Source organism: Salmonella sp. SAL04157 (assembly GCF_046551635.1).
GTDB classification, from domain to species: domain Bacteria; phylum Pseudomonadota; class Gammaproteobacteria; order Enterobacterales; family Enterobacteriaceae; genus Salmonella; species Salmonella enterica.
Window position 1 is genome coordinate 57532 of sequence record NZ_JBGDVS010000009.1, and the last position, 57671, is coordinate 115202.

48 protein-coding genes, 1 tRNA gene and 3 pseudogenes (2 of these 52 only partly in view) are annotated in these 57671 nt (G+C 50.3%); 36 read left to right on the plus strand and 16 right to left on the minus strand.

The genetic code is table 11. The features are described from left to right. The 5 genes from tcfB to tioA all read left to right on the plus strand — a co-directional run. Positions 1–406: the 3' portion of a fimbrial protein TcfB gene (tcfB, locus tag ACLJRE_RS17955; protein ID WP_000287954.1), read on the plus strand. The gene continues 170 nt to the left of window position 1, outside the view; only the last 406 of its 576 coding nucleotides appear in the window; its start codon lies off the left edge, out of view; its stop codon occupies positions 404–406. A gap of 108 nt (positions 407–514) precedes the next feature. Beyond that, the gene (tcfC, locus tag ACLJRE_RS17960) at positions 515–3202 is read left to right on the plus strand and encodes a fimbrial outer membrane usher protein TcfC (RefSeq protein WP_000092516.1); all 2688 of its coding nucleotides are present in this window, start codon (positions 515–517) and stop codon (positions 3200–3202) included. Positions 3203–3236: 34 nt separating this feature from the next. Then, positions 3237–4283: a CfaE/CblD family pilus tip adhesin gene (locus ACLJRE_RS17965; protein ID WP_023212874.1), complete on the plus strand. Its 1047-nt coding sequence runs from the start codon at positions 3237–3239 to the stop codon at positions 4281–4283. Between the two features lie 132 nt (positions 4284–4415). Next, positions 4416–4871 carry an Lrp/AsnC family transcriptional regulator TinR gene (tinR, locus tag ACLJRE_RS17970; RefSeq protein WP_000141547.1) on the plus strand — a complete coding sequence of 152 codons (456 nt, stop codon included), beginning with the start codon at positions 4416–4418 and terminating at the stop codon, positions 4869–4871. 139 nt (positions 4872–5010) lie between these two features. Beyond that, positions 5011–5628, plus strand: a complete 618-nt coding sequence (tioA, locus tag ACLJRE_RS17975) for a protein TioA (RefSeq protein WP_058108939.1) — start codon at positions 5011–5013, stop codon at positions 5626–5628. Positions 5629–6229: 601 nt separating this feature from the next. On the opposite strand, the pseudogene ACLJRE_RS17980 reads toward tioA, so the two are convergent. Beyond that, positions 6230–6342, minus strand: a pseudogene (locus ACLJRE_RS17980) (hypothetical protein); the annotation flags it as partial. Positions 6343–6398: 56 nt separating this feature from the next. Between ACLJRE_RS17980 and ACLJRE_RS17985 the strand changes: the two are divergent. After that, positions 6399–6587, plus strand: coding sequence for a hypothetical protein (locus ACLJRE_RS17985; protein WP_031603244.1), 189 nt, complete (start codon positions 6399–6401; stop codon positions 6585–6587). A gap of 3 nt (positions 6588–6590) precedes the next feature. On the opposite strand, the gene pagN is transcribed toward ACLJRE_RS17985, so the two are convergent. From pagN to fadE, 4 genes are all read right to left on the minus strand, one after another. Continuing rightward, on the minus strand, positions 6591–7310 hold the full coding sequence (gene pagN / locus ACLJRE_RS17990; RefSeq protein ID WP_000787605.1) for an adhesin/invasin protein PagN: 720 nt from the start codon (positions 7308–7310) through the stop codon (positions 6591–6593). 345 nt (positions 7311–7655) lie between these two features. Then, positions 7656–8063 (minus strand): Spy/CpxP family protein refolding chaperone, encoded by a 408-nt coding sequence (locus tag ACLJRE_RS17995; protein WP_000788200.1) that lies wholly within the window; start codon positions 8061–8063, stop codon positions 7656–7658. 161 nt (positions 8064–8224) lie between these two features. Then, complete coding sequence (locus ACLJRE_RS18000) at positions 8225–8992, minus strand: amidohydrolase (RefSeq protein ID WP_000015789.1); 768 nt, start codon at positions 8990–8992, stop codon at positions 8225–8227. A 108-nt stretch (positions 8993–9100) separates the two neighbouring features. Continuing rightward, complete coding sequence (fadE, locus tag ACLJRE_RS18005) at positions 9101–11545, minus strand: acyl-CoA dehydrogenase FadE (protein ID WP_000973045.1); 2445 nt, start codon at positions 11543–11545, stop codon at positions 9101–9103. Positions 11546–11784: 239 nt separating this feature from the next. Between fadE and lpcA the strand changes: the two genes are divergently transcribed. Together lpcA and ACLJRE_RS18015 are read left to right on the plus strand one after the other, a co-directional pair. Next, positions 11785–12363: a D-sedoheptulose 7-phosphate isomerase gene (gene lpcA, locus ACLJRE_RS18010; RefSeq protein ID WP_000284051.1), complete on the plus strand. Its 579-nt coding sequence runs from the start codon at positions 11785–11787 to the stop codon at positions 12361–12363. 212 nt (positions 12364–12575) lie between these two features. Then, a complete protein-coding gene (locus tag ACLJRE_RS18015; RefSeq protein WP_000333387.1) occupies positions 12576–13343 on the plus strand; it encodes a class II glutamine amidotransferase in 768 nt (255 codons plus the stop codon). Here the strand turns inward: ACLJRE_RS18015 and dpaA are convergent. Then, on the minus strand, positions 13314–14054 hold the full coding sequence (gene dpaA, locus ACLJRE_RS18020) for a peptidoglycan meso-diaminopimelic acid protein amidase (RefSeq protein ID WP_410957475.1): 741 nt from the start codon (positions 14052–14054) through the stop codon (positions 13314–13316). The two genes, ACLJRE_RS18015 and dpaA, sit on opposite strands and share 30 nt — an antisense overlap. Before the next feature lie 249 nt (positions 14055–14303). Between dpaA and dinB the strand changes: the two genes are divergently transcribed. The 3 genes from dinB (at position 14304) to prfH (ending at position 17328) form a co-directional block, all read left to right on the plus strand. Further along, the gene (gene dinB / locus ACLJRE_RS18025) at positions 14304–15359 is read left to right on the plus strand and encodes a DNA polymerase IV (RefSeq protein WP_001226198.1); all 1056 of its coding nucleotides are present in this window, start codon (positions 14304–14306) and stop codon (positions 15357–15359) included. 218 nt (positions 15360–15577) lie between these two features. After that, the gene (locus ACLJRE_RS18030; RefSeq protein WP_000528888.1) at positions 15578–16717 is read left to right on the plus strand and encodes an RNA ligase RtcB family protein; all 1140 of its coding nucleotides are present in this window, start codon (positions 15578–15580) and stop codon (positions 16715–16717) included. Then, complete coding sequence (prfH, locus tag ACLJRE_RS18035; protein WP_000602086.1) at positions 16714–17328, plus strand: peptide chain release factor H; 615 nt, start codon at positions 16714–16716, stop codon at positions 17326–17328. The genes ACLJRE_RS18030 and prfH overlap by 4 nt, the downstream gene beginning before the upstream one ends. A 155-nt stretch (positions 17329–17483) precedes the next feature. Here the strand turns inward: prfH and pepD are convergent, their stop codons facing one another. Further along, on the minus strand, positions 17484–18941 hold the full coding sequence (gene pepD / locus ACLJRE_RS18040; protein ID WP_023212876.1) for a cytosol nonspecific dipeptidase: 1458 nt from the start codon (positions 18939–18941) through the stop codon (positions 17484–17486). 248 nt (positions 18942–19189) lie between these two features. Between pepD and gpt the strand changes: the two genes are divergently transcribed. The 3 genes from gpt to crl all read left to right on the plus strand — a co-directional run bounded on the left by gpt (position 19190) and on the right by crl (position 21440). Next, the gene (gene gpt, locus ACLJRE_RS18045; protein WP_001292018.1) at positions 19190–19648 is read left to right on the plus strand and encodes a xanthine phosphoribosyltransferase; all 459 of its coding nucleotides are present in this window, start codon (positions 19190–19192) and stop codon (positions 19646–19648) included. Between the two features lie 88 nt (positions 19649–19736). Beyond that, the gene (gene frsA, locus ACLJRE_RS18050) at positions 19737–20981 is read left to right on the plus strand and encodes an esterase FrsA (RefSeq protein WP_000189586.1); all 1245 of its coding nucleotides are present in this window, start codon (positions 19737–19739) and stop codon (positions 20979–20981) included. A gap of 57 nt (positions 20982–21038) precedes the next feature. Further along, positions 21039–21440 (plus strand): sigma factor-binding protein Crl, encoded by a 402-nt coding sequence (gene crl / locus ACLJRE_RS18055; protein ID WP_000174693.1) that lies wholly within the window; start codon positions 21039–21041, stop codon positions 21438–21440. A 50-nt stretch (positions 21441–21490) separates the two neighbouring features. Here the strand turns inward: crl and phoE are convergent, their stop codons facing one another. Further along, the gene (gene phoE / locus ACLJRE_RS18060; protein ID WP_001043672.1) at positions 21491–22543 is read right to left on the minus strand and encodes a phosphoporin PhoE; all 1053 of its coding nucleotides are present in this window, start codon (positions 22541–22543) and stop codon (positions 21491–21493) included. A 282-nt stretch (positions 22544–22825) separates the two neighbouring features. Between phoE and proB the strand changes: the two genes are divergently transcribed. The 4 genes and pseudogenes from proB to ACLJRE_RS18080 form a co-directional block, all read left to right on the plus strand. Then, on the plus strand, positions 22826–23929 hold the full coding sequence (gene proB / locus ACLJRE_RS18065) for a glutamate 5-kinase (protein WP_001285275.1): 1104 nt from the start codon (positions 22826–22828) through the stop codon (positions 23927–23929). 11 nt (positions 23930–23940) lie between these two features. After that, complete coding sequence (gene proA / locus ACLJRE_RS18070) at positions 23941–25191, plus strand: glutamate-5-semialdehyde dehydrogenase (protein WP_058108942.1); 1251 nt, start codon at positions 23941–23943, stop codon at positions 25189–25191. Positions 25192–25306: 115 nt separating this feature from the next. Further along, positions 25307–25382: transfer RNA gene (locus ACLJRE_RS18075), tRNA-Thr, on the plus strand. Positions 25383–25515: 133 nt separating this feature from the next. Then, positions 25516–25737: pseudogene (locus tag ACLJRE_RS18080) on the plus strand (hypothetical protein); the annotation flags it as partial. Between the two features lie 47 nt (positions 25738–25784). Here the strand turns inward: ACLJRE_RS18080 and stbE are convergent. The 5 genes from stbE to ACLJRE_RS18105 form a co-directional block, all read right to left on the minus strand. Continuing rightward, a complete protein-coding gene (gene stbE / locus ACLJRE_RS18085; protein ID WP_001247022.1) occupies positions 25785–26543 on the minus strand; it encodes a fimbrial biogenesis chaperone StbE in 759 nt (252 codons plus the stop codon). Further along, the gene (gene stbD / locus ACLJRE_RS18090; protein WP_023212878.1) at positions 26509–27834 is read right to left on the minus strand and encodes a fimbrial usher protein StbD; all 1326 of its coding nucleotides are present in this window, start codon (positions 27832–27834) and stop codon (positions 26509–26511) included. The genes stbE and stbD overlap by 35 nt, the downstream gene beginning before the upstream one ends. A 4-nt stretch (positions 27835–27838) precedes the next feature. Continuing rightward, positions 27839–30400, minus strand: a complete 2562-nt coding sequence (locus ACLJRE_RS18095) for a fimbrial outer membrane usher protein (protein WP_023212879.1) — start codon at positions 30398–30400, stop codon at positions 27839–27841. Then, entirely contained in the window at positions 30384–31145 is a 762-nt protein-coding gene (gene stbB, locus ACLJRE_RS18100; protein ID WP_000781492.1) for a fimbrial biogenesis chaperone StbB, read from the minus strand. Before stbB ends, ACLJRE_RS18095 begins: the two co-directional genes overlap by 17 nt. 61 nt (positions 31146–31206) lie before the next feature. Beyond that, a complete protein-coding gene (locus ACLJRE_RS18105) occupies positions 31207–31743 on the minus strand; it encodes a fimbrial protein (RefSeq protein WP_000062033.1) in 537 nt (178 codons plus the stop codon). A gap of 662 nt (positions 31744–32405) precedes the next feature. Here ACLJRE_RS18105 and ACLJRE_RS18110 point away from each other — a divergent pair. The 9 genes and pseudogenes from ACLJRE_RS18110 (at position 32406) to ACLJRE_RS18150 (ending at position 39167) form a co-directional block, all read left to right on the plus strand. Next, the gene (locus ACLJRE_RS18110; protein ID WP_001005860.1) at positions 32406–33140 is read left to right on the plus strand and encodes a transcriptional regulator; all 735 of its coding nucleotides are present in this window, start codon (positions 32406–32408) and stop codon (positions 33138–33140) included. After that, positions 33113–33413: pseudogene (locus tag ACLJRE_RS18115) on the plus strand (hypothetical protein). The gene ACLJRE_RS18110 and the pseudogene ACLJRE_RS18115 overlap by 28 nt, the downstream one beginning before the upstream one ends. 512 nt (positions 33414–33925) lie before the next feature. After that, positions 33926–35500 (plus strand): EAL domain-containing protein, encoded by a 1575-nt coding sequence (locus ACLJRE_RS18120; RefSeq protein ID WP_000868297.1) that lies wholly within the window; start codon positions 33926–33928, stop codon positions 35498–35500. A 99-nt stretch (positions 35501–35599) separates the two neighbouring features. After that, positions 35600–36343: a transcriptional regulator gene (locus ACLJRE_RS18125; RefSeq protein ID WP_000081363.1), complete on the plus strand. Its 744-nt coding sequence runs from the start codon at positions 35600–35602 to the stop codon at positions 36341–36343. Beyond that, on the plus strand, positions 36316–36804 hold the full coding sequence (locus ACLJRE_RS18130; RefSeq protein ID WP_000545419.1) for a hypothetical protein: 489 nt from the start codon (positions 36316–36318) through the stop codon (positions 36802–36804). The genes ACLJRE_RS18125 and ACLJRE_RS18130 overlap by 28 nt, the downstream gene beginning before the upstream one ends. A 401-nt stretch (positions 36805–37205) precedes the next feature. After that, on the plus strand, positions 37206–37730 hold the full coding sequence (locus ACLJRE_RS18135; RefSeq protein WP_000830237.1) for an Ail/Lom family outer membrane beta-barrel protein: 525 nt from the start codon (positions 37206–37208) through the stop codon (positions 37728–37730). A gap of 143 nt (positions 37731–37873) precedes the next feature. Continuing rightward, positions 37874–38515: a helix-turn-helix transcriptional regulator gene (locus tag ACLJRE_RS18140; protein ID WP_000610827.1), complete on the plus strand. Its 642-nt coding sequence runs from the start codon at positions 37874–37876 to the stop codon at positions 38513–38515. 10 nt (positions 38516–38525) lie between these two features. Then, entirely contained in the window at positions 38526–38750 is a 225-nt protein-coding gene (locus tag ACLJRE_RS18145) for a membrane protein (protein WP_000737124.1), read from the plus strand. A 57-nt stretch (positions 38751–38807) separates the two neighbouring features. Further along, positions 38808–39167 (plus strand): DUF4156 domain-containing protein, encoded by a 360-nt coding sequence (locus tag ACLJRE_RS18150; RefSeq protein ID WP_000722978.1) that lies wholly within the window; start codon positions 38808–38810, stop codon positions 39165–39167. Positions 39168–39236: 69 nt separating this feature from the next. Here ACLJRE_RS18150 and mdsC read toward each other — a convergent pair whose 3' ends face one another. From mdsC to mdsA, 3 genes are read right to left on the minus strand one after another with little or no spacing between them, the layout of a single operon-like run. Then, positions 39237–40694 (minus strand): multidrug efflux transporter outer membrane subunit MdsC, encoded by a 1458-nt coding sequence (gene mdsC, locus ACLJRE_RS18155; protein ID WP_001610632.1) that lies wholly within the window; start codon positions 40692–40694, stop codon positions 39237–39239. Positions 40695–40710: 16 nt separating this feature from the next. Beyond that, positions 40711–43878, minus strand: coding sequence for a multidrug efflux RND transporter permease subunit MdsB (gene mdsB, locus ACLJRE_RS18160; protein ID WP_000673153.1), 3168 nt, complete (start codon positions 43876–43878; stop codon positions 40711–40713). Further along, a complete protein-coding gene (gene mdsA / locus ACLJRE_RS18165) occupies positions 43875–45101 on the minus strand; it encodes a multidrug efflux RND transporter periplasmic adaptor subunit MdsA (RefSeq protein ID WP_023212881.1) in 1227 nt (408 codons plus the stop codon). Before mdsA ends, mdsB begins: the two co-directional genes overlap by 4 nt. Before the next feature lie 276 nt (positions 45102–45377). Here mdsA and golT point away from each other — a divergent pair, with 276 nt between their 5' ends. The 9 genes from golT to cydB form a co-directional block, all read left to right on the plus strand. Beyond that, a complete protein-coding gene (gene golT, locus ACLJRE_RS18170) occupies positions 45378–47666 on the plus strand; it encodes a gold/copper-translocating P-type ATPase GolT (RefSeq protein ID WP_023212882.1) in 2289 nt (762 codons plus the stop codon). An 11-nt stretch (positions 47667–47677) separates the two neighbouring features. Beyond that, positions 47678–48142 (plus strand): Au(I) sensor transcriptional regulator GolS, encoded by a 465-nt coding sequence (gene golS, locus ACLJRE_RS18175; protein ID WP_001020590.1) that lies wholly within the window; start codon positions 47678–47680, stop codon positions 48140–48142. 77 nt (positions 48143–48219) lie between these two features. Next, positions 48220–48414, plus strand: coding sequence for a gold resistance metallochaperone GolB (gene golB / locus ACLJRE_RS18180; RefSeq protein WP_001159470.1), 195 nt, complete (start codon positions 48220–48222; stop codon positions 48412–48414). 291 nt (positions 48415–48705) lie between these two features. Continuing rightward, positions 48706–49959, plus strand: coding sequence for an MFS transporter (locus ACLJRE_RS18185; protein ID WP_000288502.1), 1254 nt, complete (start codon positions 48706–48708; stop codon positions 49957–49959). 188 nt (positions 49960–50147) lie between these two features. Further along, complete coding sequence (locus ACLJRE_RS18190; RefSeq protein ID WP_000910359.1) at positions 50148–52106, plus strand: site-specific DNA-methyltransferase; 1959 nt, start codon at positions 50148–50150, stop codon at positions 52104–52106. Between the two features lie 9 nt (positions 52107–52115). Then, entirely contained in the window at positions 52116–55088 is a 2973-nt protein-coding gene (locus ACLJRE_RS18195) for a type III restriction-modification system endonuclease (protein WP_077944342.1), read from the plus strand. A gap of 276 nt (positions 55089–55364) precedes the next feature. After that, positions 55365–55466, plus strand: coding sequence for a small effector SsaA (gene ssaA / locus ACLJRE_RS18200; protein ID WP_000934834.1), 102 nt, complete (start codon positions 55365–55367; stop codon positions 55464–55466). A 116-nt stretch (positions 55467–55582) separates the two neighbouring features. Then, positions 55583–56986 carry a cytochrome ubiquinol oxidase subunit I gene (locus tag ACLJRE_RS18205; protein WP_000393711.1) on the plus strand — a complete coding sequence of 468 codons (1404 nt, stop codon included), beginning with the start codon at positions 55583–55585 and terminating at the stop codon, positions 56984–56986. Beyond that, positions 56983–57671 carry the 5' portion of a cytochrome d ubiquinol oxidase subunit II gene (gene cydB / locus ACLJRE_RS18210; RefSeq protein ID WP_000151045.1) on the plus strand. Its footprint extends 322 nt past the window's final position, so only the first 689 of its 1011 coding nucleotides appear in the window; its start codon is at positions 56983–56985; its stop codon lies off the right edge, out of view. The genes ACLJRE_RS18205 and cydB overlap by 4 nt, the downstream gene beginning before the upstream one ends.

Below are 57671 nucleotides of genomic sequence, written 5' to 3' on the forward strand. Positions count from 1 at the left end.
ACTTGAACTGCTGCAGGCCGATGGTTCATCCCTCCCGTCGACTATGAAGCTGGATTTCATGCCGGGTAAGGGCCTGGTCCATAAATCACTCCAGACCCGCCTTTACAGCAACGATCAGACCAAGTCGGTTAATGTAAAACTGTTGAATGCTCCACAACTTATCAACGTCCTGGATCCCACCAAAACCATTGATATGGAAGTGACTCTGGGAGGACGGTCACTGACCACCACCAATTCTGTACTGGAAGCTAAAACCCTGTTCCCGGACGGAAAAACTGGCGATGCTTCAGCTCTGCTGAACCTGGATATTGGTCAGAAGGCTGGAGCAGCCTTACAAAACCTGCCTGCCGGTGAATACAGCGGATTGGTCAGTCTGGTGATTTCACAGGCTGTCACTGCCGGCTAATAACCGGTTATTAGCTCTTCATCTGATCCGGTTTTGGGTTGTCACCGTTCGTACCTGAACCGGATCCGGTATTGATCTTATTATTCATTGCAATTCAGGTCTCTTTACGTGAGTCGTTATTTCTGGATGTATTATTTACTGGGGTTGTGCAGTTTTACCAGCCAGGCAACTCTTATTCCCCCTCCTGGATTTGAATCTCTGCTGGAAGGACAGACTGAGCAAATTGAAGTGTTGCTACCAGGGCATTCACTGGGATTATTTCCGGTGGTGGTTAAACCGGACACCGTGCAGTTCATGTCCCCATTGATGGTACTTGAAAGCAGTGGGCTTGCCGCGTTGCCGGGCGCAGAACGGCAAAAAGCGCTGGCTGCACTCAGCCGTCCGTTGCTACGTAACAGCAATCTGGTCTGTGGTGTCTCAGAAGCAAAAGACAGCAGCGAGTGTGGTTACGTGGCAACAGATAAAGAGGATGTTGCGGTTATTTTTGATGAGAACAACGCTCAGTTATCTTTGTTTCTTAACCGGGACTGGTTGCCGGATGAAGAACGACGTGATAAACGCTGGCTGACTCCGACCCCGGAGGGTGTCAGCGCATTTATTCACCGCCAGACGCTGTATCTGAGTGATGATCTCCACAGTCGTAATATGACACTGAATGGTAGCGGTGCCCTGGGGCTTGGTGACGGTCGTTATCTGGGAGGCAACTGGGCGGCTATCTGGAATCAGTCAGAACATTACAATAACAGTCAGGCCTGGTTTGACAATCTGTTTGTCCGTCAGGATCTCGGCAATCAGTATTATCTCCAGGCTGGTCGGATGGATCAGCGGAATCTGTCCAGCGCCACGGGGGGGGATTTTGGGTTCAGTCTGCTTCCCCTGAGCCGGTTTGATGGATTACGAACCGGGACCACCCAAGCTTATGTGAACCATGAGGTGGACCAGAATGCCACTCCGGTTATGGTTCAGGTTACCCGAAATGCCCGTATTGATATTTATCGTGGCAGCGAGTTGCTGGGGAGTCAGTTCCTGACCCCGGGAATGCATACCCTGGATACTCACTCTCTTCCACCGGGAAGCTATCCTCTGGCGTTGCGGATATATGAGGATGGAATTCTGCGACGAACGGAGAGCCAGCCCTTCAGTAAGGGGGGTAATAGCTTCAGTGCACAGACCCAGTGGTTTATTCAGGGCGGGCAGGAAGATACCGGGGATAAAGCCAGCCATTATGACGGTGAGACTGTCATGGCTGCCGGATTCCGAACTGGGCTGCGGAAAAATATCAGTCTGACCGAAGGTATCTCTCTGGCACATGAGGCCTGGTACAGTGAAACCCGACTGAATTCACAGCATGCAGTGCTGGATGGCACGCTGGACCTTTCTGCCGGGATACTGCATGGGACAGACAGCACGAGCGGTAACACTGAGCAGGTGACATACAACGACGGATTTTCCGCGAGTCTGTGGCGTAACCATACGGAAAGTGATGCCTGTAGTGGTCGTCATCCACAGTCAGTGCATGCCAGTATGACCTGCCAGACTTCGATGAACGCCTCCCTGTCGGTTCCGGTGGGGAACTGGTATGCCCTACTGGGATACAGTACCAGCAGGACAGAAGGTCGGCCGGTTTACCGGGGATATGATGATAACAGTGACAAAGAAAATGTGTTCTGGCGACAGGCATACATCCCTGCCTCTCACCGCGAATCTGCTCAGGCTAGTGCAACGTACAGCCTTAATATGGCTGGCATGAATATTAATACCCATGGGGGAGTATGGCGAACCCGAAATAACGGAGTGAATGATGATGGCTTGTTTATGAGTGTCAGTGTGTCATATGCCTCTCAACCACCGACAATGACTGGCAGTAATGGGTATACCTCAGCCGGGACCGATATTCACAGTAGCCGGAATCAAAAAACACAGACGTCCTGGAATGTGAACCATGTGAGATCCTGGCAGCAGGATCTGTATCGTGAACTGTCGGTGGGTTTCTCCGGTTATAACGACGACAGCTGGAGCGGGAGTCTCGGCGGACGCATGAGCGGCCGTATGGGGGAACTGAGCGCCACTATCAGTAACTCCCATCAACGTAATGCGGGCAGCGCCAGTTCACTCACCGCTGGCTACAGCTCGTCTCTGGCGTTATCCCGTAATGGACTGTTCTGGGGAGGTGGTCAGGACGGTGAACCGGCCTCTGGCATGGCGGTGAACGTGGAGTCAGAGGGGGACGAGGGCAGTAGCGGGAAAGTAGTCAGCGTTCGTGGCAGCAGCCAGCCGTTCAGTCTCGGTTTTGGTCAGCAGTCGCTGTTGCTGATGGAAGGCTATAACGCCACGGAGGTGACCATTGAGGATGCAGGGGTTAGTTCACAGGGTATGGCAGGCGTAAAAGCGGGAGGGGGAAGCAGGCGTTACTTCCTGACACCCGGGCATCTGCTGGTTCACAACATCAGCGCCAGTATGAGCCGACTGTACGTTGGCCGCGTACTGGACAAGGATGGCAGACCGCTGCTGGACGCACAGCCACTGAACCATCCATTTTTGTCGTTGGGACCTTCCGGGCGATTTAGCCTGCAGAGCGAGCATAAAGAATCCAGCCTGTGGCTGCTGTCAAAAAACAGGATCCTGCGTTGTCCGATGTCAGTACATAAACGTCGGGATGTTATGCAGGTAGTGGGTGATGTGCGGTGTGAATTAAGTGACGTGGATGCCCTGCCACAGGCGTTGCAAATATCGCCGCGGGTCATCCGTTTACTGAACGTTGCTGGTCTGCTGCGCCATGCCGTTCAGGAAGCATAACGTAAAGATAAAAACGATTAGTATGGAAAATAAAATGAAATGGGCGAGTATGACGTGGTATTGGCTGCTCTTGGTAGCTATGTGTATAGCTCCATTAAACGTGTGGGCAGACCATTTTACCTACAACAAATACATACCTATTACTCAAACTCAGGACATTAGCCAGTCTGTTGAAGATTTGTACATCTTGCGTAATGAAAATATTAAGTTTGAGGACAACACTATGAACCGAGGGAGTTTACTTTGTCTCTCTGAGAATGATCCCAGTAACGGTGCATGCTCTACGAGAAGTCTGTGGGGTCATAACGTGACGGTGGCTGGTAAGTTTTCAGCAATCAGGTTGATGTTTACAGATTTAAAAACAGGCAAGAAGGCAGAGGTGGCTCTTCAGGGATACCGTTCCAGTTCGTGTGGTGATTATTTTTTAGATTCTGGTGGAGGATGCGCCTATTCGTGGGGATATTATCTATGGATACCTGCAAGCGAACGCAGAAAACTCCCTATTGGGCAATGGAGCGCACATTTACAGATGCGGGCTGAGGCATGGTGGCATATTCCAATCGGTAGTTTAGTGTCGGATATCACGCTGAATGTGACAGACCACTTTGCAGAAAATGCTGCTATTTACTTTCCGCAGTTTGGTACTGCAACCCCTCGGGTGGATCTGAATCTGCACCGGCTGAATGCCTCACAAATGTCGGGCAGGGCTAATCTGGATATGTGTCTGTATGACGGAGGTGTGAAAGCCCGTTCATTACAGATGAAGATAGAAGGAAGCAATAAGTCAGGTACGGGATTTCAGGTTATAAAGAGCGATTCTGCTGATACGATTGATTATGCGGTCAGTATGAATTATGGGGGACGAAGTATTCCTGTCACCCGTGGCGTGGAGTTCAGTCTGGATAACGTGGATAAAGCAGCAACGCGTCCGGTGCTACTTCCCGGGCAACGGCAGGCGGTACGTTGTGTGCCAGTGCCCCTTACCCTGACAACACAACCCTTTAACATCAGGGAGAAGCGTTCTGGTGAGTATCAGGGAACGCTGACAGTGACAATGCTGATGGGAACACAAACCCCCTGACAGTAATTATTTATTTTATTGATATCTTTCTTATATGGTTTTTTAAATCAGAGTTCTCTTTATATACTTGTTTTATTTAATAAAGAAAATCTATTCACTTATGAAAATCAATGCGTGAGGTTCTGCTTTCCTATGACTGAGTATTTAGATGATAAAGATAAAGAATTATTGAAAGAAATCCAAAAAGATTGTGCGCAAACTTTATGGCAACTTGCATATAAAGTGGGACTTACGCCCACACCATGTTTCAAACGTTTAAAAAAACTTAAAGACAGGGGGGTTATCATTGGTCAGTTCGCTTTATTGGATAAAGAAAAACTAGGTCTTTCACTTAATGTCTTTATTATGATTAACATATCTGAGGAGCAATACGCTAGTATTTCTGAGAAAATAAAGTCAATGCCTGAGGTTATTGCCTTTTATCGAATTTCTGGATCATTTAATTATTTAATGCATACAGTATTTACAGATATGAACGATTACTATAGTTTTTATGAGAAAATAATATTAACTAATTCTTCAATTAGTGGATCTGCATCGAGCTTTGTTCTTGAGCAAATAAAGGAAACAAACGAACTGCCAGTGTGAAAGTGTGATGTGTACTTACTGATTTAATACATTATTATCCTTCTTACGGAACAACAACGGTAGATTGCGGCTGTTGAACAAGGATTTTAATCAGCAGTGGTGAAATTAAGCGGCACAGAATAACATAGCGGAATATCATATGGTTAAATATCACCCCGTGCATGTAACAAAAAACCGCATTAAAACAGATGATGTTACTGATATTTATTTCGTTGAACCCTTCTGGAAAGAAGGCGAAAACCACATAATTGAGTCATTGACGTTTTTTGAAGAGTTACAAAAGTCATTTAATTTATTCAACCATAAATATGGGTTAAATAAATATATACTCAGGATCCCCTGGGAATTTGTGCTCATACATATGGAAAGGATCAGTAAATTAAATAGCGTCGGGTTATTTGCTGTTTCTGTTGACTTTAATAACAACCACAAATTTCTGAGCGAGTACATCAGGAGTCGCAGAGATTATGGTATGGAAGTTTGGTTTGATTTTTGTGGTAAACATTCTTATTCCAGTGAAATTAAAAACCTTGGGTTCTTTTTTCAGGCTTGCGTAGTGCCTCGTGATCCTAATTTTATTAGTAGTGTTTATCATTATCATAAGTTCCAAAAGATTCTTGTCGGGGATATAAATGATGTAGAACAGAGAGCCGTGTACCAGAACGAAGTTGATTACATGTATGGAATGCAATGGCCATCGTCATATGACGGTTTTTTCTTTCGGGATCATAAAAAAAATGAAACTTGGTATATATAACAGAAGGAGTGAAAATTTGAATCAAAAATATCTTATTTATTTTTTGTTTAATTATTGTTTTGTTTTTTATTACGATTAAATATAAAGAACATCATTGTTCGTGCGGTGGGGAGGCTGGAAGTTTAGGGGATGACCGTTTATCAACAATTTTATTACAGCCACCATACGAATGGTTTATATATGCACTAGATGTATTATTTTAGTTTAATATATCGATGGTTGCTATTTGCATTGATGATGTTCCGTTACATTAAGGAATATACATCTGTATCTCGTTATACGCACACTCACATTACTAATCATTATTAATATGAGTGTGGTTCTTGTTTTACGCATGCATGGTTGCATGTGACGTTAAATTTAAATGAGCTGACTGTATGAATTCTAAATACTTTAGAGAGGTGTTTTTTGTCTCGGTAGTTGTTATATTATTATTTTATTTGGTGTTATTTGCAGCCAGTGCTCATGCTGAAGGCGGTTTCAGCTCTGGAGGCATTGGGTTATTTATGACGGGAACAAGAGAGATGCTACTGTAGAGATAATAAATTCTGCTAAAGATTCCCCAATTCTTGTGCATTGACATCCTCCACGTCCTGAAGGGCGTGGGTTCCTGCTCCAACGGGCTGCCTGACTGCACGCTCCTTCCACAGGCAAGCACGGCGTGTCCCGCTCTAAAATGTTACGCGCGCCGTTTACATCGGCGTTCGCAGTATATCTTCATACCAGACACTTGTAAGTATCTCGCATAATCGTGCCATTCACATTTAGAGATCATACAACAGGACGGGGCTGTTTTTGGGCAGCCGGAAGTTAAGCCCATACCAGAAACGTTGCAGTGTACTGAAAAATGGCGCCAGGTTGCACCTGTTCAACGATTTTCTGAAGGCGCAGGAGTATTCATTACTGATATCCTCCATTGCGCCTTCGGGAACCCACAGAACCAGCTATTTTACCGATAGTGTTTAAAAGGCGTAAGTAATGCCGAGCATGAAGTCATTGGAGGCAGCCTTTGTGTCTGCATCATAAGCGGTATGTTCATCACCAGCATAGTGATTTTTTGAAATGCTTACTTTGCCTGCATTAATGTATTTATAACTCGCGTCAATCATAATATTATCTGTTACAGCATATTTTGCACCGATACCTGCGCCCCAGGCAAAGTTATTTTTTGAAGCAGACAGAGTTTCATTAATACCAAAACCAACAGGAATGGTGTTATTACTTAGCTTCACATGAGCGAGGCCAACGCCTGCGCTGATATAGGGTGTAAATGCCGTACTATTGTGAAAATCATAATAGCCATTAACCATGTAAGTGGTCATTCGGACCTGATTTTTTACATTTATGTGTACTGGCTGACCAAATGCAATAATATCCTGCCCGCCTTTAGCATCCGTCTCACCTCTGAAAGTGGTATCCAGTTCTAAACGTACTGGAAGCTGGAATGGATCATAAAAGTCATAACCGATAGCAACCCCGCCGCCAAAAACGCCTTTGGTACGGTCAGGTAACGTTGCATGACCATTGACTATCTCATCCTGGCTGAAGGTTGAGTTGATTCCATAGACATTTACTACGGATGTCCCCGCTTTCCCGGTGATATAGATCCCTTCTTTTGCTGATGCAGTAGCGGACCAGGCTACCACAAGGGGAATGATGCAGACTGCGAAAAAGTTTTTCATTTCAGAACCTGCCTTAATATTGGGCTAAAAGACAAGTTTCACGGTATAGGGTGTGATATAACGATTACATAAACGAAGCCCAAAAAACGGTCTATTGTAACGCTGGGTTTTCTGTAAGCGGGTAAAAAATGAGATGAAGATTTTAAATAACAATACGATAATCGTCGGTATGGAAATCCATCTCCTCGCCAAATTGCCCAACGTATGCCAGCCCCACGTACGGTTTCACTTCTATGTTATGTAACGGGTAGTGTGAGATGGAGCGATGCTGTAAGAAAAAGATGAAGATGAATTTGTACCCGACCAGAATAAAGCCCGTTATCCAGGAATAACGGGCAAAAATATTTACTCAAGTGCCTGGGCGAGATCTTGTTGTACCTGTTGACGTTGTTCTGGTGTCAAGACTTTGCTTAAATCAAAATAATATTTAACCCGATAATAGCGAGCCTGTTGTTCTATGTTACTGAAGGCTGCAAGCTGCTGTTTTACGGCGGCGTCATCCCATTTACCGGATTTAATCACCTCTATCAGCGCACCGTCTTTAATTCCCTTCATAGAAATCTGACTGACGTCGGTTTCCAGTTGTTGGTGAAGTTTTTTGATCCGGGTAATCTGATCGTTTGTCAGCTTCAGATGCTGGACAATAGGATCCTGGGCGGGCAGGGGAGGATTGGGAACAGCGGTGGCGAAAGCGCCAAAAGAAACGCCCGCCAGAGTCGCTGCCAGTAAAGTTGTGCGTACAAAGTTTTTCATGAAGATATCCTGATAAGGGAGTGATTAACCGTTTTTATTACCCGCGAATGGCGAGCAATTATCTTAGTCAGAATACGTTGCCTGCCACATTACGCCACGCGAATTTGTTTTACGGAGAGTTACGGAGTGAAACAATCCCGCCGCGGTGAGCGGCAGGTTGCTTACAAGGTGAATGGATCGGCATCGCGCCAGGCTGGAAATTTTTCGCGATAGTCCTGCAAGGCGACGAGAGAAAGATCGGCATCAATACGTGTCGCCTGGTGTGGTTCGGCGGTGGCGATAATATCACCCTGGGGATTAATGATCCGGCTATCGCCGCGATAATGTAACCCATTGCCATCGGTGCCAACCCGGTTGCAGCCTGCGACATAAGCCTGATTTTCAATAGCGCGCGCTGTCAGTAATGTTTGCCAGTGTAGCGAGCGCGGCGCAGGCCAGTTCGCTACATACAGCGCCAGATCGTAATCATTGCGGTTGCGCGACCATATCGGAAAGCGCAGATCGTAACAGATCAGCGGCAGGATGCGCCAACCGCGCCACTGCACGATGATGCGTTTATCGCCTGCGGCATAATGTTGATGTTCATCCGCCATACGAAACAGATGGCGCTTATCATAGAGATGAACCTTACCTTCCGGTTCAACCAGTAAGAAGCGATTTACGGCGCCGCGCTCAGTTTGTAGCGCCGCGCTGCCGGCAATCAGAGCGTCAGTTTGTCGGGCTTTGGCCTGCATCCACGTAATCACGCTATCTTGCGAAAGTGAGTTATTAGCGGCCTCCATCGCGAAGCCGGTGGTAAACATTTCAGGCAGAACAATCACATCCCGGCCAGATACGAGCTCTAGCTGTCTGTCAAAATGACGCAGGTTTGCCGGGCCGTCCATCCAGACTAAAGGTTGTTGCAACAGAGTAATTTTCAAACCAGACACGATCGGAGCTCCTCATTGAACAGCGTCTTTACACTGTAGCATGAGCAATAATAAAAAAGCGGCAAGAAAAAGCCCCGCGAAAGCGGGGCAGGAAAGACACGAGACTGATTATGCGGCTTCGACTTTACGCACTTTCTCCGGCAGCTTTACCGGCCTGGTCGCCAGCGCTTCAGGTTCAAAATCATCAACGTTGATACTGCGCAGGCGGCTCTCTTCCGCTTTCGCCAGAATGGCGGCTTCATCTTTATCAATCAACCCTTTCGCCAGTGCATTGCGCGCCAGTTCATCCAGACGAGTAAACGGCAGATTTTTACCCAGTTCTTTGCAGATGCGCTGGTGGATAGGGTCGGCAGCGATGACATCACGCAGCGCTTCTTCCAGTAAACCGACCGGATTATGTTTGGCGGGCGTCAGATACTGACCGCGCCCAATGCGTGAACGTGTGGCGTTCGGCACCTGCAGGATCTTCGCCACGGCGTGATCCAGCTTATCAGACGGCGCCAGATAATGACGGCCAGTCGGGAAGATCATCGCGGTGAGCAATCCGGCCACGACGCGGTTCGGGAAGTTCTGCAGCAGATCGTCCATCGCTTGTTCAGCACGATACAGCGCATCCTGTACGCCCCAGTGCACCAGCGGCAGGTCGGCTTCGTGGCGACCTTCGTCGTCGTAACGCTTCAGTACGGCTGAGGCCAGATAAAGCTGACTCAACACATCGCCCAGACGCGCGGAGATACGCTCGCGGCGTTTCAGGCTGCCGCCCAGTACCGCCATTGACACGTCGGACAGCAGCGCCAGGTTTGCGCTCAGTCGGTTCAGATGCTGGTAATAACGCTTCGTGGCGTCGCCGGTTGGCGTATGGCTCGTTAATCCGCGGGTCAGGCCAAGCCAGAAACTGCGGACGGTATTGCTGCCGACATGACCAATATGTTTAAACAACAGCTTATCAAAGGCATTCACATCATTATTCTGCGCTGCGGCCATCTCTTCCAGTACATAAGGATGGCAGCGAATGGCGCCCTGACCAAAGATCATCATGCTACGGGTCAGGATATTCGCGCCTTCCACGGTGATCGCGATAGGCGCGCCCTGGTAAGCACGCGCCAGGAAGTTGCTCTCGCCCAGCATAATGCCTTTACCCCCTGTGATATCCATCGCGTCGATAATTGACTGCTGGCCGCGGTGGGTGCAGTGGTACTTCACGATAGCCGACAGTACCGCCGGTTTTTCGCCCAGCATAATGCCGTAGGTGATTAACGATGCGGCGGCATCCATCACATAAGCGTTACCTGCAATACGCGCCAGCGGTTCCTCAATACCTTCCATCTTGCCGATAGAAATTTTGAACTGACGACGAATGTGAGCATAGGCGCCGGTTGCCAGCGCGACGGATTTCACCCCGCCAGTGGAGTTGGACGGCAGGGTAATACCGCGTCCTACCGACAAACATTCCACCAGCATACGCCAGCCCTGTCCGGCCATTTTGGGGCCGCCGATAATATAATCAATAGGCACGAAAATATCGTTACCGCGGGTTGGGCCATTCTGGAACGGAACGTTAAGCGGGAAGTGACGACGACCAATTTCCACACCCGGCGTTGAGGTGGGGATCAGAGCGCAGGTAATACCCAGCTCTTCTTCTCCGCCTAACAATCTATCCGGATCGGAAAGCTTAAACGCCAGGCCCAACACGGTAGCTATCGGCGCCAGCGTAATGTAACGCTTGTTCCAGGTCAGGCGCATACCCAGCACCTGCTGGCCCTGCCATTCGCCCATGCAAACCACGCCGGTATCCGGAATGGCGCCTGCATCAGAACCTGCTTCCGGGCTGGTCAGCGCAAAGCAGGGGATCTCCTGGCCGCGCGCCAGTCGCGGCAGATAGTGATTCTTCTGCTCTTCCGTACCATAGTGCTGCAACAACTCGCCAGGGCCGAGTGAGTTTGGAACGCCGACGGTGATAGCCAGAATTCCGGAGACGCCGGACAGTTTTTGCAGTACACGGGACTGCGCATAAGCGGAGAACTCCAGCCCGCCGTACTCTTTTTTAATGATCATCGCAAAAAAACGATGCTCTTTCAGATAAGCCCACAGTTCCGGCGGCAGATCCGCCAGTTCATGGGTAATCTGGAAATCGTTCGCCATCCGGCACGCTTCTTCTACCGGGCCGTCGAGAAACGCTTGCTCTTCGGCAGTGAGTTGCGGTTGCGGATAGTTGTGCAGTTTTTTCCAGTCTGGCTTGCCCTGGAACAGATCGCCTTCCCACCAGGTTGTACCGGCATCAATCGCTTCTTTCTCAGTGCGCGACATCGGCGGCATGACCTTACGGAAGCCGCGGAACACCGGTGCGGAAATCATTGATTTTCGCATCGGTGTGAGGTTAAACGGCACGAGGATAATGGCCAGAGGAACCAACAGCCAGATGGACCACAGGCCAGCGACGCCAAGTGCGGCGGTCCAGGCGAGCAGAATCAGGCTGCTGAGAAATAAACTCACGCGGTGATAGAACAATGCGCCGAGCAGAACAACCGTAGCGATAATACTCAAAATCATCATAACGAAAAGCTCCCTTGCTTGTAGGAGGTCTGACCACTTGTGATGATTAGGTTGTAGTGGATGTAAAATCTTTTAGCAATGTGTTTACAAAATAATTACAACAAAGCTCACATTGTTGCCGTTTTTGGGGGCACGAAAAATCAAAAGCGTGAGGCGTTAATTCGGCTTATGCTTCTCGCCTGTACTGCTATCCGGTACACTGCATACTGTCATTTACATTCATGCTGAAGGATATCCTCATGTACCAGGATCTTATTCGTAACGAACTGAACGAAGCGGCGGAAACGCTGGCTAATTTTTTAAAAGATGACGCCAATATTCACGCCATTCAGCGCGCGGCGGTCCTGTTGGCTGACAGTTTTAAAGCGGGTGGTAAGGTACTTTCCTGCGGTAACGGCGGCTCCCATTGCGATGCGATGCACTTTGCTGAAGAGCTGACAGGTCGTTATCGTGAAAATCGTCCGGGCTACCCGGCAATTGCGATTTCTGATGTTAGCCATATATCCTGCGTCAGTAATGATTTTGGCTATGACTATATTTTCTCTCGTTACGTTGAAGCGGTAGGGCGCGAAGGCGATGTCCTGTTAGGGATCTCGACGTCGGGTAACTCTGGTAACGTGATTAAAGCGATTGCCGCGGCCCGTGAAAAAGGCATGAAAGTGATTACGTTGACCGGCAAAGACGGCGGCAAAATGGCGGGAACGGCGGATATTGAAATTCGCGTACCGCACTTCGGTTATGCCGATCGTATTCAGGAAATTCATATCAAAGTGATTCATATCCTGATTCAGTTGATCGAAAAAGAGATGGTTAAATAACTATACCCGTCATACTTCAAGCTGCAGGTGCGTTGGTTGCGCTCAGAAACCCCAGTCACATAGTTATCTATGCTCCTGGGGATTTCCTCCCTTACCGCCTTCCTGCAACTCGAATTATTTAGGGTATAGCATATTGTTTTCTTTGATATTTTGAGTTTTGATTGGCTGTAAAAATTACGCCTTCCCGCTTAAGGCGTTTGTGGAGGTGATGTATGTGCGAACTGCTTGGGATGAGCGCCAATGTGCCGACGGATATCTGCTTTAGCTTCACCGGACTGGTGCAGCGTGGCGGCGGAACCGGGCCGCATAAAGACGGCTGGGGAATTACCTTTTACGAAGGAAAGGGCTGTCGCACGTTTAAAGATCCGCAACCGAGCTACCATTCGCCGATTGCGAAACTGGTACAGAATTACCCGATCAAGTCCTGCTCAGTTATCGCCCATATCCGTCAGGCTAATCGCGGTGAAGTGGCGCTGGAAAATACACACCCTTTTACCCGGGAATTATGGGGACGCAACTGGACTTATGCTCATAACGGTCAGCTCAACGGTTATAAGTCGCTGGAAACCGGTAATTTTCGTCCGGTGGGGGAAACCGACAGCGAAAAAGCGTTTTGCTGGCTATTGCATAAATTAACGCAGCGTTATCCCCGCACGCCGGGCAATATGACGGCGGTATTTAAATATATTGCGACACTGGCGACGGTATTACGTGAAAAAGGGGTTTTTAACATGCTGCTGTCAGATGGGCGATATGTGATGGCGTTTTGCTCAACCCATTTGCACTGGATCACTCGCCGGGCGCCGTTTGGCGTAGCCACGCTGGTGGATCAGGATATGGAAATTGATTTCAGTTCACAGACCACGCCAAATGACGTGGTTACCGTGATTGCTACCCAGCCGCTAACGGGGAATGAAACCTGGCAAAAGATTATGCCAGGCGAATGGGCGTTATTTTGCCTCGGAGAGCGTATAATTTGAGGCCAGCTGTGGCTGAACGACTTCGTGACTCAACGGTTTGCTCACGACGTAACGTCCATCAACGATAGAAACAGTTGGCGGCTTATGCGTCTGTTCAAAATAATCGTAGCCGGGTTTTAGCTGCGCCCAGAAATCTTTGTAATATGAATATTTATGACGCTGCATATTGGCGTCGGTCATCCGGAACGGATAAATACTCACCTGCACGCTCGGCTGACCAAAGAACAGCGCGGCGGTGACAAACTGGAAAATCTCATCAATGCCGCTGTCGGTCATGGCATAGCAGCCGACGGAAACACAGGCACCGTGAATCATCAGATATTTACCATCATAGCCATGCGCGCGATCGTAGGCATTGGGAAAACCAATGTTGATGGCCTTATAAAAACGGCTGTCTGGCTTGAGTTGATTGCGCTGAACGCTGTAAAACCCTTCCGGACTTTTAAAATCGCCCTGACGGCGTTTCGGGCCTAACCCACCGGAATAGTTGCAAATTTTGTAGCTATCAAGCAACTGGTATTGCTCACCCATTTTGACGTAGAGATCAAGAGTGCGCTCTTCTTTAAAAATCTGAATATAGACCGGTGAGCCCATTAACTGCTGCTTATACTCTTTACTGACCGGCGTGACGGGGCTGCTGCTGCTCAGCAAACCGGCAAACGAGACGCACGGCATCAGAAGCATCGCAAGAAAAAATGCGATTTTACGCATACTGCTTGTTCCTTGATAAAACGGTTACACACGCCAGAACGGCAAAAGAGTCCCCAAATCGGAGTAATCTGGATTTGGAGCGCTCACATTAGCACCACGGCAGTTTTTCGCAAGTCCCCGTGTGTACGTTTACAATTTTCCCGCCGCTTTCGTCGTCATACCTTCGAATATGTCGCATTTTTAACGCGAATGTCTCTTTGCGCGCAATAAAACATACTGTACACTTAAACAGTATTGTGGGGGCGAGCGATGCGCAAAATCATACATGTTGATATGGACTGTTTTTTTGCCGCGGTAGAGATGCGTGATAATCCGGCGTTACGCGATATCCCTATTGCCATTGGCGGGAGTCGTGAGCGAAGAGGCGTTATCAGTACCGCCAACTATCCTGCGCGCCAGTTTGGCGTACGTAGCGCGATGCCGACCGCCATGGCGCTAAAGCTGTGCCCCCATCTCACCTTACTGCCTGGCCGCTTTGACGCCTATAAAGAGGCTTCGCGGCATGTACGTGACATCTTTTCCCGCTACACTTCACTGATTGAACCGCTCTCGCTGGATGAAGCCTGGCTGGATGTGACTGACAGCCCGCACTGTTATGGATCGGCGACTCTGATCGCCAGGGAGATTCGTCAGACTATTTTCAATGAACTGCAACTCACCGCCTCCGCCGGCGTTGCGCCAGTGAAATTTCTGGCGAAGATCGCCTCCGATCTCAATAAACCGAATGGACAATATGTTATTACGCCAGCCGATGTACCCGACTTTCTTAAAACGTTGCCGTTAGCCAAAATTCCAGGCGTGGGGAAAGTTTCCGCCGCCAAACTGGAAAATATGGGGTTAAGAACCTGCGGGGATATTCAACAGTGCGATCTGGCGATGCTTCTCAAACGCTTTGGTAAATTTGGCCGGGTATTATGGGAGCGTAGTCAGGGTATTGACGAGCGTGATGTTAACAGCGAAAGGCTGCGTAAATCGGTAGGCGTTGAGCGTACTCTGGCGGAGGATATTCATGAATGGTCGGACTGCGAGGCTATTATTGAGCATTTATATCCGGAGCTGGAGCGTCGTCTGGCTATAGTGAAGCCCGATTTACTGATTGCCCGACAGGGCGTTAAATTAAAATTTAATGATTTTCAGCAAACCACTCAGGAACATGTCTGGCCGCAATTAAATAAAGAAGACTTAATTACCACCGCCCGTAAAACCTGGGACGAGCGTCGCGGCGAGCGCGGCGTACGGCTGGTGGGGCTACACGTAACGCTGCTCGACCCTCAGTTGGAACGACAGTTGGTGTTAGGGTTATAAGTCAGGCTATTAAGATTTTATCACTATTACGATTGCGCCATCTAAATTTCAGTATTACTATACCCGCGTTTTCTCATTCTCAATAACTGCAAAGGAGGTTCATCATGACACTTTATTCTCTGAACGCACTTTGCAGACCTTTCCAGGATTAATTTTCTTTTATTGCCTTGGATTAGTCTGCCATTTCCTGATTTTTTAATTCATATATGGAATGGTATATGGGCAATTATATTCGTCCTTTATCAGATGTGGTATTTTCTATCGCATCGGATAACCTGTGGATCGAAGATTCCGCGATCCAACAATTATATACGACGGCTAAGTTAACCGGTATGAAACGCGTTATCGGGATGCCAGATCTGCATCCGGGGCGCGGCTATCCTATTGGCGCAGCCTTTTTCTCGCGTGGACGTTTTTATCCGGCGCTGGTCGGCAACGATATCGGCTGCGGCATGGCGTTATGGCAAACGGATATTTTAGGGCGTAAATATAACGCCGATAAACTGGAGAAGCGGCTGGCGTCGCTGCCTGACGTGGCGGACGCGCAGTGGCTGGAGGAGAATGTCCCCGCCGCAATGCAGCATCATTCGTGGCGCTCTGCGCTGGGTTCCATTGGCGGCGGCAATCATTTTGCCGAGCTGCAGCAGGTCGATCGCATCGTCGATGCTGATTCGTTCGCTTTGTCGGGGTTGCAAAAAGCGCAGTTATTACTGCTGGTACACAGTGGTTCACGCGGTCTGGGGCAAGCTATCCTGCGTCGTCATGTGGAGGCGTTTTCGCATAACGGTTTGCCGGAAGATAGCGACGATGCGCGCCGCTACCTTGCAGAACATGACGATGCGCTGGCATTTGCCCGCAGTAATCGCGCGCTGATTGCCCGCCGGATACTGCAACAGCTCAGGGCTGAGGGCGAACCGCGGCTGGATGTGGCGCATAACTTCGTTGAACCCTGTACTGTCGCGGGTGAGGCGGGGTGGCTGCACCGTAAAGGCGCTACGCCAGATGGGCAGGGACTGGTGATTATCCCCGGCTCGCGCGGCGATTATAGCTGGCTGGTGAAACCCGTCGTCAGCGAGGAGAGCCTTTTCTCCCTGGCGCACGGCGCGGGGCGCAAATGGATGCGTACCGAGTGTAAAGACCGGTTATCGGCAAAATTTACCCCGCGACAGCTCTGCCGTACCGGGATGGGTAGCCGGGTGATTTGCCGCGATCGCCAGCTCATTTATGAAGAAGCGCCGCAGGCGTATAAATCCATCGATAGCGTTGTGGATTGTCTGGCAGACGCCGGACTGATTACGCCAGTTGCCTGCCTGCGTCCGGTGCTGACGCTGAAAACCTCAGGGGAGAAAAGCGCATGATCTTACTGCAACTTTCTTCCGCACAGGGACCGGACGAGTGTTGTCTGGCGGTAAAAAAAGCGCTGGATTGTCTGACGAAAGAAGCCGCCAGAGAAAAGGTATCGTTGACGCGACTTGAAACGGAGCCGGGACGATTACCAGACACGCTGCGTTCCGCGCTGGTCTCGCTGGACGGCGAAAAAGCTATGGCTTTCAGTGAACGTTGGTGCGGCACGTTACTGTGGATTTGTACCAGCCCGTATCGCCCGCACCATGGGCGAAAAAACTGGTACGTCGGCATTGGGCGCTTTTCCGCCGACGAACACATACAGTCTGATGAGATTCGTTTCGAGACTCTGCGCTCTTCCGGCCCGGGTGGGCAGCACGTTAATAAAACCGACTCGGCAGTGCGGGCCACGCACCTGGCGAGCGGGATTAGCGTGAAGGTTCAGTCGGAGCGCAGTCAACATGCGAATAAGCGTCTGGCCCGGCTGCTGATTGCCTGGCGGCTGGAACAGCAACGGCAAAATGAGTGTGCGGCGTTGAAGTCTGAAAGGCGTCTGTTCCATCATCAGATTGAGCGCGGCAATCCGCTACGGATATTTAAAGGAATGGCGTTTACGCCACAATAATTCGGTGTTACCGGCGCTGTTATCGGGCTGTCTGGCTATTCGCGTGTAGCCGCAGCGCTATTTCAGCGCATCCAGGAGAGCTTATCTGGCAATGGATACCCGATATTCCATATTAATAGCCCGTCCAGAAATGGGACGGGCATTTTAGCGCTTTCTTACTTCGCAGGAATCGCTTTCAGCAATTCGGTCAGCAGAGTCCAGTAGTGGCCGACGCTTTCGATATGTACCTGCTCATCCGGAGAGTGAGGTCCGGTAATGGTAGGCCCAATAGAAACCATGTCCATATCCGGATAGGGTTTCTTAAACAGACCGCATTCCAGGCCGGCGTGGATAATCTGGATGTTCGGTGTCTTGTTGAACAGACGCTGATAGGTTTCCCGCACCAGGTGCATGACCGGCGAGTTCGCATCGGGCTGCCAGCCAGGATAGCTGCCTTTTGCTTCGGTTTTCGCGCCAGCCAGCTTGCCCAGCGAATCCAGCATACTCACCACATAATCTTTACCGCTGTCGATAAGAGAGCGAATCAGGCAGTGAATTTCGACATTCGCATCAGACATTGTGACCACGCCAACGTTTAGCGATGTTTCCACTACGCCTTTCGCCACGTCTGAATTGCGGATCACGCCGTTCGGCGTTGCGTTCAGCAGGCGCACAAAGGTATCGCGTGACGGCGCGGTCAATGCGGCTTTATCACTAGCAACCTCATTGAGTTGCAGCGTCAGGTTTTTCTCTTTTTCCGCCAGTTCGTTTTTCAGAATATCCTGGTAAGCGTTCACTAATGTTTTCAGAGCGCCTACGTTGTTTGCGGAAACGGCGAGGGTAGCGAACGCTTCGCGCGGAATCGCGTTACGCAGCGTGCCGCCGTTGAAATCGATCAGACGCAGATCCAGTTCTTCTGCGTGCCCGGCCAGAAAACGCGCCAGCAATTTGTTGGCATTGCCAAGGCCGAGGTGAATTTCACCACCGGAGTGGCCGCCTTTCAGACCTTTCAGGGTTAGCTTAAAGCACGCAAATCCTGCGGGTACAGCTTCACGGGTCAACGGCAGATTAGAGGTAAAATCGATGCCGCCTGCGCAGCCCATATAGATCTCACCTTCTTCTTCAGAGTCGGTGTTGATCAGGATGTCGGCCTGCAACCAGCCGGACTGGAGGCCGAACGCGCCATCCATGCCGGCTTCTTCGGTCATGGTCAGCAGCACTTCCAGCGGGCCATGGACGACATTATCATCAGTCAGTACCGCTAACGCAGAAGCCATTCCAATACCATTGTCGGCGCCGAGCGTAGTACCGCGCGCTTTAACCCATTCGCCATCAATATAAGGCTGGATAGGATCTGTAGTGAAGTCGTGAACGGTGTCGCTATTTTTTTGCGGCACCATATCCAGATGCGCCTGTAAAACGACCGGCTTGCGATTTTCCATACCTGCAGTGGCGGGCTTACGGATCAGAATATTACCGACCTGGTCGCGATCCACGTAAAGGCCTTTCTCTTTGGCCCAACTCACAATATGTTCCGCGAGTTGCTCTTCGTGATAGGACGGGTGAGGAATAGAACAGATTTTGGCAAAAATATCCCACAAAGGTTGTGGTGATAACTGAGACAGTTCAGACACGATAAGTCTCCTTGGCGGTGGTCTGAAAAACGTTCTTACAGGCCACAGGGTTAGCGGAATTGATAACTCTTACGAGATGCGACTGAGAATACCACTTTCTCCGCCTGCGGGTAGTATAAAGCATACAAAAAGAGGCGTGGATTCCGCTAAACACTGGTTTTTAGCGCGTCAGGTCTCTATAATCTCGCGCAACTATTTCCCCCTCGAACACTTTTTAAGCCGTAGATAAACAGGCTGGGACACTTCACATGAGCGAAAAATACGTCGTCACCTGGGACATGTTGCAGATTCACGCACGCAAACTGGCGAGCCGCCTCATGCCTTCAGAACAATGGAAAGGCATTATTGCCGTAAGTCGTGGCGGCCTTGTACCGGGCGCACTACTGGCGCGTGAATTGGGCATTCGTCATGTCGATACCGTATGCATCTCCAGCTACGATCACGATAACCAGCGCGAACTGAAAGTGCTGAAACGTGCAGAAGGCGACGGCGAAGGCTTTATCGTCATCGACGATCTGGTCGATACCGGCGGCACCGCCGTCGCGATTCGCGAAATGTACCCTAAAGCGCATTTCGTCACGATTTTCGCTAAACCGGCGGGCCGTCCGCTGGTTGATGATTATGTTATTGATATTCCTCAGAACACCTGGATTGAGCAGCCCTGGGATATGGGTGTGGTATTTGTACCGCCGATTTCAGGTCGTTAATCAGCAGTTTTTCAGAGCGCCCGGCAATGCCGGGCGCTGTTTTATTGGTTACAATAAGCCTCTATGAGTATCCAAGGAGGCTGCACGAATGACACAGGCTAACCTCAGCGAAACCCTGTTCAAACCCCGCTTTAAACATACTGAAACGTCTACCCTTGTCCGTCGGTTCAATCGTGGGTCGCAGCCGCCCATGCAATCCGCGCTGGACGGTAAGAACGTCCCGCACTGGTATCGCATGATAAACCGCCTGATGTGGATTTGGCGCGGCGTTGACCCACGAGAAATCCTTGATGTGCAGGCGCGCATTGTGATGAGCGACGCAGAGCGAACGGATGATGATTTATACGATACGGTCATCGGTTACCGCGGCGGCAACTGGATTTATGAGTGGGCAAAGCAGGCGATGGACTGGCAGCAGAAAGCCTGTCAGGAACAGGACGCCATGCGCAGCGGACGCTACTGGCTTCATGCCTCAACGCTCTATAACATTGCCGCCTACCCGCATTTGAAGGGCGATGAGCTGGCGGAGCAGGCGCAGGCGCTGGCGAATCGCGCCTATGAAGAGGCCGCGCAGCGGTTGCCCGGCTCGTTACGTGAAATGGAATTTGCCGTTCCTGGCGGTTCGCCTGTCACCGCGTTTTTACATATGCCGAAAGGGGATGGTCCGTTTCCGACGGTGCTCATGTGCGGCGGCCTGGACGCCATGCAAACCGACTATTACACCCTGTATGAACGCTATTTCGCGCCGCGCGGTATCGCGATGTTAACGCTTGATATGCCTTCGGTTGGATTTTCATCAAAGTGGAAATTAACCCAGGATTCCAGCTTGCTCCACCAGCATGTGTTAAAAGCGCTTCCTAATGTCCCCTGGGTGGATCATACCCGTGTTGCGGCGTTTGGTTTCCGTTTTGGCGCCAATGTTGCGGTGCGTCTGGCCTATCTGGAAGCGCCGCGTTTGAAAGCAGTGGCTTGCCTGGGGCCGGTGGTCCATGCGCTACTTAGCGATCCGCAACGACAGAGCACGGTGCCGGAGATGTATCTGGATGTGCTGGCCAGCCGTCTGGGTATGCATGATGCTTCGGATGAGGCGCTGCGTGTGGAGCTCAATCGCTATTCGTTGAAAGTACAGGGGCTACTGGGCAGACGTTGTCCTACGCCAATGCTTTCCGGCTTCTGGAAAAACGATCCTTTCAGCCCGGAAGAAGAGTCTCGCTTAATTACAACATCATCTTCAGACGGTAAGCTGATAGAGATCCCTTTTAACCCGGTGTACCGCAATTTTGACCACGCGCTGCAAGAAATTACCGACTGGATTAATCATAGATTGTGTTAATAGATTGATAAATTCTATTGATTTGGTAAAACAGTTGCTTCATTAAAGGAGATCGCAATGACGTTACCGAGTGGACACCCGAAAAGTAGATTGATCAAGAAATTTACCGCGCTTGGCCCCTATATCCGGGAAGGGCAGTGCGAAGACAATCGTTTTTTTTTCGATTGCCTGGCAGTTTGCGTCAACGTGAAGCCCGCGCCAGAGAAGCGTGAATTTTGGGGCTGGTGGATGGAGCTGGAAGCACAAGAGAAACGCTTCACTTATCGTTATCAGTTTGGTTTGTTTGATAAAGAGGGCAACTGGACCGCAGTACCGATTAACGAAACCGAAGTGGTGGAGCGACTGGAATACACGCTACGCGAGTTTCATGAAAAGCTACGCGACCTGCTGATTTCTATGGAGCTGGCGCTGGAGCCGTCTGACGATTTCAACGACGAGCCGGTAAAACTGTCGGCATAACCCTGCTGCCATGCCTGATGGCGTAGCGCCATCAGGCACAATGCGACTTATCAGAACTGGTAGGTCAACCCTATTGCCACAATATCATCGTCATTAATGCCTAACGTGTTATCGCTATCAAGCTGATTGATTTTGTAATCTACAAACGCGGACATATTTTTGTTGAAGTAATAGGTTGCGCCAACGTCAATGTAATTCACCAAATCCTCACTGCCGACGCCCTCAATATCTTTGCCTTTTGACAGCACATAGCCTAATGACGGACGCAGACCAAAATCAAACTGATACTGGATAACCGCTTCGAAATTTTGGGTTTTATTGGCAAATCCGCCGGAAACTGGCGTCATGTTGCGGGTTTCTGAATAGAAAGTCGCAATATAAATATCATTAGCGTCATACTTTACACCCGTAGCCCAGGCTTCGGCTTTATCGCCCGTACCGCGGCGCTGCAGATTTTGCTCCCTGGTGCGATCGGAGAGAGTATAAGCGCCGCTGACGGCAAAATCGCTGCCGCCGAAATCATAGCTCACGGATGTGCCGAAGCCGTCGCCGTTTTGCTTTTTCACATCGCGATTTTCGTTTTTCCCCTGATACTGTAAGGTAAGATCCAGTCCATCAACGATGCCGAAGAAATCGGTATTGCGGTAAGTCGCCAGCCCGCTGGCGCGTTTAGTCATAAAATTATCGGTCTGGGCGGAAGAGTCGCCGCCGAATTCGGGAAACATATCCGTCCAGGCCTCAACATCGTACAGCGCGCCCAGGTTACGTCCATAGTCAAAAGAACCAATATCTTTTAATTTCAGGCCTGCAAAGGCCAGGCGGGTTTTTTGCTGGGACGAATCACTTTCGGCTTTATTACCGGCAAACTCAGCTTCCCAGCGCCCGTAGCCGGTCAATTGATCGTTAATTTGCGTTTCGCCTTTAAAACCAAAACGAACGTAGCTTTGATCGCCATCTTTGCTGTCATAATCGCTCATATAGTGCATGGCTTTAACTTTTCCATACACATCAAGCTTATTACCGTTTTTATTGTAAACCTCGGCGGCGTGAACAGATGCTGATGCGATGATACTCACCACTATTGCCAGAGTGCTCTTATTCATTTCCATTCCTGTTTTAATTACGCGCTATGATTTGTCGGGAGACCCGGTAAAAAACAGGAAGGTTTTTAACGTTCGGTAATGAAAGATTTATGATAAAGTGAGAATTTTTTTAAAAAAATATGTTTAATTGTTGCGGTAATAAAATGGTCAAATTCCGCCGCTACGCTTGCTGATCCTGCGCAACAAAATTTCACGCTATGCGTACAGGTTGTTGGCAACCGGAGCCAGTCCTGCTAAAACGTTCATTTGGTCTTTATTTCTTATTTTGAACGGCAGAGAATCATGAGTGACAGCCAGACGCTGGTCGTAAAACTCGGCACCAGCGTGCTAACAGGCGGATCGCGCCGCCTGAACCGTGCCCATATCGTAGAACTTGTCCGCCAGTGTGCGCAGCTACACGCCGCAGGACATCGTATTGTTATTGTTACCTCTGGCGCGATTGCCGCCGGACGTGAACATCTCGGCTACCCGGAACTGCCGGCAACAATTGCCTCTAAACAGCTTCTGGCGGCGGTAGGGCAAAGCCGCCTGATTCAACTGTGGGAGCAGTTGTTTTCAATTTACGGTATCCATATCGGACAGATGCTGTTGACGCGTGCGGATATGGAAGACAGAGAGCGCTTTCTGAACGCCCGCGATACGCTGCGTGCATTACTGGATAACCATATTGTGCCGGTTATCAATGAAAATGATGCCGTTGCGACAGCGGAAATTAAAGTGGGCGATAACGATAACCTCTCCGCGCTGGCGGCGATCCTGGCAGGCGCGGATAAACTGCTGCTGCTGACCGATCAGCAAGGATTATTTACCGCCGATCCGCGTAGCAATCCGCAGGCGGAGCTTATCAAAGATGTGTATGGCGTTGACGATGCGCTGCGCTCTATCGCGGGAGACAGCGTTTCCGGACTGGGGACCGGTGGTATGAGCACTAAGCTTCAGGCGGCAGACGTGGCCTGTCGCGCGGGTATTGATACGATTATTGCCTCAGGCAGTAAACCGGGCGTGATCGGCGATGTGATGGAGGGGATTTCCGTCGGCACCCGTTTTCATGCGCAAGCCTCGCCGCTGGAGAACCGCAAACGTTGGATCTTCGGGGCGCCGCCGGCAGGCGAAATTACGGTTGATGAAGGCGCGACCGCGGCAATGCTGGAACGTGGCAGTTCACTTCTGCCAAAAGGCATCAAAAGCGTGACGGGCAATTTCTCGCGGGGGGAGGTCATCAGAATTTGTAACCTGCAAGGGCGTGATATCGCTCATGGCGTCAGCCGTTATAACAGTGATGCTCTGCGGCGGATAGCCGGCCACCACTCTCAACAAATCGATGCGATTCTGGGCTATGAATATGGCCCGGTCGCTGTTCATCGTGATGACATGATTACTCGATAAGGAACAGGCATATGCTGGAACAAATGGGCATTGCTGCTAAAGCGGCGTCGTATAAGCTGGCGCTGCTCTCCAGCGGCGAAAAAAATCGCGTGCTGGAAAAAATAGCCGATGAACTGGAAGCGCAAATGGAAAGTATCCTCAGCGCGAACGTACAAGATGTTGAGCAGGCGCGAGCCAATGGCCTGAGCGAAGCGATGCTGGACCGCCTGGCGCTGACCCCTGCGCGTCTGAAAGCGATTGCTGGCGATGTGCGCCAGGTCTGTAATCTCGCCGACCCGGTCGGGCAGGTGATCGACGGCGGTCTGCTGGACAGCGGGTTACGTCTGGAGCGCCGCCGCGTGCCGTTGGGCGTGGTTGGCGTTATCTATGAGGCGCGTCCGAATGTTACCGTTGATGTGGCTTCTTTGTGTCTGAAAACCGGTAATGCGGTGATTCTACGCGGTGGGAAAGAGACGCATCGCACGAATGCCGCAACCGTTCGTGTCATTCAGAAGGCACTGAAAGCTTGCGGTTTACCGGAAGCGGCGGTTCAGGCGATTGATAATCCGGATCGTTCGCTGGTCAATGAAATGCTGCGTATGGATAAGTACATCGATATGCTGATCCCGCGCGGCGGCGCAGGCTTGCATAAACTGTGCCGCGAGCAATCCACCATTCCGGTGATTACCGGCGGGATTGGCGTGTGCCATATTTTTGTCGATAGCAGCGCAGACATCGCCCCGGCGCTGAAGATTATCGTCAACGCCAAAACCCAGCGCCCGAGCACCTGTAACACGGTGGAAACCTTGCTGGTGCATCAGGACATCGCAGAACGCTTTTTGCCTGCGCTGAGCAAGCAGATGGCGGAGAGCGGCGTAACGTTGCATGGGGATGAAACCGTCATGCAGGCACTGCATGGCCCTGCCAAACTGGTGCCGCTGAAACCGGAAGAGCTGGATAACGAGTTTCTGTCTCTGGATCTGAACGTTGTGATGGTCGAAAATATGGATGGCGCTATCGCCCACATTCGCGAACATGGTACTCAGCACTCCGATGCCATTTTGACGTGTGATATGCATAATGCTGCGCGTTTCGTGAACGAAGTTGATTCCGCTGCGGTTTATGTCAACGCCTCTACCCGTTTTACCGACGGCGGGCAGTTTGGGCTTGGCGCAGAAGTGGCGGTCAGCACGCAGAAATTACATGCCCGCGGTCCGATGGGGCTTGAAGCGCTTACCACCTATAAGTGGATCGGCTTTGGCGATGGTACGATTCGTGCGTAATTAATGTCGAGCGGTGCAAAAATAGCCGGTTGAGTAGCAAGGCTATTGACGCACCGCCCGGTTAGTTTTAACCTTCTACCCCGTGATTCACCCGTGTGAACACACCCTTCTCAGGGCCGATATAGCTCAGTTGGTAGAGCAGCGCATTCGTAATGCGAAGGTCGTAGGTTCGACTCCTATTATCGGCACCATCTCAATCAAGTAGTAACAAACTTTTCTTTCATAACAATCTTCTCATTTTCTTTCTCGCATACTTGCTTAGCATGGTATAGATGTCTATGAGGACGTCAGTCCGGAAAGCATTCATTCTGCATGGTACGCCTTTCGTTATTCTCAGGGGCTGCTAAGCCTGTGACAACGGGCATCGAAAATAATTTTCGCGGTTATATGATACGTAATAATAATACGTTCTACACATTAATTGAGTCAGATAATGAAAACGTATGGGATATGTCTGTTGAGGAGAAGGGAACTCAACAGAACAAAGATGCCGTGCAAAAAGAAAAATATCAGCTTAATGCTATTTTTGACAATGGTACATGCTGAATTCTGGCTTGTCTCAGGGATACGACCGTATCCCTGAATATTTCCCATCAAAACTCAGGAATAAAATCACTCTTACTAATATATTTTTCCAGTATGGCGGTATATTGTCGCCAGTTCCCGGAGTCATTGATTACTGCATAATTTATCGATGCTCCCGGCGTTGGCGAGCGTGTTAGCGGCACATCAAGTGCTGTTTTCGGCGCAACCATGATATCGCCGATACTTTTCTTGTCATCCGTCGTTAGCGTTAAACTCATATACCACGAGGTGGGGTTAACTATCCGTATAGTATTCTCTTTAGCAATAAAACGTAATTTTTTCTCCTCCGCTTCCGTTGGCGCTTTTAGCCCGGTCGGGCGAATTAAAATTTTTAGCCGCAAACGAAGCGGTAATACCAGTTTTCGCGGGTTGTTTTTAATGTCATGGGGGAGTGGCGGTATCTGATAAATGTTTAGCCAGAAGAGACTCTCCCGGTCCGTTGCAAGCTGCTGGCGGGAACTCAGGAGCAGGCGAAGCGTTCTCAGTTCTCCTGGCTGCATTTTAAATACCGGCGGCAGCGCCACCAGCGGCGTTTTGCTGTTATCCGGAGAGGCGTCAATGTTTCCTGCGTCGGTCCATACCTGTAACAGCATCGGCGTTGTATTATCGTTGGATAATGTCAACGATTGAGCGATATCATCTGAAGCAAAAATAATTCGGGTTCTGTCAATATTAACGGCGGCTTGTGCCGGGCCATACCATCCCGTCAACCCAAGTAGCGTTAATATGACTTTACTGAAAACTAACCACTGCCTGTAATTGCGCATTCACGCTTCCTGCCGTTACTGTTTGTCCGCCGATCGCCTCAAGCGAGGCAGTAAAATCACCGCTGTAGGTTTCTACTGAACCGGATGATACCCGTGTAGTTAAATCTTTATAGCCATACCAGCCTCGGGCGTTGCCAGTGCCTGTCTTGATCCGATCGGGTAACAGGTTAATCGGCGTACCGGCATCGTTATAGATGCGGATACCCACTCCGGAGGCTACGCCAGGTTCGCCATAATGGGTGTCCAGTAGCCACGACAGACCACCTGCGGATGTGGTTAGCCCCAGGCGACGCGCCGCCGCCACGGCGGTGGGTTGATTAACGACAAACCCCATTGCGACATTAGCGGCGCTGGTGGACGGGAGGGCACTGGACATAGCGCCGGACTCACATTCCAGGCTGACGTGGAAAGGCGCCTGGCTATTGCCTCCGGCGGCTAATATGCCGACGGCGACAGGGGGAATTTTCACGATCGCAGGATAATCTGTGATTTTACATAACGCGCCGCGAACATAGGTGACGCTATTATATGTACTCCATGCCCCGGGCCAATAGCCGGGCCAGCCATAATAATCGCTGGCATGATCCAGTCCCGCTTGGATCCGCTCGGTAATCAAGCCTGGGCCTTTAAAGGCGATATAACCCCGAGGCTGCGTCCAGGTATCTCGGTCCATTGGATTCTGGTAGGCAAAATATTTTCTTGAGTCAATTTTAAACATCTCATATAACACGTTGCTAAACGCGCTGGCAGGAATATAAATATATTTGTCATCCTGAAACCAACTGTCTGCGGTAAGTTGGCGTTCTTTCCAGAAACGGCTGTAATATTCGCCGGTACTGAGGTTTGTCATACGGACAGCAACATTACGCTCCACATCATAATAGGCGCCTTCTACTTCGGGAGTAAAAAATGCCCCCGCAAAAGCGCTATCGCCATTTGTCGAATACATCTCATAGAGCTTCCCGGCATCGGCAGAATCGCAGCGGTAAAGTACCTGTTTACTGGAATAGGGCGTGCCGGTGGCGGCCGTCAGGAAGTTACCGATCCCACTGGCCAATAATGTGCCGGAGGGTTGAAATGTTTCACTATTACTGATGCTAATCACCGTTGGCAAACCGATATTACCGGTATTCGTGTCAGTTGCGCCGATCCAGTTTTGCGCCGTGTAGCCCGCTTTTATCGCCGCGTCAGAGAGCGCGCTCTTATCGGTGACTTTGATACATGACGACCATGTTCCGGCGCTGACGAACAGGCTGGTGATAAACAATAGCGTTCGGAAACTAAAAAGCATTGTGCTATTCCTTCTCGCAGTTTTTGTTCAGATAGAGAAACGGTTCTTTGGTGTGAAGATCGAGTTGGTAGGCAACCCTGCAACGCTGGTTTGCCCCTGTTCCCCAGCGCACCAGTAGAGAACCCGACGGATGGGCGATACGGGCATAAATCTGCCCACTCTGGCCGACCATGCCGATGTTTGTGCCTTCACCGTTGAAAACATCAGCGCCCATTGGCGGTATGCCGCCATCCGGCATCTTCACGGAGATCAGCACCGCTTTGCCGCTAATAGTGGCGAAATTGACACGCGCGATGGCGCCAGCATAGGGCACAATCTGCTGACTTCCTCCCGTCAGTTCGGCATCGCTGCGCATCTTACGGGTATCGAGCGTAACGTTATTGACGCGGTAAGGAGATAACGAAGGCAGAATGGCGTAACCAAAGCGATCAACCACAGCGCCCTGGCCATTTTGTACGATCGCGCCCTGCGCGCCATCGGCATGAATAAGCGCAAAGGTATCGCTGGTATAGGGGCCAGCCGTCAGACCTCCAGAGTGAAGTACCAGGGTGCCGGACGCGCCCAGCCCTTCCTGACGATAGTTATCACCCTGGTCATAGTTGGCGCGAAGTGCGCCAAACCGGGTGTTCTGTTGTAGATTACCGCCAAACGTCGTTGGCGCGCTGCTATCGCTATTACTATTGCGATAACGCTCGTAGCCGCCATAAACCGACCATGACAGGTCGCTGTTTTCACCGCTACTGCCGGTCATGGATACGGTTGAGGAATGGCTTTGACTGGACTGGTTATAATTCATGGCGACAGACGTTCTGTTTTCGCCCCAATCCAGCGGTATAGAGACATTAAACGACATTGTGGTTTCGGTATATTTTTGTCGGCTACTCACGTCCAGTGGTTCGTTAACGCCGTGATAAAAGCGATCGTAATCCCAGGTGGTGCGCTGTCGTGCAATATTCACCCCGTAGCTTATATTCCGCCACTGGTTGCTATACCCCATTTGTAGCTGTGTTATACGCGATTGGTTATTGTAGTAGTCTGCGGTGCTGGCGCTGAGGTTAAGCGTGCCAAGCCGTCCTAACGGCTGGCTTACCGTTGCGGACAGGCGATTGCGCTGATGCAGCGTGTCGGAGTAGTAATCAATCCCCGTTTTTGCTTCCCGGCGTACGCCGAGCACGTCCTGAAGATCGCGAAAGCCGTTGGTTGAATAACGATAAGCCGCCAGCACCAGGTTAGTGCCGGTGGTAAACGTTTTGCTGTAACTGAGTTCCGCGCGCCAGCCTTGCTGGCGATCGTTATGCTCTGCGCGCGTATTCGACCAGGTGGCGTTAAGGCCGAACGCGCCCATACCGGTGGCCCAGACGCCGCCCGCCAGCCATGCCTGGTAACGCTGAGCAATTCGTGAACCGAGGTTGAGGGTAATGGTGTTATTAACGCCGTGCTGGAACGTTCCCTCAAAGAAACGATTTTCAATATCGTAGTACTGACGAACCCTGCCGAAGGCCAGCGAATAGTGCCAGTTACCGGGGCGAACCGAATCCGGCACGGAAGAATAAGGCACGATGAAACGTGAGGTTTTACCGCTGGCCTCGATAACCTCTACCTCCAGATCGCCTTGATAACGGGTGTTGTACAGATCGTCAATATAAAATGGGCCCGGCGGAACGTTGGTTTCATAAATCACTTTCCCCAGTTGTTTTACTACCACGTGCGCGCTACTGGCCGCTACGCCCCGAACTTCCGGCGCATAACCGCGTTTGCCCTGCGGGCGCATCCGCTCGTCGGTGACAAGCTTAACCCCGTTAAAGGACAGACTGCCGAATAAGCTGGAGTCCGTATAGCTATCGCCCAGCGACAGGATACTGTTAATAGACGCGACAGGTCTTTGCACCCAGGTTCGAACGCTGTTATAGCGCCAGGCGCTTCCGCTCTGGTTGCTATTGACATAGCGTAGATTACTTTGATGACGGACCTGCCAAAGTCCGAGGTTAACGCCCATGTTTAAACCGCTCCATAAGTATTGGTAGCGATAATGGCTGTCGGTATTTTCGGTGCGGGTCCAGTTTGTGTTATGGCGTAAAAACAGCGCCAGCGCGCCGCTATCCCACTCTGAAGGGGAGATATAACCGCGCGGTTTGTGCGTAAGTTCGGTCATTGGAATCGTCAGCAACAGGCGAAGCGTGGCGCTATCAAATTGCCAACCGGCATGAGGTACCCACTCCCTGAGCGGGCGACACTCGGTCGCAGCGCCGGTTGCGGGGAGTGATTTTATCTGTGCCGCTTTCATCACCGATAAGGGCAGGCAGGGTTCCGTCTGTTGACCCTCTTTTACAGCATTAAATCGAATATTAGTGCTCGCAGTTACCAGCGTGCCATTAACGTAAACGTCGGCAAGATAGTCTCCGGAAGGCGTTTGCTGTTCATTAAAACGGGCAATATTTTGTCCGTAAGTGGCCCCCTGAAGTAGCGCAGGATCAAAATAATACTCTTCACCCTGCGCGGAGCCTGAGCAAACTATGGCGATCAATAGCGCAAGGCTTTTGTGGTTCAAATTAATGGTGGGGGACATCGTAGCTCTCGCTTATCCTTGCGCCCAGGTCGTTAACCAAAGTAACGGTGACTGTACCGGAGAAGGATTTGAGTGACCGCTTGCCCGGCAGCCACCAGGTTTGACTGGAGAAAGGGGCAATCATGTCAGCATCCAGGTTATACGAAGCGCCGTTCACTTTTACATTCAGGTTACTTAAAGAGGCAAACCAGGGCTGCGGATTAACAATAACAATACCGCTTTTTCCAGAACCTTTATTTACCGTTTTAATCTGTAATTTTTTCGCCAGATTATCAGGTTTACCTAGCCCGTCAGGACGATAGAAAAGTTTTATTCTTGAGCGCAGCATCACCAACATTTTATTTTGCCCGCTGTCGCTGCCAATATTCGTTGGTGGTACCTGTAATACGTTAAACCAGAATACTGACTCACGATCCTGCGGCAATTTTTTCGTGTTGTTATAAATTACGCGTACAACCTGGCCTGCTTTGGGTTGAATACGAAATACCGGCGGCGTGGCAATGAACGGCATCGCGCTGCTATTTTCCGGGCTGGTATTCATATCGCCATCGTCAAACCAGGTTTGTACGATATAAGGTATTGCATCATTATTTTTTAACTGCACATCTACGGAGGAGGCTGTTGATGGGTAAATTATTCGGCTACCCAAAATAGTAACGCTCGCCCACGATGCTGTGGCGGGTAGGGCCAGCAATAGAAAAACTATTAAGTAATATAATGCGGAATGTCGGGTATCCATTTTCATCTCAACAACTCCCTGACGATTGAAAATGGTCTGGCGTTTCAACGCCAGACCGTAGCGACAATTATTTATACGAAACGGCGTATTGTAGGGTGGCAGCGACTGTCCCAGCCTCTGCTTTCCCGGTAGAGTAATACCGCGCGGTATAAGTCGCGCTCGCTTCAGAAGCATTTGGTTCCAGCTGTAGGTCGCCGTCGCCAGTAAAGCCGCCGGTCAGATTGATTGGCTCCCCTGAGGTGTCGAGTAATTGGACTTCAACATTTTTCGCGCTGCCAGTATTACCCAGGTTACCGTTACTGGTGACCTGATTACCGACAAAGACAGTGGAAATTTTTGTTGTTTTGTCCTTAGAGCCGGTACACCCGGACAGCCCAATATCAAACGTTATTGGCCCTGCGGTTTTCCCTTGTTCTGATAAATCTTTAGTACTTACTGTTGGCAATAACACGACGGGTTTAGCCTGATTACCATTAATCACGACAGAGCACGTTTCATCAGAGACTTCCCCTTGAAAGGTGATGGTGTTATCAGAAACAGCCATCGCGCTGCTGGAGACAAGAAGCGAGCCTGTGATCATTGCTAAATATTTTTTCATAGACATATGATAATGTTCCTGTATTAATCTTTACTTTTTCAGGACGAGTGCAATTCGCCCGAATGTTCGTGCTTATGGAGGAGTGGTAAAAATAACGATCATTAACTCTATTTTTGGATGTGAGCTATACCCTCCTGACTATTGATAATGCGATATAAAACAAACAGACTTATTTCTCCTATCATGAAATAGAGCGATAAGCGCTTTCGTCCATACATCTCATTAGTACAACTGATAGTGTTATCATTTGATTGAGTGTAATCCGATAACAATTCTCTCCGCGTCTGAATAGATAGACTATGTTGCAATACAAACCTGCACATTTTTGCTATGTAAAATCCGCATCAGTTAAACCTCCTGATGGATAATACGATGGTGAGATTAAGGTAAATTTTCTGAAATGTGCTTCTGAAACAGTATAATTAGTCTTACTTTTTTCTTACTTTTGGCCTTTCAGAAGTTTCCTGAGTTTGCGTTAAGGTAAAGAAAAGTGTTCAGATTTACCTATAACTGTTTGATTTGTAATGTGCAGGTAATACTTGTGTCAATTATTGTTTACTATAAGTGAGACTTATAAGTTAAACTCAGGTTAATTAGGGGGCTGAATTCTTTTTTGAGCATGATAATATGTCGTCTGAATGATGGATGCAGTTACCTTTAGGATTGTCATGAATGAAAGCATATTTTTACTTGATAAGCGTGTTGTATTTGATAGTACGAAGATGACCTTATCGCATGGTAATGAGATAATCAGAATATCAGAAGCTGAGACCCATCTGCTTCTTGCTTTTTGGCATGGTCTTTACAAAAAAGAAGATATTATTCATTTTGTTTGGGAAAATCGTGGAGGCTGCGTCTCAGAATCAAGTTACTATAAACTCATTAATCAAATGAGAAATGATTTTAGTAGCATCGGTCTACAGCCATCTGATATCGTAACTCGCCCTCGGGTGGGGGTGTCGCTGTCTGTTGCCATTGAACCTATAAAAAAAATCACCTCCCTCAAGGTGAGTGATGAAAACGTTAAAGGCACCCCGACTCGGGAGAAAATATTTTACAAAATTAAACGTCACAGCGTATTTGTGGTGTTAACAGGAGCCATTCTTCTGGCATTGCTCTATGGTGTATTTACTATATATAAAGCGCCTGTTCGTAACAGCTCTGATAGTTTTTTTACATATCTTGGCGAATATAACGATTATGCAATCTATAAAACAAAAGAGGATAAGGTCACATTAAGTGAAGTAGTTTTTGCTTTTAACTCTCTAAAAATTAAAATTTACCGGCAAAATGGACGCCATCTTTATTATATCAGGGAGCCTAACATGAATATTTTTCTGCAATGCTTAAATCCTGTTGAAATGGCGGTGCCAAAATGTATTACAGTAAAAGAACGTTACTGATTATATTTGTAATATTTATCGCCATTGTCGCAATCGGATCGGTAATAGCGCTTGAGTGGGTAAATCGTGACTCTTATAGAACCAATAATCTTATATGCACGACAAAATCAGAAGCGTATATTGCGCCACGAAAATTGTACATGGATGGTGGACTTGTGCTGGATCTTAAATCCGGCAGGATTACCCTACACTACGATGTAACTACCGATACGAAAGAAAAACGGCTTTTTTTTCGTGACATCTGTATCAGCAAACTGCGCAGAACGGGTATGAAAACATTTACTTTTAAAGTCAATTCAGTTAAGACTTTTGAGTCTGATACTGCTGGCGATTTGTTTTCCTGGCTGAGACTGTTACAGCCTGGTACGATTAATGAGTTAAAGATGGTAAAAATTGGGAAAAATACCTACATGTTTTCGCTTAATCGGCATTTGTATAATGTGTGTACCACCAGTAGTAACGTTGAGTTGTAGCCAATAATCCCTGTATTGATGGGAATTCGTTCCGTGATGGTTATGCCTCATCAGGCAGCGAACCTGGTATCAGGCTAACATATTGAATGCGTCTGTATTTTGGATATCTGCTATCGCTTATTTTAACGATAGTATCCTGCACCTGTTGGGTATTGATATTTTCTTGTCTATTTTCGGCACAGGGAGTGCCATCTTGCTATCATTAAGAACGTATAACCTATCTCTCAATATTGCTTTTCTATATTAATGTTACTTTAGTTATCTTATAAAAGCATACAGTGGCAAAAGGAAGGCCGGTAAGAGGGCAATGATTTGAAAGTAAGAAAGCTATTTCTGATGTTGTTTATTGCCGTTCCACTGATCGTCATGATATTGGTGGGGTTACTCGCGGGTATCTTCCAGCTAAAACGAGATATCGCCGTCAGCGCCAATACGCTGCTGCGGTTTAGCGCGGATATATCTGCCGCCTCCTGGCAAGTCGCCGGAAAAGCCACCAGACTGGCTGAGAGTTCCTGTACTGACACGCTGAAAGAACTGTCCAGAACGCGGGCCTTCACTCCTTATGTCCGTGACATTGGGTTTCTGGAAAATGGTGATATCACTTGCTCCTTTGTCACAGGAACCGAACGCTATCATTTTTCCCGGCTGGCAGGGCTTTCTTTACCTGCTTCTTATCCGAAACGGTGGTTGCGATCTATCGGTAGTATGGCCGAAGGACCCAATCGCCTTGTTGTGGTTTATGTGAAAAAAGTAGCAGCGAATAAAGCGGCCTTCGTCATTGTGGACTCGCAGTATGTCCAGGAGCTCATGGAGATATTGGCTGCAGAGAGAGCATCAGCCTTTAGCCTGACATTCGGCGCAGGGGAGGCGATTACCAGCGCTGCGACGTTGCGCGGTAAGGCGTTTTTAACGCAGCGGTTCACCTCAACCGATCACACTATCCAGCTGATGGTGCGAACCCCTTTCTCAACGTTATCGGCATACTGGTTACAAAACCTTTTTATTTTTGTTCCGCTGTCATTGTGTCTTTCTGTAGGGATGATGTTGTTCTACAGGCGCTGGTATTTAAAACGTTTATCTCTGGCCCGGGAGATTGCCAGGGGAATAACGCACAATGAGTTTACGGTACATTATCAGCCTGTTTTTAATGTTAAACACGGTAGTTGCGGCGGCGTGGAGGCGCTAATGCGCTGGCCGCAACCGGATGGCCGTTTTATAACCCCGGATATTTTTATTACCGCCGCAGAAAATGAAGGCATGATTATTCCACTCTCTCGTCATCTGTTCGAACTGATTGCTCATGACGTAATAAACTGGACTGTACCGGATGATTTCTATATCAGCGTAAATATATCGCCTGCGCATCTTATGGATGACGGTTTTATACAAGATATAGAGGCGCTCAGGACTCGTTTGGGAACGATAACGCTTATGTTGGAGCTCACCGAGCGTAGCCTGATTGTAGAACCTTCACAGGTCGCAGAAAAACTTTCAACGCTCCGTGAAAAAGGCGTGTTAATAGCGATTGATGATTTTGGGACCGGCTATTGCTCACTCTCCTATCTCCAGCAATTACCTGTAGACTCTCTTAAAATAGACAGAACGTTTATCGATACCATTGATACCAGCAGCGATGATGTTCCTGTCCTGGATACTATCATTACGCTGAGTCAGCGACTGGGGCTTAATGTGGTTGCCGAAGGGGTCAGTACCCAGCACCAATTGCGTTACATCTTAAGCCACGGGGTAGGATTCGTTCAGGGATTTCTTTATGCCAGGCCGATGGGGGCTAATGACTTTATGAGCTGGCTTGGCAAGTCGGCCCAGAGGCAAAATGGTTTACTCAAGGGGGAAAACGGATCCGCGAGCGGCCTGGTGGCTGAATAATACAGGAGCTCGCTACGGAAAAAAATTCAATAGCGCGATATATCCTGGTAATATGTTTATGCCGTGAAGAAACGTGATAGCACTGGGGCGGATATTTTTATGAGTCAGAACAATTATCTGATTGACAAAAGAGTTATTCTTGATTGTGAACGAATGACGCTTTCCTGCGCCGGAGAGTCGATAACGATATCTGAATCGGAACGCAGTTTGCTTATCGCTTTTCATGAAGGCCTTTTTAAAAAAGATGATTTAATTAACTATGTCTGGGGGCGCAAAGGTGTCGTGGTCTCTGATGCCAGTTATTACAAACTGATTAACCAGCTACGAGGATCATTTGATAAAATTGGTCTTAAGGGGGCGTCTGTTGTGACTCGTCCCCGCGTGGGTGTTTTACTCTCAGTTTCCATTGAACCGTTGAGTGATGAGGCGCAAAATACGCCGTTGCCTGCTGTTGCTGAAACAGAATTATCGACGGTTGAAGTGCGACACGATGACACTATTATTACCCCAATACCGGGCGCTGTGAATAAAAAAGATTGGCTCTACTTTTGCCTGGCCGCGCTTCTGATGTTTTTTATGATGTATAAAGTTAAGGGTGAAAATATTGATTACTTTACCCTCCAGGGTTCGTATGATGGATACACTTTTTATAGTGTCGGGCATGATAAAACCCATCTGACGGATATCGTTGAAGCGTACTCTGAGATGAGTAATGAAATACATAAACAAAACGGCAAAATCATTTATTACATTCGCGTTCCTAATACAAATATTTTTGTCCAGTGTCTTAACCAACTTGATATAGCGGAGCCGAAATGCATTTCCATAAAAGAACGTTATTAAGCGTGGCGACGCTTGGTATGTTGGCTGTTTCAGTCGTACTGATGGTAGTTTGGGTACGAAACAGTAACCATAGTTCTATTAATACTAATGAATTTTTATGTACGACAAGAACGGTAACGACGATACAGCCTAAAGATATCCATGCCGATGGCAGTCTTGTTCTTGATTTTAAGATGAAGAGAATTACGCTTCAATATGAAATAAAAACAAAAGATAACGGTGTAAAAATATTATACCGGGACGTGTATATGAAAAATTTACATCGAACAGCGCCTGGTGTTTATACGTTCGAAGTATCCCAGGTAAAAGTCTTTGCCACGGACACGGCTGGCGATCTGTTATCATATTTACGGGTTCTGCATCCGGAAGCGGCTAATGAGATTCGAATATCTAAAGTGGGTGAGAAAACCTTTTTCTATTCTCTTAATCGGCAGCTTTATAACGTTTGTACCGCGCAGTAGATCTGAATGTTGTCTGAATGCGTCAGAACGCGAGTTGCGAAATTGCCCTCCGCAAGGGTAAAGGTTAACTCAATAATCAATTAAAATGCATGTAAAACAATGATTTATGAATTTCTTATTCTTCAGGGAGGTGACTGATACTCGCTGATAACCTCTCGCAGCCCGCCTGACGGATGAGATGCCAGGATCGGGTCTGAAGCAACTATGAATCCGCTATTAATAAAAAAGTAAGAACTCTGTAAGACTGATTTCATATCCATTATCGAATATATCAGGTTATATTACCTCCGCAGTTGGCATGACTGGTAATAAGCGCATTAGGTACTCTTAATCTAAATGCTATTTGTGTGCCATAAGTTCCGGTACCGCCTTAATTATATATCAAAAATGGAGTGGTTTTAATGAAAAGACGGTCTTCGTTCCTTGTTTTTTTAGGTTTATTATTAGCGTCACCTTTAGCTTTGGCTAACGATCAGCACACCGTATCGTTTGGTTATGCACAAACTCATCTCAGTTCATTGAAAAATAGCGATAGCAAAGATCTGCGAGGCTTTAATTTTAAATATCGTTACGAGTTCAATGAGACCTGGGGGATGTTAGGCTCATTCACCGCGACGCGCAATGAAATGGAGAACTACACCTGGAAAGAGGGGAAGTTGCATAAAAATGGTTCCGATTCTGTAGACTATGGTTCTTTGATGTTTGGACCAACATATCGTTTTAATGACTATGTGAGCCTGTACGGCAATGCGGGTATAGCGACGATGAAATTTAATAAACACTCAAAAGAAGACTCCTTTGCCTACGGTGCTGGCGTAATATTTAATCCAGTTAAGAGTATATCTATCGATGCATCATGGGAAGCCAGTCGTTTCTTCGCTGTGGATACCAATACATTTGGTGTCAGCGTAGGTTATCGCTTCTGATATTAAAAGTATAAGCGTTACGTTTATGGCAAGGAATTAAAAATAATATGGCGCTGCTACAGAATAGGGATGGTTATGAGCGCTCAGGTAATCTTAAGAGGAAGATAAAACACTCACCGTAGCGTTATTCTATTGATGAAATTATGATAAATTCACTATCGGAACAACTTCCGTTAAAAACGATAGGTATAGTTTTAACGGATGATTATTATACTTATTTAGGCATCGCTTCACTCTTTGAGGATGGGAAGTGCTTTATGTTCCCACTCAATGGAGAATATAATTCGTGTCAGATATCAGCTAGCGAAGATATCATAATTATTATTGATGGACGAGTTTTGATTCAGGGGGTCTGGAAAGGTTTTAAGGCGCTCATGCAGCATTATCCACATGCTCGTCGAATCTGGCTCACGCGCAGAGATATTGGAAAACTTTATCCACATGGCTGCGATAGAGATCCTGATATCGATCCCGATTTGGCAAAGCCTGTTTTTATTGAGCATTTCATTAAATACGCTTGTGCAAACGAAGTAGCGGTCGGTGAACTTGCGCCGTTGACAAAAAAGGAGGAGGAGTTGTTATGGCACTTTTTATATAAAAAGTCGATGAGTCAGATCGCCAGTAGCTATGGCATGAGTCGTAAGACTTTGTACATTCATAGATTGCGTATCTGTCGTAAATATGGCTTCAAACGCTTTTTCCATTTGCTATTTATTTACCAAAGAAGTCGCCATATCTTCGCATCTAAAATTTGCCGTGTAGACAAAAACGCCGATCAGGCTTGAAGCAAACAAGATGAAAAAGTTAACGATGAGAGAGTGTGAAAGCATCAATCCTACTTTGCTGCTTGCCATTAAGATACTTATCTCGGCGCTTGACGAAAAAACAAAAATAAGGCTCAGAGAGCATATTGAAAAAACTGAACAAGAAATAGCCTCAAGCATACATGATAGCATCATGACAGAGACTTTTCTTCAGCAAATGAAAGACATTCGTTACATCTTAAATATAGTTCCTTGACGGCGTTCAGAAGCAAGAACGCGTTATTATTTAATGATTAATAGACCAGGTATTAGTATGAAAAAGATCTTAGTATGTTTCGTCGGCTTGGCGTTAACCGCATGTAGTGCTAATTCGTTGAATTATGGCGCTGAACAGGTACGGGTGATGACCAGCGAGCCAGGTAAGGAATGCAGCTACTTAGGGGATATCACGGGCAGCCAGGGGAATTTCTTTACCGGTGGCTGGACTTCCAACAGTAACCTGGAAACGGGTGCCCGTAACGATCTGAAAAACAAAGCTTATAAAATGGGCGGCAATACGGTAGTCCTGTTAACCCAGCGTGCAGGCCAGACAGGAAGTTCATGGCACGGTTCGGGCTCAAGCAAACAAACGAATGTCACGTTAAGCGGGAACGTTTATCGTTGCCCTCGTTAACCTTATTTTGCAGGTAATATATGCCTGTTTAGCGCGCGCGCCGCACTGGCGACGCGGGCGCTATTTGGGCTAACCTTGTTTTTTCTCGCTGTATTCCCGCCAACCGCCGCCTAATGCTTTATACAGATTAATGATATTCAGCTGTTGCATGAGCCGTGTGCGCACCAGACGCTGTTGCGCGCCATAAAGCATACGATGGGTATCAAGCAGCGTAAGGTAGTCATCGACGCCTTCCTGAAAACGGAGTCCGGCCAGCTCATAGGCGATTTGACTGGCTTCAACCGCGCGTTGTTCTGATTGCACCTGGTCATTCAGCGTACGCTGTCCCGCCAGACCATCCGCCACGTCGCGAAAGGCTTGCTGAATAACGTTTTCATACCTGGCGATTTCAATCTGTTTTTGGACATGCGCCCTATCCAGGTCAGCGCGTAATGCGCCGCCGTGAAAGAGAGGCAAGGTGATTTGCGGTAGAAAACGCCAGCTTCCCGATCCCGGTTCAAAGAGTCCGCTAAGAGACGCGCTGGCCGTTCCCGCCGTGCCTGTCAGGCTGATGGTCGGGAAGAAGGCGGCGCGCGCTGCGCCTATTCTGGCGTTTGCGCCACGCAGCCTGTACTCGGCGGCGCGAATATCCGGGCGGCGTACCAGCAGATCTGACGGTAATCCGCCTGGCAGAGTGGTCGGGATCGCGCCTTCCGTAAGCGTGACCGCTTCGTTTAGTCGACGCGACAGTTCAGGCGTGAGCGGCTGGCCCAACAGCAATTCCAGCGCGTTACGATCCCGCGCCAACTGTCGCGTATACGCCGCGCGATTGATTTCCGCAGAACGCAGCGCGATCTCCGCCATACGCAGATCGAGCTGTGTGGCGTTGCCTGTCCGGGCAAGCTGGGTTGTCAATGTGTATGAACTTTTTTGCGCGGCCAGCGTATTTTCGGTTAAGCGCAGCAGCTCCCGGTCAGCCCGTAGCGTCAGCCAGGCGCTGGCGACTTCGGAAACCAGGCTCATTCGCGCCGCAATGTACGTCTCATCAAGCGCCATATAGGCGGCTAATGCCTGGTCGCTAAGGCTTCGCACTCGCCCCCAGAGATCCAGTTCCCAGGCCGTCGTCGCCCCAGCCATCTCGTAGCGTCGGTTAATCTCAGGCTCGTCCATGACGCTGAGATCGGCGGGAGTGCGACCGGCGTCCATGGCGGTGGCGATGCCGAGCGTCGGCAGCATCTCCGCGCGCTGAATACGGTATAACGCCCGGGCGGCTTCAACATTGAGCCCTGCCTTGCGTAAATCCCGATTATTGCGTAACGCGATCGCGATCAGTTCCTGTAGAAGCGGATCGTGGAAGAAATCACGCCAGCCAATGTCAGCGGCATCCGGCGCGCCAGAAACGGTTGACGTTGCGTAGGGATAGACCATCGCAGTCGGCGATGCGGGGCGTTCGTGCTTCGGCGCCATCGTACAGCCAGCAAGCGTGGTGACGAAAGCAAGCGTCGCCAGCGTGGCGGTCTGCCGATAGCCTGTAAAAGTGATCTTCATTATGCCATTCCCATCATTATGCTTGCTGATCATGTGAATCAACGCGGTTCTCACGCTTTAATGCCATCCTGCGAACCACCACGTAAAATACAGGCGTCAATAACAGGCCAAAGAGCGTGACGCCCAACATTCCGGCAAACACGGCGATGCCCATCGCATGTCGCATTTCCGCGCCGGCACCCGTCGCGAGTACCAGCGGTACTACGCCTGCGATAAAGGCGAAAGAGGTCATCAGGATAGGACGTAGACGCAGGCGTGACGCTTCCAGCACGGCGGTCAGCGGGTCTGCGCCGTCGTGTTCTTTGGCGCGGGCAAACTCGACAATCAAAATGGCGTTCTTGGCCGCCAGGCCGACCAGCACCACGAAACCAATCTGCGTAAAGATATTGTTATCTCCGCCAGATACCCACACGCCGACAATGGCTGAGAGTAATGACATAGGCGCAATAAGCAGGACGGCGAAGGGCAGCGACCAACTGTTATACTGCGCCGCCAGGATCAGGAAGGCCAACAGCACCGCCAGCGCAAAGATAGCAAGCGCGGAGTTGCCGGCCTGTTTTTCCTGATAAACCAGATCGGTCCATTCGAAGACCATCCCTTCCGGCAACGTTTCACGCACGATCTTTTCAATCGCGTCCGTCGCCTGTCCGGAGGAGAAGCCCGGAGCCGGTCCACCGCTAATATCTACCGAGGGGAAGCCGTTGTAATGGATGATTCTGTCCGGCCCCGACTGGCGCATAATCGTGACGAAAGCGCTAAGCGGGATCATCTCGCCCTTCGCATTGCGGACTTTAAGCAGGCCGATATCCTCTTGCTGCATACGGAATGGCGCATCGGCCTGCGCCATCACCCGCCAGGTACGGCCAAATCGGTTGAAATCGTTGACGTAAAGCGATCCGAGGTTAATTTGCAACGTTTCAAAGATGTCGGTGAGCGATACCCCCATTGATTTCGCCTTCACCCGGTCGATATCCACCTGTAATTGCGGGGCGTTCGTCTGGAAACTGGCCAGCATATTGGCCAGTTCGGGCGTCTGCATCGCCTTAGACATAATCTCGCTTTGCACCTTTGTCATCGCTTCAAATCCCAGTTCCGCACGATCTTCAATCTGCAATTTAAAGCCGCCCGTCGCGCCAAGCCCTGGAACCGGCGGCGGCGGGAAGATGCCAATAAACCCGTCGGGAATGTGGCTAAATTTGTGCATTAGCTTTCCGGCGATAGCGTTAGCGGAAAGTGAAGGATCTTCACGCTCGTCAAAGGGTTTCAGCATGGCGAACATCAGCGCCGAATTTGGCACATTTACCGGGCCGTTAACCGACAGACCGGGGAAGACGACGACGCTTTCAACGCCGGGTTCCGCCAGCGCGATAGCGGACATCTGTTTTACGACCGCCTCTGTGCGATCCAACGATGCGCCGCTTGGGAGCTGGGCGATGCCGACGAGATAGTATTTATCCTGCGCAGGCACAAACCCGTTCGGCACCTGATGGAAGCCAAGCCAGGTCAGCCCCACAAAGCCAGCATAGAGCACCATCACAATGACGCTGCCGCGCACGGCCCGACGGACGGCGCTAACATAGCGGTTCGACGCGCTGTCGAAGAAACGGTTAAAGCGATGGAAAAAACCGCCAGTGACCGTGCCCATCAACCGCGTTAGCCAGTCAGCCTTCGCAGTATCGTGGTGCGGTCTTAGCAAAATGGCGGCCAGCGCAGGGGAGAGCGTCAGCGAGTTAATGGCCGAAAGGATGGTCGAAATAGCGATGGTCAACGCGAACTGACGATAAAACTCACCCTGCAGGCCCGCCAGGAATGCGGAAGGGATAAAGACTGCCGTTAGCACCGAGGTAATAGAAAGAATGGGACCAGTGACTTCATCCATCGCCTTCTTTGCCGCCTCTCCGGGGCTTTTGCCCTGCGAGATATGACGTTCCACGTTTTCGACCACAACGATGGCGTCATCGACAACGATACCTATCGACAGGACCAAACCAAACAGCGAAAGCGTATTCAGCGAAAAGCCAAACAGGTGCATCAAGGCAAAGGTGCCGACCAGCGAAACGGGAACCGCCACCAGAGGAATAATGGACGCCCGCCAGGTTTGCAGGAACAGCACCACGACAAGGACGACCAGCACGAGGGCTTCCAGCAAGGTAATCGCCACCGATTGTAGCGATGCGCGCACGAAGACCGTAGGATCATAGGCAATCCGGTATTCGATATCCTGCGGGAAGTTTTGCTGCAACTCATCCATTTTGCCGCGAATCGCGTTAGACACGTCAATCGCATTGGCGCCCGGACTTTGAATAATCTGTAACGCTGGCGCCGCTTCGCCATTCAGTAAACTGCGCAGCGTATAGGCATCTGCGCCCAGCGTGACGCGGGCGACATCACGCAGTCGCGTCACCTCGCCGTCAGCGCCGATTTTTACCACAATCTCGCCGAACTGTTCTTCGCTGGTCAGGCGGCCCAGCGTGTTTACTGTCATCTGAAAAGCGGCGGAGGCCTCCGGCTGTTGCCCGACGGAACCGGCGGCGACCTGTACGTTTTGTTCCCGCAACGCCGTAACGATATCACTGGCGGTAAGACCGCGGTTGGCGATTTTCGCCGGGTCCAGCCAGACGCGCATGGCGTACTCGCCCGCGCCCCAGACGAGAACATCGCCGACGCCGGGTAAACGGGCCAGCTCGTCGCGAACCTGCCGGATGGCGAAGTTAGACAGGTAAAGCGAGTCATAGCGTTTTTGCGGCGAGACAAGATGGACCACCATCAACATATCGGGGGACGTTTTCTCCGTTACAACGCCAATTCGCTGGACTTCTTCGGGCAGGCGAGGCAGCGCGCGGGATACCCGGTTTTGCACCTGAATTTGCGCCATATCAGGATCGGTTCCCTGTTCGAAGGCGATAGAGATAACCATGCGACCATCAATGGCCATCTGGGTATTCATATACAACATGCCGTCAACGCCGTTGATCACCTGTTCCAGCGGCGCGGCTACCGTATCGGCAATCACTTGCGGGTTAGCGCCGGGGTAGCTGGCGCTAACCTGTACCGTGGGCGGCGTAACGGCCGGATATTCACTCAGCGGCAGTTTTAAAAAGGCGATAGCGCCAGCCAGCAGCATTAACAGCGACAGGACGATGGCGAAGATGGGCCGTGCGATGAAAAAGTGGGTGAATTTCATTGGCGCACCGCCTTCGACGCACTGTCGCCGTCCGCTTTAGTCAATGTCGCGGTCTGTTTATCGGGCATATTCTGCCGCATCGGCACCAGACGCGGCGCAACGGTCATGCCAGGACGCACCAGCCCCTTGAGGATGATTTTTTCTCCCGGCTGTACTCCCTGTGTAACGACGCGGAGTCCATCGACCATTTGTCCCAACTCAACCGGACGATACTCCACCTGATTCTCCTTGCCGACGATCAGCACATAGTTTTTGCCCTGATCGGCGCTCACCGCCAGATCGTCAATCAGCACGGTTTCCCGCGGCTCGCCGATGGGCAAACTGATTCGGGCAAACAGGCCGGGAGAAAGCATTCCGTCGGGGTCAGGAATCACGGCGCGCGCCCGGATAGTGCCGGTGCTGCGGTTCATCTGATTGCCCATAAAGTCGAGTACGCCCTGATAAGGCAGCCCGTTATCGGTGGTTAACCCCATGTTGACTACCGGTGGATTTTTGTCGGAGCGGGTATGCCGTAACGCCTTCAGCCAGGTGGCTTCGTCAATATCGAAATACACATACATGGGATTGTGAGACACGATAGTCGTCAAAAGCGTGGCGTTACCCGCTACGCCGCCGCTGACCAGATTGCCCCGGGTCACCAGTATGCGGTCAACGCGTCCGGCAATGGGCGCTGTAATACGGGTCCAGGAGAGTTCAAGGCGCGCTGCGGCGACGGCGGCTTTGGCCGATTGCATCTGCGCCTGTCGCGCATTACGCGTGGCGGTGACATCGTCAGCGTTTTTACGTGATACGGCGCCGCTGGCGACCAGTCGTTGAATGCGATCGAAATCCGCCTGCGCCTGGCGGGCCAGTACTTCAGCCTGACGTAATTGCGCGACGGCGGTGTCGAGGGCGACCTCGAACGGGCGCGGATCGATCTGGAACAGCAGTTGTCCGCGGCTTACCAGACGTCCTTCCGGAACGCTGACGGCGTCAAGGGTTCCTCCCACGCGCGAACGCAGCTCTACGGTCTCCGGCGCGGCCAGAAAACCGGTGAATTCCGCCGTAGGCGCGAGTGTGCGGCTAAGGGCTTTAGCAACCGGTACCGACGGTGGAGGCGGTGCGCTGGCCGGTGGTCCGACGGCGTTGTCTTTATCCCATAGTGCTTCGCCGGCAATGTAAATCACGCCCCCGATGGCGGCGATGACGCCGGCTATCAACATAATTTTGAATGTTCTACGCATGTCGTTTCCCTCTTTACCGCAGCGTGTCGGCCATTCCGCAACGCTGCCGCAGAATTTTTGGCAAAGGCTAGGCGTTACAACGAAGGAAAGGTCAAGCGTTCCTGACGGGTTTTTACGGGGCGTGGGTCGGCATCGTGGCGTAAATGTCTCGCATCATCCTCTTTTATGAGCCATCTCACATTCTCGCCGAACCGTGCAGCCTGAATACGCTTGACCTTCCCACAATGGCAAGCTTTAGGCTTTCTGATACCGAATAGTCAGGATGGGGAACTCGTCATGAGTCAGTCAGAAAATCGTCACGACACGATAAGCTTGCTTATTGAAGGTATGACCTGCGCGTCGTGCGTCGCTCGCGTTGAAAAAGGTATTAAGGCTGTGCCTGGCGTAACGGACGCTACGGTGAATCTGGCGACGGAGCGCGCCACCGTCCGCGGGACGGCGTCGGCGGAGGCGGTGATCGCGGCGATTGAAAAAACGGGGTATGAGGCGCGACCGGTAGAGACGGCGGGGCAGGGCGAAGACGACTCTGAAGAGAAAAAAGAGGCCGAGCGCGTCAGGCTGAAGCGCGATCTGATTCTCGCCAGCGTGCTGGCGCTCCCCGTTTTTGTGCTTGAAATGGGCTCGCACCTTATTCCTGGTATGCACGAGTGGGTGATAAAAACGATTGGCCTGCAACAAAGCTGGTACTGGCAATTTGCACTGACCCTGTTGGTGCTGACGATCCCCGGTCGCCGTTTTTACCTTAAAGGGTTCCCGGCGCTGGCGCGTCTGGCGCCGGACATGAACTCGCTGGTCGCCGTGGGAACCGCAGCGGCATTCGGCTACTCGCTGGTGGCGACCTTTACGCCCGACCTGTTGCCTGAAGGGACGGTAAACGTCTATTACGAGGCCGCCGCAGTGATTGTCGCGCTTATTCTGCTGGGGCGCTTTCTGGAGGCAAGGGCGAAGGGGCGGACTTCCGAAGCGATTAAACGTCTGGTGGGGCTACAGGCGCGGGTCGCGCATGTGTTACGCGAGGGCCGCATCGTGGATATCCCTGTCGACGAGGTTGTGCTGGGCGACTGTGTGGAGGTTCGGCCAGGCGAGCGGATACCGGTTGACGGCGAAGTGACCGAAGGCCGCAACTTCGTTGACGAGTCGATGATTACCGGCGAACCGATACCGGTAGAGAAATCCGCAGGAAGCGCGGTGGTGGGCGGTACCGTAAACCAAAAAGGCGCGCTCACGCTGCGGGCGACCGCCGTCGGCGGACAGACCATGCTGGCGCAAATCATTCGTCTGGTGGAACAGGCGCAGGGTTCAAAACTGCCGATTCAGGCCGTCGTGGATAAAGTGACGCTGTGGTTTGTCCCGATGGTAATGCTTATTGCTGCGCTGACCTTTGTGGTATGGCTGGCGTTTGGGCCGTCGCCAGCGCTGACTTTCGCTCTGATCAATGGCGTTGCGGTTCTGATTATCGCCTGTCCTTGCGCGATGGGCCTGGCGACGCCGACCTCCATTATGGTGGGAACCGGTCGTGGGGCGGAAATGGGCGTGCTTTTCCGTAAGGGGGAGGCGTTACAGCTACTCAAAGACGCTAAGGTGGTGGCCGTAGACAAAACCGGGACGCTTACCGAAGGCCGCCCGGTACTGACCGATCTCAACGTGGCCAGCGGCTTTGAACGCCGTGAGGTGCTGGCGAAAGTCGCGGCGGTAGAATCGCGCTCAGAGCATCCGATTGCCCGTGCGATTGTCGTGTCGGCAGAAGAGGAAGGGATCGCGCTACCAGGCATGAGCGGCTTCGAATCGGTGACCGGGATGGGCGTATACGCTACCGTTGACGGTACGCGTGTTGACGTGGGGGCCGATCGCTATATGCACGAAATTAGCGTGGATATTAGCGGCTTCGCCACCACCGCCGAACGGTTAGGACAGGAAGGGAAATCGCCGCTCTATGCGGCTATTGACGGTCAACTGGCGGCGATTATCGCCGTGGCCGATCCGATCAAACCCAGTACGCCCGCCGCAATTAACGCTTTACATCAGCTCGGCATTAAGGTCGCCATGATCACTGGCGATAATGCCCGCACGGCACAGGCTATCGCCAGACAGTTAGGGATTGATGACGTGGTTGCCGAGGTATTGCCGGAAGGGAAAGTCGAGGCGATACGGCGCCTGAAAGCGGCGTATGGGCAGGTGGCGTTTGTCGGCGATGGCATCAACGATGCGCCAGCGCTGGCGGAGTCCGACGTGGGGCTGGCGATTGGCACCGGCACCGATGTGGCGGTGGAATCCGCCGACGTCGTACTAATGTCCGGCAACCTGCAAGGCGTGCCGAATGCTATCGCGCTGTCTAAAGCGACCATCCGCAATATCCACCAGAATCTGTTCTGGGCCTTTGCTTACAATACGGCGCTGATTCCTGTCGCGGCAGGCGCGCTATTTCCGGTCTGGGGCATATTATTGTCCCCGGTATTCGCCGCAGGGGCGATGGCGATGTCGAGCGTGTTCGTGCTGGGCAACGCTTTGCGGCTGCGCCGTTTCCGGGCGCCGATGACAACCCCATCCGACACATCCACGACATGAGGAGGAGCGTCATGAACATCGGTAAAGCAGCTAAAGCATCGAAAGTCTCGGCCAAAATGATTCGCTACTATGAACAGATTGGTCTGATTCCCGCGGTAAGTCGGACGGATTCCGGCTATCGGGCCTATACCCAGGCTGATGTTAATCAATTGCATTTTATACGCCGCGCGCGCGACCTCGGCTTTTCAGTTGCTGAAATCAGCGACTTACTGAATCTTTGGAATAACCAGTCGCGGCAAAGCGCTGACGTCAAACGCCTGGCGCAGACGCACATTGATGAACTGGACAGACGTATCCAGAACATGCAGCACATGGCGCAAACCCTCAAAGCGCTGATTCACTGCTGCGCCGGCGACGCGCTGCCAGATTGCCCCATTCTGCATACGCTTGGACAACCTGACGATAGCGAGCCGGAGGCGCGTACCGGAGCGGTATTGCGTCGTCCTCGTCGCCACGGACTGGCAAAGCGTCTGTAAGTCCTGAGATTACGCTTGACCTTCCAACACTGGCAAGGCCCAGACTGGCAACAGTTCCCACACAAAAGGAGTTCACTATGCAGTTCCATATTGATGACATGACCTGCGGCGGCTGCGCCAGTACGGTAAAAAAGACGATTCTGACTCTCGATGCTAATGCGACGGTGAGAACCGACCCGGCGACGCGTCTGGTTGACGTTGAAACATCGCTATCCGCGGAGCAAATTGCCGCCGCCCTGCAAAAGGCCGGTTTCCCGCCGCGCGAGAGGTAATCGGCAATGGCGATCGGTCTGGCGACAGGCCGGTCGCGATACGCTAGCCACGCTTCGCTTTTCTTTGTGTGAGATAATCCCCATAAAAAATGTGACAAATCATGTGCCAGTAAGCTTTGTTAATAATATGTAATGATTTGTCTATTTTTGCTAACATTTTACCTGCTATATACAAAAAGATAACAAATAAGTAGCGCAACGCTACCTTGTTACGTCGCTTTGACGACGGGAGCGCTCCAGCGTTTCGCCGCTTCAAAGCTTGATGTTATTTTTTGATGCAGGACACTACCTATGTACACCCCCCTGAACTGGACGACGACACAACGACATGTGGCGTTTGCCAGCTTTACCAGTTGGATGCTGGATGCGTTTGATTTCTTTATCCTTGTCTTTGTACTTAGCGATCTCGCCGAATGGTTTCACGCTTCCGTATCGGACGTTTCCATTGCGATTATGCTGACCCTGGCGGTACGTCCCATTGGCGCGCTGCTATTTGGCCGAATGGCGGAAAAGTACGGACGTCGACCGATACTGATGCTCAATATTCTGTTCTTTACGGTGTTTGAACTGCTTTCCGCCTGGTCGCCCACCTTCATGGCATTTCTGATTTTTCGGGTCATGTACGGCGTGGCGATGGGCGGGATATGGGGCGTTGCGTCATCACTGGCGATGGAAACCATTCCCGATCGTTCGCGTGGCCTGATGTCGGGCATTTTTCAGGCGGGCTATCCCTGCGGCTATCTGTTCGCCTCGGTTATTTTTGGCCTCTTCTACAGTATGGTAGGCTGGCGCGGCATGTTCCTGATTGGCGCCCTGCCTGTTGTCTTGCTGCCTTATATCTGGTTTAAAGTGCCGGAATCCCCCGTCTGGCTGGCGGCCAGAGCGCGTAAAGAGAATACCGCGCTGCTTCCTGTTCTGCGCAAACAGTGGAAGTTGTGTCTGTATCTGGTGCTGGTCATGGCGTTCTTTAACTTTTTCAGTCACGGCACGCAGGATCTCTATCCTACCTTCCTGAAGATGCAGCATGGTTTTGATCCGCATCTGATCAGTATCATTGCGATTTTTTATAACATTGCCGCCATGCTCGGCGGTATTTTCTACGGTACGCTATCGGAACGTATTGGGCGTAAAAAAGCGATCATGATCGCCGCCTTTCTTGCGCTTCCGGTACTCCCGCTATGGGCATTTTCCAGCGGATCATTCACGATTGGCCTGGGCGCGTTCCTGATGCAGTTTATGGTGCAGGGCGCCTGGGGTGTCGTGCCGACCTGGCTGAACGAGCTGGTTCCGGCGAATGCGCGCGCTGTACTGCCAGGGTTTGTTTACCAACTCGGTAATTTACTGGCGTCGGTTAATGCGACGTTACAGGCCCGCATCGCGGAAACGCATGGTGGCAATTACGGGTTGGCAATGGCGATCGTGGCTGGCGCGGTGGCTATTTTAATCTGTGTATTTGTGGCATTTGGTCGCGAGACCCGGGGAGTCGTCATCTCCGGTACAGATAGCGACGCCCTCCCGGAGTCGGCCATCGGTCATCGCACGTAAACACTACGCTCCTGGCGCATACTGTCGCCGGGAGCGCTCCTTCCTCCTGTGGTTTTTACGCCCTTTCAACGAACAACAAAGGTTAATGATGGCATCTGCCTTTCGTGACCATTACAATCATCGCTTACTTTTTTCTTTATAAGAAATTGATTGTTGGACCTTAAAATTGTCAACGGAGCGAAGATATCATGTTGAAAGATAACCAAAAACACAACGAGTCTGTTGCCCCGAATAGCGCCTTTCTGTCTGAGTTACAACGTGCATTACCGGAATTTTTTACCGCCGATCGCTATAACGAGCAGGGCGAACTGATCGCGAAAGGCGGATTTGATCTCGCCAAATTTGAGCGCGCGTTGAAAGCGCGTAATATTGATGAGCTGACTAGCGGTTATCAGATTGATTTTATTGGCAAAGATTACGCAAAAAAACAGGCGGGTGAAAAATCCGTTACCGTTATCGTTCCTGACGTGGAACACAATACTCTGGCAGAAAATAAAAACAGCCATAATCTTTTTCTGACCGGAGATAATCTGGATGTGTTACGCCATCTGCAAAATAATTACGCCGATACCGTCGATATGATCTATATCGATCCCCCTTATAACACCGGGTCGGACGGGTTTGTCTATCCCGATCATTTTGAATATAGCGATCGGGCGTTGCAGGATATGTTTGGTCTTAATGATACTGAACTGGCACGTTTAAAATCCATTCAGGGTAAATCGACGCACTCCGCGTGGTTATCTTTCATGTATCCGCGTCTTTTCCTGGCCAGGAAGCTCCTGAAAGATACCGGATTTATTTTTATCTCTATCGACGATAATGAGTACGCCAATCTTAAATTAATGATGGATGAGATTTTTGGCGAAGGCGGATTTGTCACCAATGTGATGTGGAAGCGCAAAAAAGAGATTTCTAACGACTCTGATAACGTTTCCATCCAGGGGGAATACATTCTTGTTTACGCCAAAACCGGTCAGGGCGCTTTACGTTTAGAACCGCTTTCTAAAGAGTATATTCAGAAATCCTATAAAGAACCGACCGAACAGTTTCCAGAAGGGAAATGGCGACCGGTGCCGTTAACGGTGTCAAAAGGGCTGAGCGGCGGCGGCTATACCTATAAAATTACCACGCCGAACGGTACGGTACACGAAAGACTATGGGCTTATCCTGAAGCCAGTTACCAAAAACTGGTGGCCGATAATCTGGTCTATTTTGGCAAAGATAACGGCGGTATTCCCCAGCGAGTCATGTACGCGCACCACAGTAAAGGGCAGCCAACGACCAATTACTGGGATAACGTAGCGTCGAATAAAGAGGGGAAAAAGGAGATTCTGGATCTCTTCGGCGACAACGTTTTTGATACGCCGAAACCGACCGCATTATTGAAGAAAATCATCAAGCTCGCTATCGATAAAGACGGCGTCGTCCTAGACTTTTTTGCCGGTTCCGGCACTACGGCCCATGCGGTGATGGCGCTGAATGAAGAAGATGGGGGGCAGCGCACGTTTATTCTGTGTACTATCGATCAGGCATTAAGCAATAACACTATCGCGAAAAAAGCAGGTTATAACACTATTGATGAAATCAGCCGCGAGCGAATTACACGCGTTGCGGCGAAGATCCGCGCCAACAATCCCGCGGCCAATAGCGACCTCGGTTTTAAACATTATCGTTTTGCCACTCCGACACAGCAGACGCTGGACGATCTGGATAGCTTCGATATTGCTACCGGCCATTTTATCAATACCAGCGGTCAACTGGCCGCTTTCACCGAGTCAGGATTTACCGACATGATCAATCCTTTTTCCGCCAGAGGATTGGGCGTGCCGGGCGGCGCAAGCGGCGAAGAGACCTTATTAACGACATGGCTGGTCGCCGATGGTTATAAAATGGATATTGACGTACAGACCATTGATTTTTCCGGCTATTGCGCCAGGTATGTTGATAATACGCGCCTGTATCTGATTGATGAACGATGGGGAACCGAGCAGACCCGCGATCTTCTCAACCACATTGGTACGCACCAGCTTCCGGTTCAGACCATTGTCATTTACGGCTACTCTTTCGACCTTGAATCCATTCGTGAACTGGAAATCGGCTTAAAACAGCTTGATCAAAAAGTGAACCTGGTGAAGCGTTATTAAGAGGGGATGATGATGAATATTTTACTGGAAGAACTTCCCCATCAGGAACAGGCGTTAGCGGCGATTCTGGCGAGTTTCACCGGTATCGATCACGCGCAGGCCGATCATAATCACTATGCTAATCCGCTGATTAAGGAACGTTACGACGATAAGGCCAATATTGACGTTAAAATGGAGACCGGGACGGGCAAAACCTATGTCTATACCCGGTTGATGTATGAACTGCATCAGAACTACGGCCTCTTCAAATTTGTGCTGGTGGTGCCGACGCCAGCCATTAAAGAAGGCGCGCGGAACTTTATCACCAGCGATTACGCCAGACAGCATTTTTCACAGTTCTACGAAAATACGCGGATGGAACTTTGCACCATTAACGCCGGTGATTTTAAAGTAAAGTCGGGGCGTAAAAATTTTCCGGCTCAGCTATTAAGTTTTACCGATGCCAGCCGTCGTGATAGCCATACGATTCAGGTTTTGCTGATCAATGCGCAAATGCTCAATTCCGCCAGTATGACGCGAGACGATTACGATCAAACGCTCCTGGGCGGACTGACGTCGCCTGTTAAAGGGCTGCAAATGACGCGACCGGTGGTCATTATTGATGAACCGCATCGTTTTGCGCGAGATAACAAATTTTATCGAGCGATTCAGGCCATTCAGCCGCAAATGATCGTCCGCTTTGGCGCTACCTTCCCGGATATTGTCGAAGGTAAGGGTAAAAATAAATGTGTACGTAAAGATTACTATCGCCGGCAACCGCAGTTTGATCTCAACGCGGTGGACAGTTTTAACGATGGTTTGGTGAAAGGTATTGATATTTATTACCCAAATCTCCCCGAAGAACAGGCCAACAATCGTTATATCGTTGACAGCGTCACGGCAAAGAAATTAATCCTCCGACGGGGGAGCAAAATTGCCGAGGTTGGCGTGGGCGAAAATCTCGCCGATGTCGATGCAGGATTTGAGGGCAGTATTGAATATGCCGGCAGTAAAATGTTGTCGAACGATCTGGAGCTGGAGGCAGGGATGGCGCTGGTGCCAGGAACCTTTGGCGCAAGCTACCAGGAACTGATTATTCAGGACGCCATTGATAAGCATTTTGATACCGAGCAGGCAAATTTCTTACGCAGCAATGAGCCAGAAAATAATGCCCCGCGTATTAAGACCTTAAGCCTTTTCTTTATTGACAGTATTAAAAGCTATCGTGATGACGAAGGCTGGTTGAAAGTCACTTTTGAGCGTTTGCTGAAAAAGAAACTGACGCAACTGATTGACGATTATCAGCGCAAGACCCTGCCGCGAGAAGTGGAGTATCTGTCGTTTCTGCAGGCCACGCTCGCCAGCCTGCACTCGGATAACCAAAACGTCCACGCTGGTTACTTTGGCGAAGACCGCGGAAGCGGCGATGAGGCGATCCAGGCTGAGGTAGATGATATTCTGAAAAATAAAGAGAAGTTGCTCAGTTTTTCAGACCATCACGGCAACTGGGAAACGCGCCGCTTTCTGTTTTCAAAATGGACGCTTCGCGAAGGCTGGGATAACCCGAATGTTTTTGTCATTGCTAAATTACGTTCTTCCGGTAGCGAGTCGAGCAAAATTCAGGAAGTGGGGCGCGGTCTGCGGCTACCGGTAGATGAAAACGGTCATCGCGTTCATCAGGAAGAGTGGCCGTCCCGGCTGTCGTTTCTGATTGGTTATGATGAAAAAACGTTTGCCAGTATGCTGGTTGATGAGATTAATCGCGACAGCAAAGTTCAGCTTAACGAGCAGAAACTGGATGAGGTGATGATCACACTCATCGTCACCGAGCGACAAAAAGTCGATCCTGCGTTTACGGAGCTTCGTTTGCTGGAAGATCTGGATGATAAAAAACTGATCAACCGGAGTAATGAGTTTAAACCCAGCGTCACGCTTAACGGGGAAACTAAAAGTGGTTTTGCGTGGCTACTGGAGTTCTATCCTGAGCTGACGCAGGCGCGGGTGCGAGCGGATCGCATTCGTGACAATAAGCCCGCCTCCCGACTGCGAGTCAGGTTACGCAAAGAGAATTGGGAACAACTTAGCAGTATCTGGGAGCAGTTTTCCCGCCGTTATATGCTGCAATTCGAGCGTAGCGGCGCTTCTTTGGAACAGATTGCCGCCGAGGTGCTGCGCGATCCGGCGCTGTATATACGCCAGAAGCCAAGCCAGGTGCAACAACGGCTGGTATCGAATGAAGATAATGGCCGTTTTGAAGTGGCGCAGCGGGAAGGCGAATTAGCCGCCAGCGAATTTATGGCGGGCATGAAATATGGCCATTTTCTTAAGCAACTGGCGTTACGTACCAGTCTGCCGGTTAACGTCCTGCACCCGGTGTTAATGGCGATGCTGCGTGATGTTTTACACGGAGATTCACGCTATTTAAGCGAGATCTCGTTGGACAATATGACCCGCGCGTTACAGACACGGATTAATGCGCATTTTGCGCAGCGCCACGATTATCTGCCTCTCGATTTTCAGGCTTCAACGTCGGTATTTGATTCCACGGCACGGCAGTTCAGAGAGGAGATTAGCGCTGAAATTGTGGGGAAAAATGTGGATGAGAATGCGATAGACGATCCCCGTTCTCTCTATCAAATACCGCCGTTGCGTTATGACAGCGTCGATCCAGAATTGCCGCTATTAAAATACGATTATCCGCAACAGGTTTCTGTGTTTGGCAAACTGCCTAAGCGGGCCATTCAGATCCCCAAATATACGGGGGGCTCTACTACGCCGGATTTTGTGTACCGTATTGAGCGTCAGGACGCCGACAGCGTTTATTTACTGGTTGAAACTAAAGCAGAAAATATGCGCGTAGGCGATCAGGTTATTCTTGATGCGCAACGTAAATTCTTCGATATGCTGCGTCGGCAAAATATCAATGTCGAGTTTGCGGAAGCAACCAGCGCGCCAGCGGTATTTTCTACGATCAATGGCTTGATTGAGGGGAAGGTAAACTAACGGGTTTGAATGGACCTTAACGGTTATCTTTTTGATAGACCATATAAAATGGCCGCCGCGCAGCGAGCGTTGCGGTCATTCTCCCTGTGCTAATCCCCCGTCCCGTAAACCGCGTTGACTTGAAGGTTATCGTTTTACGTCTATTCTTAACTTTCAGCTAAGCGTATTTTGCTGAAATTGCAAATAGTCTTGAGGACGCTGTTTTTTTGTTTTGCCGTTATTTTTATAACGGCCAGGTAGATATTGCCAATTGAATGTAACTAAGGGAGACATGTTATGCTAAATAGATACTACCGTTTCGCTGTCGAAAAAGACGACCCCTCCGAAGCGCCAGAGTCGGGCGATAAGCCTGACAGCCAGCCGCAAAAAAAATCGTAATTTATCTGGATATTCCCCGACGTTTTTACGTTTGGGGAAAATAACCGTTTCGTTTCAACCTGGTTGCGAACAGTGAATATTTTACACGAAGTGACTATATATAAACGGGAGGGAATATGGAGTTTGATGCATTCTTTTTAGCGAGACTCCAGTTTGCCTTTACCGTCTCTTTTCATATTATTTTCCCCGCGATTACGATTGGCTTAGCCAGTTACCTGGTGGTACTGGAGGGTTTATGGCTAAAAACGCGTAATCCTGTCTGGCGCTCGCTCTATCAGTTCTGGCTCAAAATTTTTGCCGTCAACTTCGGGATGGGCGTGGTCTCCGGTCTGGTCATGGCTTACCAGTTCGGAACGAACTGGAGCGGTTTCTCCCAGTTCGCCGGCAGTATCACCGGGCCTTTATTAACCTATGAAGTGCTCACCGCATTCTTCCTGGAAGCGGGATTCTTAGGCGTGATGCTTTTTGGCTGGAACAAAGTCGGGCCGGGCCTGCATTTCTTGTCTACCTGTATGGTGGCGTTGGGCACGTTAATGTCGACGTTCTGGATTCTGGCGTCTAACAGCTGGATGCATACCCCGCAGGGATTTGAAATTCACAACGGTCAGGTGGTCCCGGTGGACTGGTTCGCGGTGATTTTCAACCCGTCGTTCCCGTATCGCCTGTTGCATATGTCCGTTGCGGCGTTTTTAAGTAGCGCGATGTTTGTCGGCGCGTCCGCTGCCTGGCATTTACTGAAAGGTAACGATACGCCGGCTATCCGCCGTATGTTCTCGATGGCGTTATGGATGGCGGTCGTGGTGGCGCCCGTTCAGGCATTGATTGGCGATATGCACGGCCTTAATACCCTGAAGCATCAGCCGGTCAAAATCGCCGCGATTGAGGGGCACTGGGAAAATACGCCCGGCGAGCCAACGCCGCTTACGCTGGTAGGCTGGCCGGATATGGAGGCGGAACGGACCCGCTATGCGCTTGAGATCCCGGCGTTGGGCAGTCTGATCCTGACGCATAGCCTGGACAAACAGGTGCCTGCGCTAAAAGATTATCCCAAAGAGGATCGCCCCAACTCTACCGTGGTGTTCTGGTCTTTCCGTCTGATGGTGGGCATGGGTGTACTGATGATCTTCCTGGGGCTGGCCAGCCTGTGGCTACGCTACCGACGCCGACTGTATCATTCGCGGCCCTTTATGCACTTTGCGCTGTGGATGGGGCCGTCCGGGCTTATCGCCATCCTTGCCGGATGGGTGACGACTGAAGTAGGACGTCAGCCGTGGGTGGTCTATGGCCTGCTGCGAACGCGTGATGCGGTTTCCGCGCACAGCACCTTGCAGATGAGCATCAGTTTGCTGGCCTTCTTTGTGGTCTATTCCCTGGTCTTTGGGGTTGGCTATATTTATATGATTCGCCTTATCCAGAAAGGGCCGCAGCCGGCGGAGACACCGACCGCTGAAACCGATGGCAGACCAGCGCGTCCTATCTCTGCCGTGGGAGAATCGCTTGAGCAGGAGAAACGCGAATGACCATCGATCTTCCGGTTATCTGGTTTGCTATTATCGTGTTCGCCACGCTGATGTATATCGTAATGGATGGGTTCGATCTGGGCGTCGGTATCCTGTTTCCGTTTATTCGCGATAAACACGATCGCGATGTTATGGTGAACTCGGTCGCGCCGGTATGGGACGGGAACGAAACCTGGCTGGTGCTGGGCGGCGCCGGGCTTTTTGGCGCGTTCCCGTTGGCTTATGCCGTCATCACCGACGCGCTGACTATCCCGCTGGTGGTTATGCTGCTTGGTCTTATCTTTCGCGGCGTCGCTTTTGAATTCCGTTTTAAAGCCACCGAGTCGCATCGCGCGTTCTGGGATAAATCCTTTATCGTCGGGTCAATCCTGGCGACCTTTGCCCAGGGGGTTGTGGTGGGGGCGGTGGTGAGCGGTTTTCAGGTGGAAGGGCGAACCTTTAGCGGTTCGCAGCTTGACTGGCTGACACCGTTTAACCTGTTCTGCGGCGTCGGTCTGGTCGTCACCTATGCGCTGCTGGGCGCTACCTGGCTGATTATGAAAAGCGAAGATCCACTGCATAGCCGGATGTGCGCGCTGTCGCGCCCGTTGTTGATCGTCTTGTTGCTGGTGATGGGAGGCGTCAGCGTGTGGACGCCGCTCACCCACGACGACATCGCCGAGCGCTGGTTCACGCTGCCCAATTT

What these genes read in the sequence shown, in the direction of transcription:
- ACLJRE_RS17965 (WP_023212874.1), top strand. Translation starts at nt 3,237, where the DNA reads ATGAAATGGGCGAGTATGACGTGGTATTGGCTGCTCTTGGTAGCTATG.
- tinR (WP_000141547.1), top strand. Translation starts at nt 4,416, where the DNA reads ATGACTGAGTATTTAGATGATAAAGATAAAGAATTATTGAAAGAAATC.
- tioA (WP_058108939.1), top strand. Translation starts at nt 5,011, where the DNA reads ATGGTTAAATATCACCCCGTGCATGTAACAAAAAACCGCATTAAAACA.
- pagN (WP_000787605.1), bottom strand. Translation starts at nt 7,310, where the DNA reads ATGAAAAACTTTTTCGCAGTCTGCATCATTCCCCTTGTGGTAGCCTGG.
- ACLJRE_RS17995 (WP_000788200.1), bottom strand. Translation starts at nt 8,063, where the DNA reads ATGAAAAACTTTGTACGCACAACTTTACTGGCAGCGACTCTGGCGGGC.
- fadE (WP_000973045.1), bottom strand. Translation starts at nt 11,545, where the DNA reads ATGATGATTTTGAGTATTATCGCTACGGTTGTTCTGCTCGGCGCATTG.
- lpcA (WP_000284051.1), top strand. Translation starts at nt 11,785, where the DNA reads ATGTACCAGGATCTTATTCGTAACGAACTGAACGAAGCGGCGGAAACG.
- ACLJRE_RS18015 (WP_000333387.1), top strand. Translation starts at nt 12,576, where the DNA reads ATGTGCGAACTGCTTGGGATGAGCGCCAATGTGCCGACGGATATCTGC.
- dpaA (WP_410957475.1), bottom strand. Translation starts at nt 14,054, where the DNA reads ATGCGTAAAATCGCATTTTTTCTTGCGATGCTTCTGATGCCGTGCGTC.
- dinB (WP_001226198.1), top strand. Translation starts at nt 14,304, where the DNA reads ATGCGCAAAATCATACATGTTGATATGGACTGTTTTTTTGCCGCGGTA.
- ACLJRE_RS18030 (WP_000528888.1), top strand. Translation starts at nt 15,578, where the DNA reads ATGGGCAATTATATTCGTCCTTTATCAGATGTGGTATTTTCTATCGCA.
- prfH (WP_000602086.1), top strand. Translation starts at nt 16,714, where the DNA reads ATGATCTTACTGCAACTTTCTTCCGCACAGGGACCGGACGAGTGTTGT.
- gpt (WP_001292018.1), top strand. Translation starts at nt 19,190, where the DNA reads ATGAGCGAAAAATACGTCGTCACCTGGGACATGTTGCAGATTCACGCA.
- frsA (WP_000189586.1), top strand. Translation starts at nt 19,737, where the DNA reads ATGACACAGGCTAACCTCAGCGAAACCCTGTTCAAACCCCGCTTTAAA.
- crl (WP_000174693.1), top strand. Translation starts at nt 21,039, where the DNA reads ATGACGTTACCGAGTGGACACCCGAAAAGTAGATTGATCAAGAAATTT.
- phoE (WP_001043672.1), bottom strand. Translation starts at nt 22,543, where the DNA reads ATGAATAAGAGCACTCTGGCAATAGTGGTGAGTATCATCGCATCAGCA.
- proB (WP_001285275.1), top strand. Translation starts at nt 22,826, where the DNA reads ATGAGTGACAGCCAGACGCTGGTCGTAAAACTCGGCACCAGCGTGCTA.
- proA (WP_058108942.1), top strand. Translation starts at nt 23,941, where the DNA reads ATGCTGGAACAAATGGGCATTGCTGCTAAAGCGGCGTCGTATAAGCTG.
- stbE (WP_001247022.1), bottom strand. Translation starts at nt 26,543, where the DNA reads ATGCGCAATTACAGGCAGTGGTTAGTTTTCAGTAAAGTCATATTAACG.
- stbD (WP_023212878.1), bottom strand. Translation starts at nt 27,834, where the DNA reads ATGCTTTTTAGTTTCCGAACGCTATTGTTTATCACCAGCCTGTTCGTC.
- ACLJRE_RS18095 (WP_023212879.1), bottom strand. Translation starts at nt 30,400, where the DNA reads ATGTCCCCCACCATTAATTTGAACCACAAAAGCCTTGCGCTATTGATC.
- stbB (WP_000781492.1), bottom strand. Translation starts at nt 31,145, where the DNA reads ATGAAAATGGATACCCGACATTCCGCATTATATTACTTAATAGTTTTT.
- ACLJRE_RS18105 (WP_000062033.1), bottom strand. Translation starts at nt 31,743, where the DNA reads ATGTCTATGAAAAAATATTTAGCAATGATCACAGGCTCGCTTCTTGTC.
- ACLJRE_RS18110 (WP_001005860.1), top strand. Translation starts at nt 32,406, where the DNA reads ATGAATGAAAGCATATTTTTACTTGATAAGCGTGTTGTATTTGATAGT.
- ACLJRE_RS18125 (WP_000081363.1), top strand. Translation starts at nt 35,600, where the DNA reads ATGAGTCAGAACAATTATCTGATTGACAAAAGAGTTATTCTTGATTGT.
- ACLJRE_RS18130 (WP_000545419.1), top strand. Translation starts at nt 36,316, where the DNA reads ATGCATTTCCATAAAAGAACGTTATTAAGCGTGGCGACGCTTGGTATG.
- ACLJRE_RS18135 (WP_000830237.1), top strand. Translation starts at nt 37,206, where the DNA reads ATGAAAAGACGGTCTTCGTTCCTTGTTTTTTTAGGTTTATTATTAGCG.
- ACLJRE_RS18140 (WP_000610827.1), top strand. Translation starts at nt 37,874, where the DNA reads ATGATAAATTCACTATCGGAACAACTTCCGTTAAAAACGATAGGTATA.
- ACLJRE_RS18145 (WP_000737124.1), top strand. Translation starts at nt 38,526, where the DNA reads ATGAAAAAGTTAACGATGAGAGAGTGTGAAAGCATCAATCCTACTTTG.
- ACLJRE_RS18150 (WP_000722978.1), top strand. Translation starts at nt 38,808, where the DNA reads ATGAAAAAGATCTTAGTATGTTTCGTCGGCTTGGCGTTAACCGCATGT.
- mdsC (WP_001610632.1), bottom strand. Translation starts at nt 40,694, where the DNA reads ATGAAGATCACTTTTACAGGCTATCGGCAGACCGCCACGCTGGCGACG.
- mdsB (WP_000673153.1), bottom strand. Translation starts at nt 43,878, where the DNA reads ATGAAATTCACCCACTTTTTCATCGCACGGCCCATCTTCGCCATCGTC.
- mdsA (WP_023212881.1), bottom strand. Translation starts at nt 45,101, where the DNA reads ATGCGTAGAACATTCAAAATTATGTTGATAGCCGGCGTCATCGCCGCC.
- golT (WP_023212882.1), top strand. Translation starts at nt 45,378, where the DNA reads ATGAGTCAGTCAGAAAATCGTCACGACACGATAAGCTTGCTTATTGAA.
- golS (WP_001020590.1), top strand. Translation starts at nt 47,678, where the DNA reads ATGAACATCGGTAAAGCAGCTAAAGCATCGAAAGTCTCGGCCAAAATG.
- golB (WP_001159470.1), top strand. Translation starts at nt 48,220, where the DNA reads ATGCAGTTCCATATTGATGACATGACCTGCGGCGGCTGCGCCAGTACG.
- ACLJRE_RS18185 (WP_000288502.1), top strand. Translation starts at nt 48,706, where the DNA reads ATGTACACCCCCCTGAACTGGACGACGACACAACGACATGTGGCGTTT.
- ACLJRE_RS18190 (WP_000910359.1), top strand. Translation starts at nt 50,148, where the DNA reads ATGTTGAAAGATAACCAAAAACACAACGAGTCTGTTGCCCCGAATAGC.
- ACLJRE_RS18195 (WP_077944342.1), top strand. Translation starts at nt 52,116, where the DNA reads ATGATGAATATTTTACTGGAAGAACTTCCCCATCAGGAACAGGCGTTA.
- ssaA (WP_000934834.1), top strand. Translation starts at nt 55,365, where the DNA reads ATGCTAAATAGATACTACCGTTTCGCTGTCGAAAAAGACGACCCCTCC.
- ACLJRE_RS18205 (WP_000393711.1), top strand. Translation starts at nt 55,583, where the DNA reads ATGGAGTTTGATGCATTCTTTTTAGCGAGACTCCAGTTTGCCTTTACC.